Annotated in this window: 40 protein-coding genes, 1 tRNA gene and 2 pseudogenes (1 of these 43 only partly in view); 27 read left to right on the forward strand and 16 right to left on the reverse strand. The window is 57.1% G+C overall.

Translation table 11 applies throughout. The annotated features are described in order from the left end of the window. Positions 1-314, reverse strand: partial view of an amidohydrolase family protein gene (locus GOW60_RS16935; protein WP_171230192.1) — the start only. Its footprint begins 1,030 nt before the window's first position; the window shows 314 of its 1,344 coding nt (coding positions 1-314); the start codon lies at positions 312-314; its stop codon lies off the left edge, out of view. A gap of 392 nt (positions 315-706) precedes the next feature. Here GOW60_RS16935 and GOW60_RS16940 point away from each other — a divergent pair, with 392 nt between their 5' ends. From GOW60_RS16940 to GOW60_RS21450, 8 genes and pseudogenes are all read left to right on the forward strand, one after another. Then, on the forward strand, positions 707-2,101 hold the full coding sequence (locus GOW60_RS16940) for an alpha/beta fold hydrolase (RefSeq protein WP_171230193.1): 1,395 nt from the start codon (positions 707-709) through the stop codon (positions 2,099-2,101). 335 nt (positions 2,102-2,436) lie between these two features. Further along, complete coding sequence (locus tag GOW60_RS16945) at positions 2,437-3,324, forward strand: LysR family transcriptional regulator (RefSeq protein ID WP_171230194.1); 888 nt, start codon at positions 2,437-2,439, stop codon at positions 3,322-3,324. 107 nt (positions 3,325-3,431) lie between these two features. After that, on the forward strand, positions 3,432-4,055 hold the full coding sequence (gene wrbA, locus GOW60_RS16950) for an NAD(P)H:quinone oxidoreductase (protein WP_171230195.1): 624 nt from the start codon (positions 3,432-3,434) through the stop codon (positions 4,053-4,055). Further along, the gene (locus GOW60_RS16955; protein ID WP_171230196.1) at positions 4,055-4,693 is read left to right on the forward strand and encodes a DsbA family protein; all 639 of its coding nucleotides are present in this window, start codon (positions 4,055-4,057) and stop codon (positions 4,691-4,693) included. The genes wrbA and GOW60_RS16955 overlap by 1 nt, the downstream gene beginning before the upstream one ends. Positions 4,694-4,880: 187 nt before the next feature. Then, entirely contained in the window at positions 4,881-5,780 is a 900-nt protein-coding gene (locus GOW60_RS16960) for an EamA family transporter (protein ID WP_171230197.1), read from the forward strand. A gap of 101 nt (positions 5,781-5,881) precedes the next feature. Next, positions 5,882-5,956 (forward strand): annotated as a pseudogene (locus GOW60_RS21185) (hypothetical protein); the annotation flags it as partial. A gap of 109 nt (positions 5,957-6,065) precedes the next feature. Continuing rightward, positions 6,066-6,272 carry a hypothetical protein gene (locus GOW60_RS21190; protein ID WP_254444000.1) on the forward strand — a complete coding sequence of 69 codons (207 nt, stop codon included), beginning with the start codon at positions 6,066-6,068 and terminating at the stop codon, positions 6,270-6,272. Positions 6,273-6,402: 130 nt separating this feature from the next. Then, positions 6,403-6,588, forward strand: a pseudogene (locus tag GOW60_RS21450) (EamA family transporter); the annotation flags it as partial. Between the two features lie 159 nt (positions 6,589-6,747). Here GOW60_RS21450 and GOW60_RS21195 read toward each other — a convergent pair. Both GOW60_RS21195 and GOW60_RS16975 read right to left on the reverse strand, forming a co-directional pair. Continuing rightward, positions 6,748-9,246, reverse strand: coding sequence for a hypothetical protein (locus tag GOW60_RS21195; RefSeq protein ID WP_254444002.1), 2,499 nt, complete (start codon positions 9,244-9,246; stop codon positions 6,748-6,750). Positions 9,247-9,530: 284 nt separating this feature from the next. Then, positions 9,531-10,103, reverse strand: coding sequence for a carboxymuconolactone decarboxylase family protein (locus GOW60_RS16975; RefSeq protein ID WP_171230198.1), 573 nt, complete (start codon positions 10,101-10,103; stop codon positions 9,531-9,533). 461 nt (positions 10,104-10,564) lie between these two features. Here GOW60_RS16975 and GOW60_RS16980 point away from each other — a divergent pair, with 461 nt between their 5' ends. The 4 genes from GOW60_RS16980 to GOW60_RS16995 all read left to right on the forward strand — a co-directional run bounded on the left by GOW60_RS16980 (position 10,565) and on the right by GOW60_RS16995 (position 15,042). Beyond that, positions 10,565-12,535 carry an alpha/beta hydrolase gene (locus tag GOW60_RS16980; RefSeq protein ID WP_171230199.1) on the forward strand — a complete coding sequence of 657 codons (1,971 nt, stop codon included), beginning with the start codon at positions 10,565-10,567 and terminating at the stop codon, positions 12,533-12,535. Positions 12,536-12,562: 27 nt separating this feature from the next. After that, the gene (locus tag GOW60_RS16985; RefSeq protein ID WP_171230200.1) at positions 12,563-12,859 is read left to right on the forward strand and encodes a hypothetical protein; all 297 of its coding nucleotides are present in this window, start codon (positions 12,563-12,565) and stop codon (positions 12,857-12,859) included. Positions 12,860-12,910: 51 nt separating this feature from the next. After that, positions 12,911-13,936 (forward strand): hypothetical protein, encoded by a 1,026-nt coding sequence (locus GOW60_RS16990; protein ID WP_171230201.1) that lies wholly within the window; start codon positions 12,911-12,913, stop codon positions 13,934-13,936. Between the two features lie 395 nt (positions 13,937-14,331). Then, complete coding sequence (locus GOW60_RS16995) at positions 14,332-15,042, forward strand: hypothetical protein (RefSeq protein WP_217355604.1); 711 nt, start codon at positions 14,332-14,334, stop codon at positions 15,040-15,042. A gap of 310 nt (positions 15,043-15,352) precedes the next feature. Here GOW60_RS16995 and GOW60_RS17000 read toward each other — a convergent pair whose 3' ends face one another. Next, positions 15,353-17,725: an autotransporter outer membrane beta-barrel domain-containing protein gene (locus tag GOW60_RS17000; protein WP_254444003.1), complete on the reverse strand. Its 2,373-nt coding sequence runs from the start codon at positions 17,723-17,725 to the stop codon at positions 15,353-15,355. 189 nt (positions 17,726-17,914) lie between these two features. On the opposite strand from GOW60_RS17000, the gene GOW60_RS17005 reads away from it, so the two are divergent. Beyond that, positions 17,915-18,535 carry a hypothetical protein gene (locus GOW60_RS17005; RefSeq protein WP_171230203.1) on the forward strand — a complete coding sequence of 207 codons (621 nt, stop codon included), beginning with the start codon at positions 17,915-17,917 and terminating at the stop codon, positions 18,533-18,535. Between the two features lie 242 nt (positions 18,536-18,777). Here GOW60_RS17005 and GOW60_RS17010 read toward each other — a convergent pair. After that, a tRNA-Leu gene (locus GOW60_RS17010) sits at positions 18,778-18,864 on the reverse strand. A gap of 201 nt (positions 18,865-19,065) precedes the next feature. Between GOW60_RS17010 and GOW60_RS17015 the strand changes: the two genes are divergently transcribed. Further along, positions 19,066-20,049 (forward strand): complex I NDUFA9 subunit family protein, encoded by a 984-nt coding sequence (locus GOW60_RS17015; protein ID WP_171230204.1) that lies wholly within the window; start codon positions 19,066-19,068, stop codon positions 20,047-20,049. Here the strand turns inward: GOW60_RS17015 and GOW60_RS17020 are convergent, their stop codons facing one another. Next, on the reverse strand, positions 20,050-20,853 hold the full coding sequence (locus GOW60_RS17020) for an undecaprenyl-diphosphate phosphatase (RefSeq protein WP_171230205.1): 804 nt from the start codon (positions 20,851-20,853) through the stop codon (positions 20,050-20,052). 230 nt (positions 20,854-21,083) lie between these two features. On the opposite strand from GOW60_RS17020, the gene GOW60_RS17025 reads away from it, so the two are divergent. The 8 genes from GOW60_RS17025 (at position 21,084) to GOW60_RS17060 (ending at position 33,289) form a co-directional block, all read left to right on the forward strand. After that, the gene (locus GOW60_RS17025; protein ID WP_171230206.1) at positions 21,084-22,517 is read left to right on the forward strand and encodes an NAD(P)-dependent oxidoreductase; all 1,434 of its coding nucleotides are present in this window, start codon (positions 21,084-21,086) and stop codon (positions 22,515-22,517) included. A gap of 24 nt (positions 22,518-22,541) precedes the next feature. Next, positions 22,542-22,979 carry a GFA family protein gene (locus GOW60_RS17030; protein WP_171230207.1) on the forward strand — a complete coding sequence of 146 codons (438 nt, stop codon included), beginning with the start codon at positions 22,542-22,544 and terminating at the stop codon, positions 22,977-22,979. Beyond that, positions 22,976-27,508 carry a glutamate synthase large subunit gene (gene gltB, locus GOW60_RS17035; RefSeq protein ID WP_171230208.1) on the forward strand — a complete coding sequence of 1,511 codons (4,533 nt, stop codon included), beginning with the start codon at positions 22,976-22,978 and terminating at the stop codon, positions 27,506-27,508. Before GOW60_RS17030 ends, gltB begins: the two co-directional genes overlap by 4 nt. 180 nt (positions 27,509-27,688) lie before the next feature. After that, the gene (locus GOW60_RS17040; protein ID WP_171230209.1) at positions 27,689-28,603 is read left to right on the forward strand and encodes a Hint domain-containing protein; all 915 of its coding nucleotides are present in this window, start codon (positions 27,689-27,691) and stop codon (positions 28,601-28,603) included. 39 nt (positions 28,604-28,642) lie between these two features. Then, on the forward strand, positions 28,643-29,377 hold the full coding sequence (gene mtgA, locus GOW60_RS17045; RefSeq protein ID WP_171230210.1) for a monofunctional biosynthetic peptidoglycan transglycosylase: 735 nt from the start codon (positions 28,643-28,645) through the stop codon (positions 29,375-29,377). A 58-nt stretch (positions 29,378-29,435) separates the two neighbouring features. Next, complete coding sequence (locus GOW60_RS17050) at positions 29,436-30,101, forward strand: glutathione S-transferase family protein (protein ID WP_152459944.1); 666 nt, start codon at positions 29,436-29,438, stop codon at positions 30,099-30,101. Between the two features lie 74 nt (positions 30,102-30,175). Next, on the forward strand, positions 30,176-31,213 hold the full coding sequence (gene queG / locus GOW60_RS17055) for a tRNA epoxyqueuosine(34) reductase QueG (protein WP_171230211.1): 1,038 nt from the start codon (positions 30,176-30,178) through the stop codon (positions 31,211-31,213). Between the two features lie 72 nt (positions 31,214-31,285). Beyond that, the gene (locus GOW60_RS17060; RefSeq protein ID WP_171230212.1) at positions 31,286-33,289 is read left to right on the forward strand and encodes a hydantoinase/oxoprolinase family protein; all 2,004 of its coding nucleotides are present in this window, start codon (positions 31,286-31,288) and stop codon (positions 33,287-33,289) included. A gap of 39 nt (positions 33,290-33,328) precedes the next feature. On the opposite strand, the gene msrA is transcribed toward GOW60_RS17060, so the two are convergent. Further along, positions 33,329-33,841 (reverse strand): peptide-methionine (S)-S-oxide reductase MsrA, encoded by a 513-nt coding sequence (gene msrA, locus GOW60_RS17065; RefSeq protein WP_171230213.1) that lies wholly within the window; start codon positions 33,839-33,841, stop codon positions 33,329-33,331. Next, positions 33,841-34,287: a peptide-methionine (R)-S-oxide reductase MsrB gene (msrB, locus tag GOW60_RS17070; RefSeq protein ID WP_152459671.1), complete on the reverse strand. Its 447-nt coding sequence runs from the start codon at positions 34,285-34,287 to the stop codon at positions 33,841-33,843. The genes msrA and msrB overlap by 1 nt, the downstream gene beginning before the upstream one ends. A 145-nt stretch (positions 34,288-34,432) precedes the next feature. Here msrB and GOW60_RS17075 point away from each other — a divergent pair, with 145 nt between their 5' ends. Then, positions 34,433-34,954, forward strand: a complete 522-nt coding sequence (locus GOW60_RS17075) for a glutathione peroxidase (RefSeq protein WP_152459672.1) — start codon at positions 34,433-34,435, stop codon at positions 34,952-34,954. On the opposite strand, the gene GOW60_RS17080 is transcribed toward GOW60_RS17075, so the two are convergent. Continuing rightward, entirely contained in the window at positions 34,930-35,817 is an 888-nt protein-coding gene (locus GOW60_RS17080; RefSeq protein ID WP_171230214.1) for a DMT family transporter, read from the reverse strand. The genes GOW60_RS17075 and GOW60_RS17080 overlap by 25 nt on opposite strands. 182 nt (positions 35,818-35,999) lie before the next feature. Between GOW60_RS17080 and GOW60_RS17085 the strand changes: the two genes are divergently transcribed. Next, on the forward strand, positions 36,000-37,196 hold the full coding sequence (locus GOW60_RS17085) for a BCCT family transporter (RefSeq protein ID WP_171171652.1): 1,197 nt from the start codon (positions 36,000-36,002) through the stop codon (positions 37,194-37,196). A gap of 199 nt (positions 37,197-37,395) precedes the next feature. Here GOW60_RS17085 and GOW60_RS17090 read toward each other — a convergent pair whose 3' ends face one another. From GOW60_RS17090 to GOW60_RS17110, 5 genes are all read right to left on the reverse strand, one after another. Beyond that, positions 37,396-37,884, reverse strand: coding sequence for a CHAP domain-containing protein (locus GOW60_RS17090; RefSeq protein WP_371813373.1), 489 nt, complete (start codon positions 37,882-37,884; stop codon positions 37,396-37,398). Positions 37,885-38,211: 327 nt separating this feature from the next. After that, a complete protein-coding gene (locus tag GOW60_RS17095; protein ID WP_117871130.1) occupies positions 38,212-38,499 on the reverse strand; it encodes an HU family DNA-binding protein in 288 nt (95 codons plus the stop codon). A gap of 130 nt (positions 38,500-38,629) precedes the next feature. After that, positions 38,630-40,093 (reverse strand): AMP nucleosidase, encoded by a 1,464-nt coding sequence (locus tag GOW60_RS17100; RefSeq protein ID WP_152459674.1) that lies wholly within the window; start codon positions 40,091-40,093, stop codon positions 38,630-38,632. Next, complete coding sequence (gene ade, locus GOW60_RS17105; RefSeq protein WP_171230215.1) at positions 40,090-41,892, reverse strand: adenine deaminase; 1,803 nt, start codon at positions 41,890-41,892, stop codon at positions 40,090-40,092. The genes GOW60_RS17100 and ade overlap by 4 nt, the downstream gene beginning before the upstream one ends. A 108-nt stretch (positions 41,893-42,000) precedes the next feature. Next, positions 42,001-42,870 carry a LysR substrate-binding domain-containing protein gene (locus tag GOW60_RS17110; RefSeq protein WP_152459676.1) on the reverse strand — a complete coding sequence of 290 codons (870 nt, stop codon included), beginning with the start codon at positions 42,868-42,870 and terminating at the stop codon, positions 42,001-42,003. Positions 42,871-42,982: 112 nt separating this feature from the next. Here GOW60_RS17110 and GOW60_RS17115 point away from each other — a divergent pair, with 112 nt between their 5' ends. Both GOW60_RS17115 and GOW60_RS17120 read left to right on the forward strand, forming a co-directional pair. Then, positions 42,983-43,738, forward strand: coding sequence for a class II aldolase and adducin N-terminal domain-containing protein (locus GOW60_RS17115; RefSeq protein ID WP_171230216.1), 756 nt, complete (start codon positions 42,983-42,985; stop codon positions 43,736-43,738). A gap of 23 nt (positions 43,739-43,761) precedes the next feature. Further along, entirely contained in the window at positions 43,762-44,751 is a 990-nt protein-coding gene (locus tag GOW60_RS17120; RefSeq protein ID WP_171230217.1) for a sterol desaturase family protein, read from the forward strand. Positions 44,752-44,775: 24 nt separating this feature from the next. On the opposite strand, the gene GOW60_RS17125 is transcribed toward GOW60_RS17120, so the two are convergent. Then, positions 44,776-45,408: a class I SAM-dependent methyltransferase gene (locus tag GOW60_RS17125; protein WP_171230218.1), complete on the reverse strand. Its 633-nt coding sequence runs from the start codon at positions 45,406-45,408 to the stop codon at positions 44,776-44,778. 88 nt (positions 45,409-45,496) lie between these two features. Between GOW60_RS17125 and GOW60_RS17130 the strand changes: the two genes are divergently transcribed. Next, the gene (locus GOW60_RS17130; protein WP_171230219.1) at positions 45,497-46,342 is read left to right on the forward strand and encodes an SDR family oxidoreductase; all 846 of its coding nucleotides are present in this window, start codon (positions 45,497-45,499) and stop codon (positions 46,340-46,342) included. Here GOW60_RS17130 and GOW60_RS17135 read toward each other — a convergent pair. Next, positions 46,303-47,967 (reverse strand): GMC family oxidoreductase, encoded by a 1,665-nt coding sequence (locus tag GOW60_RS17135; RefSeq protein ID WP_171230220.1) that lies wholly within the window; start codon positions 47,965-47,967, stop codon positions 46,303-46,305. The genes GOW60_RS17130 and GOW60_RS17135 overlap by 40 nt on opposite strands. Positions 47,968-48,417: the final 450 nt, after the last annotated feature.

The raw sequence follows: 48,417 nt of genomic DNA on the forward strand, positions 1-48,417 counted from the left end.
GTCAGGAAACCAGCTGGGTCCTGGTTCCACTGCAGGTGTACATGCATGTCGAGGAGCCCCGGCATCAGGGTCCGCCCATCCCCATCGATGCGCGGCACCTCTTGCGCGGCATCAGCAGCGGGTGAGACATCTTTGATCATTTCCCCTTCGACAAGGACGTTCGTGAGTTCGGTCAATTCATCGGACATCCCGTCATAAACACGCACGTTCGTGAAGAGTGTGGCATCTGGGGCTTGAGCACGAACTCGCGCCGGGACCAGCGCCAGCGCAGTGGTCGATGCGAGACCGGATAAAAATGCGCGTTTGGAGATCATATCTTAACCCTCAAGATGACGAAGATGTTGTTGAAGGCTAACTCACGCGCGCGTGTAAAACCATCCGGTAAACCCGATGAAGAGGGTGACGTAAGGTATAGAGTTTTTAGGGCGTTGAACTGCAGGTCATTCTGCTTTTCGAGAACGCCCGCTTCGGGCTCGATTTGGAAATTCGACACAATGCCGCGAGTGTCCACTCTACGGACAAACCCGCCGTTCCCTGAGAAAACGGATAGGCATACTTTTTGAATGATCGCTTCCACGGTCTTTGGTCAATTCGAGATCTTAGTTACCGATCATTCCACGGCACGTTTACAGGTATTAGGCAAGTTGCCGGTTCTAACAATCTATGAACGTGGTAGTGTTTTCGAGCCAACTTGCGGGAAGTAACCATGAGTCAACGCCGCCTTGCTGCAATCGTGTCTCTCGATGTCGTCGGCTTCAGTCGGATGATGCAGGGCGGCTCCAAGCTACTTCTCAAAACACTGAACACCCTTTACCGCGATTTGGTAACGCCGATCGTTGAACAAAAATCTGGCCGGGTGGTCAAACTGTTGGGCGATGGAGCATTGATTGAATTTCCGTCAGCAGGAAACGCTCTAGAAGCGGCAATTGCAATTCAAACCGAGTTAAGAGAGCCAGACCAACCTTATCTGGTTCCGGAACGTATCCAGCTTAGAGCGGGTTTGCACGTCGGCGACGTCACCGTCGATGGCGACGATATCTTCGGAGATGGAGTCAACATCGCTGCGCGGCTCCAATCGGCAGCTGAACCCGGGGGCATTCTGGCCTCAAAGGTACTTTGTGATCTTGCCGGAGCGGATTATGCCAAACGTTTGCGCCGAGAAGGGCTACACACGTTCAAAGGCATTGAACAGCCGATCGAAGTGTTGTCGATCAACTTCACCGATGAACATGTGTCCAAATCGCGCGCTAACTTCGCCAAAACGCAGGAAATTCGGTACTGCAAAACTGACGACAACATTAGTCTGGCCTGGAGCTCAGTAGGGGACGGTCCTCCGGTAGTAAAGGCGCCAAGCTGGATTGGACACTTGGAACTTGACTGGCGCAATCCGGGGAAAGCTCCAATTTACACATCCATCGCTAATCGACATCGTTTGGTCCGTTTTGATGCACGGCTCAACGGTCTATCCGACTGGGATGCAGAAACTTGCACGTTCGAACGATTCGTTGATGACTTGGAAACCGTTTTCGACGCAGCGGGTATCAAGCGCGCGCCGATCCTTGCGATATCGCAGGGGTCCGCAGTAGCAGCCGCCTTCGCAGCGCGCCGACCTGACCGCGTGTCTGCAATCATAATGATGGGTGGGTTCCCCATTGGTCGGGCAAAAAGAACGTCGCAAAAAGATGTGGAACGCGCCAACGCAATTAAGCAAATGATGACTGCCGGGTGGGACGATGATTATCCGTCTCTGCGTGACTTAATGGCGCAAATCATCGTGCCGGGCGCAAGCCAAGAAGAACGGCGGCAATATGCCGAAGATATGCGAAAGATGATTTCACCCGAAAACATGGGGCGGTATCGCAGCGTGATTGATAACATCGATATCTCACCGATATTGTCCAAGGTCGAGGTCCCATGCCTTGTTTGCCATGGGACCGGCGACAGGATGCAACCGGTCGAACAAGGACGATTGTTTGCAAAGGGGTTGCCCAACGCGAAGTTCATCGCCTACGAAAGCTCGAACCATACCATCCCTGACAACGACCCGGAATGGCCACGTTTTGAGAGGGATGCCTTGGCTTTCTTGGCTGAACACAGCTGAATTATTGCTCCAAGTGCCTTCGGGTCTGGCGCTGTATCTCTCAAAACAAATGCAACAAGAGTACTTCGCCAGAGTAATGGAACACAGAGTTGCGATAAATGCAGTCAGGCTATCCTACGCACAATACGCCGAAGGTGAGCCTGTGGTCTTTGTTCATGGTTCGAATGCGGATCATGGGATTGGCGGGTTTTGCAGATATGGTATCCTTTAAGAGGGAGGCGAATTGACAGCCGAGCAGTCTTGCGGCCTGTTCGCACGAGATCCGCATTCATGGTATTCCCCGACTTGATCGCACGCACAAGGCAGCGTTTCAGTTGGACTGGTCGAAAGCAACAATGGACAAGCTCTCTGTCATGAACGCCTTCCGCCGCATTGTCGAGCGAGGCAGCTTTGCGCGTGCAGCGGAGGATCTCGGGGTTTCTCCCGCTCTTCTAAGCCGCGAGATAAAGCTTTTGGAGGAGAGCCTTGGCACGGTATTGCTCACCCGCACAACGCGTTCAATGTCACTCACCGATGCTGGCCAACTCTTCTACGAGGAAGCATCAGGTATCCTTGATGCCGTGTCCCAGGTCGAGACGCGCATCCGTGACGGCGCCGGGGTGATACGCGGCCATCTCAAGGTGAACGCCTCCAGTTCCTTCGGTCAGACCGTCATTGCGCCGATCCTGCCGGGGTTTTTCGACGCCTATCCCGATCTGCGCCTAACGCTTTCGATGGATGACCGGGTGATCGACATGGTGGAGGGAGGTTTCGATGTGTCGATCCGGATCCGGGCGGCGATGCCGGATTCCGCGCTTGTGGCCCGCAAGCTGGGGACGATGCGGCAACAGGTCTTTGCCGCGCCGTCCTACTTGGACAGCGTCGGTGCTCCAGAAACGCCGCTGGACGTTGCCGATCACCGTGTCATCGGCTTTTTGCTGGCCGATCACCTCATCGCCTGGACCCTTCACGGTCCATCCGAAACGGTGACCGTGGACCTTGATCCGCCCATCCGCGTCGGCAACAGCCTTGTCTTGCGCGACCTGCTGATTGCCGGCCAGGGCATCGGCACCTTGCCGGATTTCGTGTCAAAGGATGCGGTCGCGCGCGGCGAGCTGGTCCGCGTACTGCCCGATTGGGAACTGCCAGCGCCTGAAATCTACGCATTGACGGCCTCGCGCCTCGGCATGGATGCGAAAGTGACGGCGTTTCTCGATCACTTGCGCGCCGCGCTGCGCCCCTGACATTCTTCAATCCACGTAAAGAGTGAATTGAGAGCGGTCCGGTTATTCCGGGCCGCCTCATTGCCGATCTTCTTAGGTGACGAAACCCGAAACACTGAGAGGATCCCATGACCCGCGTTCTTGTTCTCTACTATTCCAGCTATGGCCATGTCCGCGCGCTTGCCGAGGCCGAGGCCGAAGGCGCGCGCTCGGTGCCCGGCACCCATGTCGATCTGCGGCGCGTGCCCGAAACCATCCCCGAGAAGATCCGGCAGAAGGCCGGGTTCGCGGCCGACGAGACCCCGGTTGCGTCTCCCGCCGACCTGGAAAGCTACGACGCCATCATCTTCGGCACCCCGACGCTGTTCGGGATGATGGCCGGGCAGATGAAGTCTTTTCTCGACCAAGCGGGCGGCCTCTGGGCGCGGAACGCGCTGGTCGGCAAGGTCGCGGCCGTCTTCGCCTCCACCGGCTCGCAGCATGGCGGGCACGAGGCGACGCTGCTCTCGACCCAGATCCCGTTGCAGCATTTCGGAATGCTGATCGCGGGCATGCCCTATACCTTTGCTGGTCAGAAGGCGGGCGAGGAAATCGTAGGCGGCGCGCCCTATGGCGCGGGCACCATCGCCGGAGCCGACGGGTCGCGCACACCATCCGGGACCGATCTTGCCGGGGCGCGCTTCCAGGGCGCGCATGTCGCCCGGATCGCCGTGCGCCTTGCCGGGGCGGATTGGCAAGAGGAGGCCGCGTGATGCCGTCCCTTACAATAGATTTCTTTCACGACGTCGTCTGCTGCTGGTGCTTCAACATCTCGTCGCGGATGCGCGGGCTTGCGGAGGAGTTCGATTTCGATATCCGGCACCGGACCTTCGTCCTGCAGGCCAGCCGCGCCGAGATGGCCGCACGCTGGGGCGCACCCGAAGACGCCCGCGAGACTATCCTTGGCCACTGGGACGCCTGCCGCCAGGTCGGCGACCGGCCGGAGCTTGTCGATATCGACGCCATGCGGGCAGCGCCCTTCGACTATCCCCACGGTATGATCGCCGCCCTCGGCTGCAAGGCCGCCGAACGCATTGGCGGGCAAGCCGCACATTGGGACATGTTCGACTGCCTGCAACGAGCGCATCTGGGCGAAGCCCGCAATATTGCCGACCCCGAAACCGTTCTGGCAGTGGCACGAGATCTCGGGTTCGAGGCGACTGTCTTTGGCGATGCGTTCGACGATCCACACACGGCCCGGGTTGTCGAAGCCGATAGGCAACTGGCCCGCGCTCTTCAGGTCCACTTCATTCCCACGCTCATCGTGCGCGAAACAGGCGCGCGCCTCGTCAACGGACCGCGGGAAGACCTTGCCGCACAGCTCCGCGCCGCCCTCCGCCTTGTCGCCTGAAAGGAGACCCTTATGACCTCTTTCGCCCGTCTTTCGCGCGGCCGGACCCACCGCCGCAGGTTGTGCGAATTGGCTCAGGATCTCTCGCCGCACATGCGGCGCGATATCGGCCTTGATGCCTGCTCCAGACCACCCCGGCTGCCCCGTCACCTGCTCTGGTGAGTCCCGAACAAGGAGATACAAATCCATGTCACGCACCAGCGACATTCTTCTCACGGCGCTCGCCCCGGCGATCTGGGGCAGCACCTATATTGTCACCACCGAGGCGCTGCCGGTGGGCTATCCCGTGACCCTTGCCGCGCTGCGCGCGCTGCCCGCCGGCCTGCTCCTGCTTGCCCTCACGCGCTGCCTGCCGCCACGCGCATGGCTTGGCCGCGCTTTCCTGCTCGGCAGCTTCAACTTCGCCCTGTTCTGGGTGCTTCTGTTCGTGGCCGCCTATCGGCTGCCGGGCGGGGTCGCGGCGACGCTCGGATCGCTGCAGGCGATGATGGTCATTCTCATGGCGCGCGGCTGGCTCGACACACCGATCCGGGCTGGCGCGGTCGCCGCGGCGGCAACCGGCATACTGGGCGTCGCACTGCTGTTGATCGGACCCGAGGCCGTACTCGATCCCATCGGTGTCGCCGCGGGTCTGGGCGGTGCCGCCTCCATGGCGGCGGGTACCGTGCTCAGTCGCAAGTGGCAGCCGCCCGTCTCGGCGCTGAGCTTCACTGCGTGGCAGCTGACCGCCGGGGGGCTTGTCCTGTTGCCGTTCGCACTGATCATCGAACCGCCCTTGCCACCGCTGACGGCAACGAACCTGGCCGGGCTGGTCTGGCTTGGCCTCATCGGCGCGGCAGCCACCTATGCGCTCTGGTTCCGGGGTGTCGCCCGGATCGAGCCCGGTGCCGTCGCCATGTTGGGCATGATGAGCCCCGTTACTGCGGTTTTCCTGGGCTGGGTGGTGCTTGGGCAGTCGCTCTCACCCCTGCAGGGCTTGGGCGCGGTCATCGTCCTTGCCTCTGTCTGGGCGGGGCAGCGCGCGAACCGGACCAGCGCCCGTGCTACATTCGCGCGGCACAGGCCGGTGCTTGCAAGAAATGTCTGACCAGGTTTCAATAAAGGACGGTCCCAATGCCCAAGCTTAACCTCACCCCCGATCTTGCGTGCGAGATACGGCTCGCCGGGCTGTTTTACCTCGCGATCATCATGAAGGGCCTTGGTGCCGAACTCGGCCTGCGCGCGCCCCTGATCGATCTCGGCGATGCCGGGGCCACGGGCGAGGCGATCCTAGCCGCGCCGGGGCGGTTCCGGCTGGCCATCGCCGCCGATCTCGTGATGGTGCATCAGCGGTGCCGCTCTGGCCATTCTGCTCTACCGGATCTTTCGCGCCATGGCGCCGGGCCTGGCGCTTTCGGCCATGGTCTTCCGGCTGATCCAGACCGTGTTGATCGCTGTCAGTCTCATGGGGCTCATGACCGGGTGGCTGGTTTTGGTCCGCGGCCGATGCGTCCGCGCTCGCCTTTCTTTTGCTGATAGTCTCCAAAGCCTGCCGCGGGTTGTATTTGGTTCTTCTGAAGAAATGGCGCATGCACCCTAAGCCAGATGAAGATTTATTCGTGATTTTCGTTGTTGGCATTGTCGTCCTGCTGCCGTTCATTGTGATAAATGAAACTGGTACATCTCAGCCATTGGACTACTCTTGGCAGGTTTAGGGATCGATCCTGTTCATTGATGTTGGCATGAGTGCTATCTACCTCCACCTGATAAATTTTGGTGCAAACGAAGTCGGTGCTTCGACAGCTTCTATATTTGCCTATCTCGTGCCGATATTCGTTGCGGTCGAAGCCGTGGTTGCAAAGGGCATGGACATTCAGACCTATCAAGGCGTTGGTGGTGCGTTGATTGTCAGTGGTGTTTTGATCGCAACCCGTTTGCACCATCGGCCAACGGCTGCGGACCATCCGCCTCATTGGTACATGCGTTGCCAGAGGCACGGGGCCTGGCGTCTTATCTGGCTGAACGATTCGAAAGAAGTGCTTTTGCGGCACCCGGCAGACCGAAAAGGGCCAAGCTCAATCCGGCAACCCAGCTTCCCGAAGATCTTCAACGAACCTGTCAATATCGCGTTGTTGCAGGTTTTCGAATGCCAGACGGACGCGGGAACAGGTCATATCGGGGCGTTTTTCTTGGCTCTGACGAATCATTCGTCTCGCGGCGCCTATGGCTTTCTGCCGAATCAGTATTGCCGCCAGTACATAGCGACCGAACGGATCAACCGATTTTCCCTCCAATGCTGTTCTCGCACAGCTTTCGGCGTGGCCAAAACTGTCGAGAACATAAAGGCAAAAGGCTTTAGCCAACAATTTCACCTTGAAATAAGGACCCGATGGCCCAAACCGGGTAGCGGTCTCGAAATGCGATAACGCGAGCTTTGCCTGCCCGTTTGCGAGATGCGCATACCCAAGAACCAAATGAGCGTTTGCCGCGCTTGGATTTAGACTGACCGCGAGCTGAGCCTCTGCAATCGCGGTATCGTGTTTGTTGAACTGAGTGTAGGCACGGGCAAGACTTGCGTGCGCAAAACTACTTTGTTCATCCAATGCCACGGCCCGCTCTGCGTGATATAGAGCGCGTTCCTTCGCCTCTTCCCGATCATCGACCTGGACGAAGAATAGTTTCCGAAGCTCGGCGTTCGCAACCACCGCGTGCGCAAGTGCATAGTCTGGCGCGATGTCGATAGTTCTGGTTAGAATATCCTTTGCTTTCTGTGTATCTTCATCTGTGAATTTGAAGAGATGCCATAGCGCTTTTTGAACCCTGTCCCAAACGTTGACCTCACCACGTTTCAACCGGGCTTGTTCGCGCAAGTCGAATCGTAACTCCCAATCTATGTGCCCGACAACGGCTGACGCGATCTCCTCCTGCAAGGAAAAGACATCTTCTGTCTTGTGATCCAGGCGATCAGCCCAAAGATCATGCCCGGTTGATGTATCTACTAGATGGGCAGTCACGCGAACGCGCTGATCGTCATAACGCACGGAACCCTCTACCAAATAGTGGGCCCCGAGACGTTGTGCGATCTCTTCTCCAACCAAAGAAGCATCCTTGAGGAGCTGGGTGGAGGTTGGTGAGACGACTGACAGCCAATCCACTTTGGCAAGTTCGGTTACAAGTTCATGGTTGATGCCAGCCACAAACCCGTTGGTGTCGCTTTGCCCACTAAGGCAGTCGAAAGGTAGCACTGCGATTACTGGTTTTTGCGGCGCTGGAAGCTGAGTGATCATCTGATCAAACAGACGGTCTTTTTCGGGTGGAGGCTCGGTTATTGGTGCAAGCGTTTCGGCCTTAGATTGAGAATCAGACATAGCTCCCCGTGTCGCTGGAAAACGGAACACTGGACCGTGTCTGGGCCATTCAACATTGTTGAGTGTCATGTAGTCTTTGAGATTGTGAGCTGCATACAAGAATGCGTGGCTGCGTGCGCCGACGTTGAGGTTCTTGTGTGCAAAATTCAGGCCCACGGCGACACGGGCCAGCAAGTATTGGCTTTCCATAAAGCTTAGCCGATGGCTTTCGTGGCGCTCGACCCAACTCATAGCGCCTCGCCGAAGAGTTCTGACGAACTCGACGAGGCCGACGTCATCCTGCCAAAGCCCCAATGTGTGGTGTTTCGAATGAAAGAGGCCTAAGTCATCTAGGATGGCATCCCATTGGGCAGGTATGCAGTTTCCGCGCCGCGCCAGAAGGTACGCCATCTCGAAATACGCATGATCGTAAAACAAGAATTGCTTGTCTTCGTACAAGGCCAAATCGATCAGAAAATAATCAGGATCGCGGGACTGGTGCGATCGAACCAGTACATTGTAGCCATGGAGGTCCCCATGCACCCGTCCCTTTGCCGCTCTTACGCTCAACCGGCCCGGCAGGTTCTTTTCACAGGCAAAGGCCAGCGGGTTTGGGTACCAATGCCCTTCAAACATAAGACAACGCTCGTGCGGGTCATGTCCGCAAACATCCAAAAGAAAGTGATGTAGCCGGCCTGGCTCAGGATCCAACCTGTAGCCGAGCCATCCAGCAAGCAGATCCTGAGGCGAGTGCAAGCCAGGCGCCATCTTGTAATCGATATTCCAGTCATCAAGCAGGCTTCTCGACAGCCGCTCTAGAACGTTCAAGGCCGGCTCATAGCCGCAATCGTTCCAGGGAAGTGAGTATTCAAGTCCTTGCGCCACAACGGTGGAAAGGATCGCAATCTTACCCTCGTGTTCCAAAGAGTGGACGACGCGCGCCAGGTGCTTTGATCCAAACGCGGGAACCGCTTCAAACGCTTCCAGATGCCTTTGGTTTTCGGCCTTTTCATTCCATTCCGGATCGGGCAGGGCGTCGAACTTAAGAATGGCCTGGCCGCTGAACGTGTCGCATGTAATGTCGACAATATAAACTAGAGCTCCGGACTTACCGGCACTTAGCTGCCGGTGAAAATAAATCTCATCCTTTACCAACCAGCGGTCAGTTATCAGCGGCAGAAGCTCAATGTACGCTTCAGGCCATCCGAGATCATCGATGGCGTGCATTAACGACACTCCGCAGATAGGCGATTTCAAGTAATCTCGTTGTTTCAGCGTCAAATTTAAGCAACTCGCTCCCCTTACAAAGACCACAAGTCTCCAAACCTTATCAGAAAATGGGCTATCTACGAAAAGCAGACGGATCATTGAGGCTTGAACATGGATCTACCAAAATAACTGAAGGTGCCGACTGGTATCGACGAATGATTTAACCCCGAGAGCGAAGGACGCATCTGCCGTTTTATCGGACCAGCTTTTTGTCGTCGTTTGAAAGTTCAAACAACATCAATTCAACGGATGTCGAGGCCGTTCTCGCGTCCAAAATCGGTATAGAAGCTGTCACTACGGCATCGGCTTAGAGTGGCCTCGTCCGCATCTCTTGGATCGGTGCCAGGGCTTTGAACACCTGTTCCTTCTATGAAGCGGTTCACGAGATTAAAGACACCACAGACCTGGATAGCATCGAACAGCGCGCTCTCTGACCAGCCTGCCGCGTAGACCGCATTTGCGTCGGCTTCTGTCATTCGTGATGGCGAGACAGTGAGCTTTTCAATGTACGCCAGCAACGGTTTGAGATGATCCTCAACCGGTGCCGTATTGCGGTCTGCCATCAGCGCCTCGATTGTCTCGACCGCGATGCCATAGGCTTTGGCGAAAACGATGTGCGCCCCATGGCAATACGCACAAGCATTCAAGCCCGAAACATAGGCTGCAATTAATTCACGTTCCGCAACCGAGAGGTCGCTTTCACCCCTCATCACAAGGCTTTCGTATGCACAAAGCGGAGAAAGTTTGTCTGGAAAGGCTTGATAGACACTTCCAAGTGTCGCGTCCTCCGGCAGAGATGGAAAAAGACGTTTCATTCAGTTTTCTTTCAATCTTGCTATGGATAGCTTGGCCTCAAAGTGAGGAAGCAACGATGTGTACGCTACCTTAAAGCAATTCCGGGTTCCGCACAGAGATTCCGCCGGAATACTGCGAACGGCAGGTTTGCCTGACGACACCCCAGGACGTTCGTCGTTTGGAGAAGGGAGATTTCGTTTGAGCCGCTCTCGTAAGTCTGCAATGTCCGGCTTGATCCCAATCCGGAGCTTCAAATCCAAGCGTGGCGATTTCTGTGTTACGGACAAAGCTGTCGTTGGTTGTTTAGTTTTCGATCTCCGGATTCTACAGGGTGGTGCCCTTGGCAAAGATGCTCTGACACAACCTCTCAATCCCTAGTGTTTGGATTTGAAGCGACGGAAGGACAACTTCCAATCGGTTCGCAAATGCAGCCCACTGATCTAAGGTTATAGAAAAATCAACAGCCTTATGCGGTGTGACCATGACTCCCGAACAAATTCTTGCCGTCCTATCTGCTTTGCTTGGAGAGCCTTCTGATCCGATGGCTTTTGAAGCTCAATTCGCGGGTGGAGCAGATACGCGCTATCCGGTCGAAGTCACTCCGTGCACGCGCCCCGTCGTCCCCGATGAGATTGACGGAGAAACTGTAATCTGCGGTATCGTGGCAGTACCTGAGGACCACAGAGATGCTCAAAGCAGGACCCTGGACCTGAGCTTCATCGTTTTCAAGGCTCATTCACTGGCACCCGTGGCAGACCCGGTTGTTTACCTTCACGGTGGGCCGGGCGGCGGCTCAGTTGAATCTGTGCGCTCGCTCAGTCTGTTTTTTGACCATTTGCGGGGGCGAAGGGACGTCGTGGCGTTCGATCAACGCGGCGTCGATGCAAGCGCCCCGGATATGGATTGCTTCGGGACTCTGGCAAAAAATCTGGAGCCAATCGTCGATCAATTGGGCGGCGCAGACCTACCTCAGCTGGAGACGGCACTTGTTCGCGACTGCATTTCGGAATTGACCGAACGAGGCTTCGATCTTCCGCAGTTCAACACGACCCAAAATGCTTTAGATGTGCGAGCCGTAATGTCGGCTCTTGGCTACGCTGAGTACAATATTTATGGGGTTTCATATGGCACCAAGCTCGCGCTAGAAGTTATGCGCTCTGCGCCAGAAGGCGTGCGTGCAGTCGTTTTGGACAGCGTCGCTCCACCCCAAATCGCGCTTTACGACACTTTGTTCGTCCCACACACCGAGGCCATTTTTAATACGTTCGCACCGTGTGAAGCGGATCCTATCTGTGCGAAGGCGTATCCCGATATAACGCAGCGGTATTTTGACCTCCTTGAAGACTTAGAGGCACGTCCATTGGAGGCTGCGGGGATCGAGATATCCGGGCAAGTTCTATTCAGCATTTTTTCCGGCAGAAACGATTGGTCCGACCCAACGAGCCGGGGCTTCACCACTTACGCGCCGGCACTGGTCAGAGAGCTTGAGGAGGGAACGGTCGACCTCATTACGCAAATCATCAACGGTGACCTTCCACCCCAGCCCTCCGCAGAGGCGTTGTTGGCGGGTACGTTGGACCTGAGCGCCGATGAAAAGGCTCTGGCGCAAGCTGCAATCAACGCCATGTCGCAAATGGAAATTGCTTCCGACACTGCGTCCTTGGCTTTGGAGCAGCTTGAAGCGGATCGCGACCGAGATCTAGAACCGGCTTCGTTGGGAGAGTTCTTTGACGATGCTCTTGAAGATGCTCTGGCCGGGTTGCCTGAACGGGCGGATCGCTTGATGTTTGCGCAAGATTATCTAAACCTCCGGTTTGAAACGCCGCGTGCTGGAGCGTTGCTGGATCTAGTCCGCGCCCATTTCAATGAGGCGACAGCAGGACGGTTGGCCTCATTGATCGCTTTGCTCAGCCCCGAAGATATCGAGCGTGTTTTCAGCTTGATCGCGACAGATAACGCAGCTTTGCAAACCATTATGGAGGGTGAGTTCGAGCTCTTACTTTACGCATGTCAGGAAGATTTTGTAGACGGTTTCAACTCAGCGGCGGGGTTTGGCGCTTTAGTAGCAGAGTTGGGGTACGGTCCATTGATGACAGCGGCTCTAGCTGAAATACCGAGCCTATTTGCAGATTGCAGCGAGTTCACACCGGTACCGCGAGACAACTACCTTGAAGCCGTAGTTTCCGACATCGCGGTATTGATCCTGTCTGGCGAGATTGACACACAGACCGCATCTTCTTGGGGTAGGCTAGCAGCAGGTACTTTGCCCAACAGTCAGTCGCTCCTGTTCCCGGAGACCGGGCACGGGGCCCTTGTGTTCAGCCAGTGCGCCCGCGATATTGGCGAAGCGTTTCTGGAAAACCCCGGGGCAGGCATCGATGGCTCATGCGTCTCGGATCTACGGCTACCGTATTTGATGCCGGACGGCAGCCTACATAGTGTCGAGAATTGAAGACCGCTTAAGCAAATGGAGAGTCCAATGAAAGCCCTGCTCACGGCAACGATTTTGGCGATTGGCTTTGCATCGTCTGCCCATGCATTCGACCGTCAAACGACTGACGCGCTCCAACTGTGCCACGACTATTTGTGGGACGTACCCGAATATTCTGACCTGCCAAACGCCGCGATTTCCGTGTTTCCAGGCATTTTGAACGACCAAAGTATCGTCGTTTTCTGGAATGTGTATTGGGACGACCCAACAATGCGCGCGGCAGGTAACTGCACGATCATTGACGGCGCCGTGAAGGGTTTTGAAGATTATCTGGCGCAGGAATAGGACAAGACGCGTGACGTCTTCTGAAAAAACGTGGCGCGGGTCGGAAACTTCATGAAGCGGTCAGCGTTTCTTTGGCTAGCGGCTGCGCTTCTTATCGCGGCGGGCATGACGTGGCTTGTATCTCGCCCACTGTTAACGATTGAAACACTAAGGGACGTGGCGGAGACAACGCCGCCTGAACCGACGCTCCTGAGCGCATCAGAGTTGGAGCAACGCCTTCTGGCAGTCGGCCTTCACCCGACCGGTCAGCTAAGCGATCTCGGTATCGATGACCACTTGTCTCGACTGAAAGCAGGCGAGGTCGACGCGGCTACACTGAGCGCGTATGCCAATGCCATAGAGGTATTGTCGGCAGCCAGCGCGGATCGCGGTCAAGCCTTGCCACCGACGCTTTGGGATGTGAGCACGCCAGCGCTTCGTGAGGCGGGCTGGACTGTGTATACACTCACCGAAGCAATGGCATCAGATGCTGGAGCAATTCACGTCGCTCTTCTATCCGATGCTTACGCGGCTTTTCTTGAGCACAGGCCCAATGCCTTGGAAGGCGCATTGGCGCTGCTGCCGCTTTCGCGTAACTATATCGAAACGCTGCCAGAGAGTACGCGGGCAGAGCGCGAACGCCATGCCCAGACGGAGGGACAGGCCACTCTGTTGATCTGGCAAGCTCTGTTATCAGGCACAAGCAGGCACAATCCCTTAACGCATCGCCCCCTGTGGAGCCACGGCTACATCGGCCACTTTAGCGTGCCGCACATCCATCAATACGCAACGGGCGAAGGCCTTACCGCGAGCCAGGTCTGGGGAGTTGACGGGTTCAATCCCGTATTCGTCGGCCCCCCTACTAATAGCAATCAAGTGGAACATTTGGGCATTAGCGCATTGCTGCAGGGCGTGGCGCATGTGCCGGGCGCAGTCTTAACCGCCACTGAAGCATTCGAAGTCTTCGTCGATCACGATGACCCAGCCGCTGCCCAAGCGGATAGGGCATTGAACGACGTCGTGAGAACAGTACTTCTCCCCCGCATGGAGGAAGATCCGAACGCGCTGGTCTCTGCATTGACTAAAGCACTCCAATAGCATTGCCACTTTGTCAGGCGGACTTTGATGCCGTTCGCCGCATTGTCGAGATAGTCTGTTTCTTAACCCTGGGCGGCAGTCCGGAAGCGGATATTCGAAGTGGGTGCTGCAATCTGCTGGTTTGGGCTCAAAGCAGTCGTTCGCTGCGTTCCGTCTGAATGACCGCTCTGCGGGACCAAGCCGACGTTTACGGCGGCGCTCTATCAAACTGAAAGTGATTGAAAAACGATTCTCTTTAGAAGCCGGATAAAATGACTCCGACCACAACCAATAGCCGCCGCAACCACATCCGCAACCGACGATCTGCTGGCAATGGCGGATGCGGGCTATCCACGTTTCTGCCCAACTCAGGACACATAGACATGGGAACGAGGAGAAAATGCGGGGGTATGAATATGAATACGGCACAATTCAAGAGACTGACAATTGTACTGGCGTTTCCGCTGTTTCTGTGCGGTGTCGCTTTCTACCACACAGTCCTGCCGTCTTCCGGTTTTACTTTCATGATCTGCTCTCCAGATGGGTCGTGCCGCGAGATGCGCTACATGGAGCGTGAAAGAGTCGAAAGCGACCGCAAACACTACCTAGACATCTGGTTTTTCGAACAGAAAGCGCCGGTGGACTTCTACATGGAACCCATCAGCACCGAGGGCAGAATCATCTCCACCACCCCCTTGTTCGGCGTCGACACCGACTTTGAATTTGAAGACCGCATGGCACAACGCCTTCTCGGTCAGGACGCAGCCTTTCTCTTGGGCGGCAACAGGGATGCCCTTTCATCCATTCACGGGCAGGACATCTATCTTCGGTGCAACAACATGTCTTTCGAGCAAGGAGCTGAGGTGATCTCCGCGCGTTGCAGCGGTGACGGGTGGCAAAAGATCGTTCATTTCACGCCGGTCAGCGATCAGACGACTTTCTTTACGAACCTGTATGCGAACATAAAAGCCACCACTCGAGCCAAACAGGCCACTGAAATGGCCATTCAAGTCGCAACTTATTTCAGCGTCTTGCTAATTTACGGCCTACTCTCGGCGGTCACTGCCGCCGCGATTCTCGGCTATAGATACGTGCGGCACGGCGTAGTTTTTCAAGACCTGCCGTGACAGAACACACTCTTGCAGTATGACGGTTAGCCGGCCAACTCGGACGTCCGTATCCCATAGTTCGCTGCGCTTTGAATTAACGTCCGCTTTTCTTTCTGCGGCGCAGCCACGGGCCTTTATGAAAGGTCTGCTGCGTCCGCGAAGGACTGTATGACAGCACTTCCGCTTCGGGCTCGAAGCAACCGTGCGCCCAAATTCGTTGAATGCCTACTTTTGGACAAAGCGGACGTCCAACGGGCTCGTTTGTGAAGGCCCAACAACGATTGTCGGTGTGTGTGATCCCTAATTTTGAAACAACCGTACTGCCAATTCAGAACCGAACACTTAAGTTTGCACCGAGGCCGTGTTCTTGGCCATTGGAGCGAACCGAATAGCCATATCCAGCCGTTAGTCTGGCCAGCTCAGATAATTGATAGCCCAGTCCTAGCCCAAGAACGAATCCGTTTGCTCCTCGGTTTTGTCCGACTTGTGTAAATGTTCCGAATAAGGGGCTTGTAACTGTGATTTCGTGCTCACGGTCTTTGTTGGCAAAGAAGTCATACTCGTAACGAGCAAAGGCAATTGGGGTTAGCACACCATTCTCTGTCAAGAAGTCCCGTTGGTAGTCAACTCCAATGGAAGCGACCAGAGACTCCGCGTTCGCTTTTCCAATCGAGTAATTGAAATCACCACCGCCAGTCTCTGTGCCTGAACCTTGTTGGATACGCCCGTAGTTCAATCCAAAAACCGTAGAAACCCTTGCACCGTTGTCCATGTTAAACAGCTTCCGGGCCTGGACGCCGGCATGAATTCCCTCTTGGTCCAAATCCGATTTTGCCTCGCCTCCCGTAAAGCCATCAACAGAAGGGTTATTCCGTTTGGCGTCAGTTTCACCGAACATGTAACCGATCAGCCCGGAAAACTCCCACGTTCCTGTTGTTGTACGCCCATAGACGCCCACGTGATAGCTATCGGTCGAAAAGTCCTGATCGACTTGATCGTGCTCATCCATGGAGGATATCCCAAAGCCTGCGTACACTCCGACCACACCTCTATCGGTACTTGCGACATCCGCTCCGACCAAAATAGTGCCGAGCGAATAGTCGAATGTCCCGAGGCCGTTACTTCCATCAACGTCCCCGCTCACATATGCCGTGTCGATCCACCAGCGCCGATCAGAGCAGTCGATTGCGCCACTAGGGCTGCGGACCGTGTCGATGCCACCTGATGCAACGGGTTGATCTTCATTGCTGAAGCCGACCGCTTGATACTTGCGGCAGTCAGCGTGGCTCAGCACTGTGTTGGTTATCAGGTCTAGTTGTTCAAGCCCAACGGTCAGGTTGGATGAATAGGGTTCGGCGTGCACACGGTTAAACCCAGCCAACCCTGAATTGGTAAGCGTGTTAACGGCATTGCCCAAGGTTGAGCCGTTGGACAGACTGATTCCGGGTGACATGATTGTGGTGTTGGCCACCGCACCAGCGAGATTGCTGGCATTTGGCGAATTGGTAACTGCGGGGTTCTGGGGTAAGCTTGAGACAGGTTGAGCGGTGAATGCGATATCAATCTGACCATCTGTAGTCGGCGTGTTTGAGATACTCAGACTGGAAAGAGCAGGCAGCGATCCCCCAGCGACAAGAGTCGGGGAGTTTCCATCAAAACTCGAAGCTTGAAAAACCGTGTAGTCGTTGCCAGCAACATAGTCCTGCGCAGTCAGGCCGGGGCGAGCGGCTTCGACTTGTATGGTAGCGCTGTTAATCCCTGTTACCGGCCCGCTGGATGAAACCAAGTCAGCCTTCTGTCCGGCCGTCGGATCGACTTCACTTAAGAGCCTTGACCCGGTTTCGAAGGCGATTCCGCCACTATTGTCGAGTGTACCAATTGAAAAGCCCGGCGAAAGCACCCCCCCGTTCTTAACCGTGAAGTTGAATGCGTTAACGGTTCCCGTTCCGGCCAACGTGCCAAAATTCTCAAAGTTTACGGTGTTTAAACTGCTTGTCGCATCAAGCCGAACAGTCGTGCCTGCCGCTATGGCCATGTCACTGGTTGAAGAAATCGAACTACTCGTCAGTGTGAAATCAGAAGCCTCAGTAACCCGGGTCTGGATATAGTAGGCTCCGAAAACCACTTCGGTGGCCCCCATAACAGTCAGATTGTCGTAGGTTAACGGTCGGTCTGACTGGAAGTAAACTTCAGTAGGGTCAATATTCGCGCCGTTAAATGGAGCGAACGTCATTGATCTGCCAGAACCAATCGAAGTTCCAATCAGGTTCACCCTGAGCTTCCCGTTGATGTTTGTTGCTAAGGCTCTCCGGGAAACAAAGTCTCCGCTACCCGCCGCGACATCAACGTTCAGAAGAGTTAATACTGAAGCATTACTTGGAACAGTATTTTGGCCAGGAACATACAGTTCGATTTCACCAGTGGACGTGATTGAGGAGTTTCCAATTGTAAGTCCAGTAATGGGTCCGTTTGGAATCGGTAGGCACGTACGTTCCGTAGTTGAAATTGTTTGATTAACGCGAGTGCTCTGAGATCCAGATGAATACTCAATTCGAGGAGAACCCAATTCTACGCAACCCTGTGCGGTTTGGGCTTGTGCGTGGTCCACCACCAACACATAAACCAAGACTCCCAGCGTTAACTTAATGAAAACTGGGCACTGAGCATATAGTGCAGCAAGTGCCGGGCCTTTTGTTTCCATCAGCTTCCTCCTCTTACTCCATAAGCGAGAGTACACCCACTTGTGATACACGGTAAGTTTTTTGGAGTGCTCAAGAAAAGTAAAACGATTGACTGCGTTATATATATCCCGACATCAGAACATAGTAAGAACATCTATTTCTTTGCAGAAGCTTCTCCCTTATGATTTCGATAAAATCTGGAGAAGCAAATGGGCGGTATTGGAAGTGGTAGGCACTGGCATTGGGGAGCAAAGAACACGACTTCCGATTATCGCAGCATCGATGCGCGGCGCTGGGCGCGTGAGGGCTTTCTGACGCCTGGACGACGCTTTTCATGGCAATGGTCTATCGAGGGCAAAAAAGTCGCCAGCATCGACGTACTGGCCGAGCATGGGTGTGTGAGACTAATCTATCGCAGCCGGGACCACGGCGACGATTGGGAGAGCCTCGACTACCCAGTGCGACTGCTTTCTCAGCCATGTCATTACGGGGGCCATCGCTACTGGTTCGCTTGCCCAGCGCGCGGTTGCGGTCGACGTGTCGCTAAGCTCTATGGTGGGCGTATTTTCGCGTGTCATCATTGCCACCAACTCGCATATCCGTCCCAGCGAGAAACTACTTTTCAACGTAACCAAAGGCGTGCTGATAAAATACGCGAACGCCTGGGTTGGTTGAACGATCCGGATCTGATGGAAGGAACGAAGCCGAAGGGGATGCACTGGCGCACGTATTATCGCCTTGTTGCGGAGTTGGAGCATTGGGAGGAAATGTCGAACAAGTCGCTGCTGCGATACTTGGGTAGGCTGGCAGTTAACCTTAAGGCAATGTGAACTCAGAGCACTTCGGGGGCGGTGAATTCTTCACCGTGCTTCTTTCGCTAGACCCGCCGTTCTGGCTTTCGCGTGCTTCCGCAATTCAACATTTATTTACACCAACAGTCACCAACCTTCGGAATCCCTAAATATCCATCGGAAAACGCGGACACGGTGTTACAAAGGGTGGATATCGGGGTGGATAGAAAGGGAAGGAAAGATGAAAATATCAGTTAAATCAAATACTTGCATCTGAGATTTGGTGCCCAGGAGAGGACTCGAACCTCCACGTCCATACGGACACTAGCACCTGAAGCTAGCGCGTCTACCAATTCCGCCACCTGGGCAGGTGTCGTGGAGGGGCGTTTAAGCCTAGTCGCGGGGGGCGTCAACCAGATTCGGTGAGATTTTTTTAAGTTTTTTGAATTCGGTTCCCGGCCGGTGTTTTCCACGCATGGTTTTCAACGCCGTCGCGGCGAATTAGCGCCTTGTTTGACTGGCCTGCGGGCGCTAGTTCTAGGGCGCAATTTCTCAGCAGGAGCCCTCTCATGTCGAAACTGGTGACGATTTTTGGCGGATCGGGATTTGTCGGTCGCTACATCGCGCGGCGCATGGCGAAAGAGGGGTGGCGTGTCCGGGTGGCCGTACGTCGTCCGAACGAGGCCATGTTCGTGAAACCCTATGGTGCTGTGGGTCAGGTCGAACCGGTGCTGTGCAATATTCGGGATGATGCCTCGGTGGCGCTGGCGATGCAGAGCGCCGATGCGGTTGTCAACTGCGTGGGTGTGCTGAACGAGCTTGGCAAAAACGGGTTTGATACCGTTCAGGCCGAAGGAGCTGAACGCATCGCGCGTTTGGCGGCCGAGCAGGGCATCAAGCGGATGGTTCACATTTCGGCCATCGGTGCGGATGCGAATTCAGCCAGTGCGTATTCCCGGACCAAAGCACATGGTGAAGCGGGCGTGTTGAAACATATGCCAGATGCCGTGATCCTGCGTCCTTCGGTGATCTTTGGTACCGAAGACCAGTTCTTCAACCGTTTCGCCGGAATGACCCGCATGGGACCGTTCCTGCCTCTGGTCGGGGCCGAGACAAAATTCCAGCCGGTTTACGTCGACGATGTGGCGCAGGCTGCCGTCAAAGGCGTTCTGGGGCAGGCAGAGCCGGGTATTTACGAGCTTGGCGGCCCCGAGGTTAAGACCTTTCGTGCTTTGATGCAGCAAATGCTTGAAGTGATTCACCGTCGCCGCGTCATCATCGGCCTGCCGTTCTTTGCCGCGCGGATTATGGCGGGTGTGCTGGATATCGTTAAATTTGTCAGCTTCCAGCTGTTCCCCAACAACATTATGACGCGCGATCAGCTTAAGAACCTGCGTCACGACAATGTTGTCGCCGAGGGCGCAAAGTCTTTTGCAGACCTTGGGATCGTGCCGACCACGCTGGAATCGGTGCTGCCGGAATACCTGTGGAAATTCCGCCCCTCGGGTCAGTATGACGACATTCAGAACTCGGCCAAAAACCTGCGTATCTGATCAGCTGTAGGCCATGATCAAAAGGATCACGCCAAGAATGACGCGGTAGATGACGTAGGGCGTGAAGCTGACGCTGCGCAGAAGCCGCATCATCAAACTGAGCGCCAGCAGGGCCGAAAGAAAGGCAAACAGCGCCGCAATGGCCCCATCCCGGGCCAGTTGCATATCGGCCCCGCGCACGGCATCCAATGCCAGCAGTGTGCCCGACGCCAGGATTGTCGGGATCGACATCAACATCGCGATCCGCGCGCCGTCTTCACGGGTATATCCCAATTGCCGCGCGCCGGTTATGGTTATCCCGGAACGGGACGTGCCTGGGATCAGGGCAAGAACCTGCCAAAGGCCCATGATCATCGCGTCGCGTATTCCCCAGTTTTCGGCCTCTTTGGTTTCAGGGGCCTTCTGATCCACCCAGTACAGCAGCAGACCGAAACCCAGCATTGTCCATCCGATGACCGTGATCGAGCGCATGGCCTGGCTCAACCCGGTGACATGCAGAATGAGGCCCGCGATCACCGTAGGAACAGTTGCAACGATCAGGCCCAGAGCAAGCCGGGCCTGCGGTGTATCCGCCCGTCCGGTCAATGCGCGCGGCAATCCGGCAAGGGCCTGTTTTACATCTGACCGGAAATACAGCACCACGGCGCCCAGGGTTCCCACATGTACCGCGACATCAATGGCTTGACCCTGATCCTGCAACCCCGACAGGCTGGGCAGCAGGATCAGGTGACCAGATGAGGATATGGGCAAAAACTCAGTGATTCCCTGAATGATTGCTACGAGAATCAGGTGAAACAAACTCATCTGCCCTGCCGTGCTGCTGCCACGTGTTCTTTGTGGGTTATGGGTATAAGGGCGATGGAAAAAAGGAAAGCGCGCATATAGGTCCGAATCGGATCTAAAATTTCCAATTATTTTCCCTTTTTCTTAAAGGCGCGCTGCATTTTTTCAATTTAGGTCAGTATAATTGACTTTTCATCCAAAAGCGCATCCCGTAAAGAAACGGAACCTAGCCAATTCATGGAGTCTGACCCGTGGCCAAGCAACCGATGCTGAAATTTGTGCAGATCGACCGCGTCATGCCGGAAAAGCGTGCTGCGAATGACCGCAAGGACGACTTTGACGAGATCTATTCCGAGTTCGCCGCTGAAAAAGCAGCCGAGCAGGCAAGTCGGTGCAGCCAATGTGGTGTTCCGTACTGCCAGTCGCATTGCCCGTTGCACAACAATATTCCCGACTGGTTGCGCCTGACTGCGACCGGGCGCCTGGAAGAAGCCTATCAGGTAAGTCAGGCCACCAATACCTTCCCCGAGATCTGCGGGCGCATCTGTCCGCAGGACCGCCTGTGCGAGGGCAACTGCGTGATCGAACAGTCGGGCCATGGAACGGTCACGATTGGCTCGATCGAAAAATACATAACGGATACCGCCTGGGAAAAGGGCTGGGTCCAGCCGGTTGCTCCATCGGCCGAACGCGCTGAAAGCGTGGGCATCATTGGTGCAGGCCCTGGTGGATTGGCCGCTGCGGATATGCTGCGCCAGGCTGGTATCCAGGTCACGGTATACGACCGCTATGACCGGGCCGGTGGCCTGCTGATGTATGGCATTCCGGGGTTCAAATTGGAAAAAGACGTTGTTCAGCGCCGCAATGACCTGTTGGCTGATGGTGGGGTCGAGTTTGTTCTGAATTGCGACGTGGATGCGGCCAAGTTCGAAGAAATCAGGGCCAGGCATGATGCCGTTATCATTGCGACCGGCGTCTACAAGTCGCGCGACCTGGCAATGCCGGGCAGCGGTCTGGCCGGGATCGAAAAGGCGATCGACTTCCTGACAGCCTCGAACCGGAAAAGCTTTGGCGACGAGGTTGAAGAATTCGACAACGGCCGCTTGAACGCCCACGGCAAGAAAGTCGTCGTGATTGGCGGCGGTGACACTGCGATGGATTGCGTACGCACTTCGATCCGTCAGGGCGCGACTTCTGTCAAATGTCTGTATCGCCGGGACCGGGCCAACATGCCGGGGTCACAGCGTGAAACGCAGAATGCCGAAGAAGAAGGCGTGATCTTCGAATGGCTCAGCGCGCCCAAGGGGTTCACGGGTGAAGACACGGTCAAGGGTGTCATCGTTCAGCAGATGCGCCTGGGACAGCCGGACGCATCCGGTCGTCAGGCCCCCGAAGTGATCGAAGGCGCGGACTATGTCGAAGACGCCGATCTTGTGATCAAGGCGCTTGGATTCGAACCTGAAGACCTGCCGACGCTGTTCGGCCAGCCCGACCTGCCCGTGACCCGCTGGGGTACGATCAAGGCAGCGTTCCAAACCGGCGAGACCGAAATGGACGGAGTGTATGCAATTGGTGACATCGTGCGCGGTGCCTCGCTGGTGGTCTGGGCGATCCGGGACGGTCGTGACTGCGCTGGTGCGATCATCGAACGCTTCAATGCCAAATCTGCCGTTGCGGCCGAATAATCCCGGTGATCAGGAGGCTTCGAAATGCCTGAATTGCAAGGCCAATGCATGTGTGGTGCGGTCACGGTGACGGCAACTCCGGCGCGGGATGCGCTGGGGGCCTGCCATTGCGACCAGTGCCGGCGTTGGACCAGTTCCATGCTGTTGACGTTTCAGGCCGAAGAAGGCTATGCCGCGCTTGGCCCGGTCAAAACCTTCACTTCCTCTGACTGGGCCGAGCGCGCCTTTTGCGCCGATTGCGGCTCGGCGCTTTGGTATCGGATCACGCTCCCGGGCGAGATGCACGGCCAGACGCAAATGGCGGCAGGTCTGTTTGACAACGCCGCAGGCAACCCACTGAAACTTGAACTTTACATCGACAAAAAGCCCCAGGGCTACGCGTTCGCAGGCGAACGCCGGCAGATGACCAAAGCCGAGGTCGAAGCCATGTACGCCCCCTCTGACGAAGGAGACAGCCAATGACCAAATATGATGCCGATTGGGTGCGGGCCGAAAAAGCCAAGCGCAAATGGATGGCTGAAAATGGTCTCTATTCCGAGGAAGAAGAGCATTCTTCCTGCGGTGTGGGTCTCGTTGTGTCCGTGGATGGGAAAGCGTCGCGCAAGGTTGTGGACGCCGGTATCGACGCGCTCAAGGCGATCTGGCACCGCGGCGCGGTTGATGCTGACGGCAAGACCGGTGATGGCGCGGGCATTCACGTGCAGATTCCGGTCTCGTTTTTCTACGATCAGATCAGGCGCACAGGCCACGAGCCCAAATTGGACGAACTGATCGCTGTTGGTCAGGTTTTCCTGCCGCGCACCGACTTTGGCGCACAGGAACAGTGTCGGACCATCGTGGAAAGCGAAGTTCTGCGCATGGGCTATTACATCTATGGCTGGCGTCACGTGCCGGTCGATGTCACCTGTCTGGGTGAAAAAGCCAACGCCACCCGGCCCGAGATCGAGCAGATCCTGATCTCGAATTCCAAAGGTGTGGACGAAGAGACCTTTGAGCGTGAACTCTATGTCATTCGTCGCCGTATTGAAAAGGCCGCCTCGGCTGCGGGTATTTCCGGGCTGTACCTGGCGTCGCTGTCCTGCCGTTCGATCATCTACAAGGGCATGATGCTGGCCGAGCAGGTTGCCGTCTTCTATCCCGACCTGATGGACGAACGGTTTGAATCCGCCTTTGCAATCTACCACCAGCGCTATTCCACCAACACCTTCCCGCAATGGTGGCTGGCGCAGCCCTTCCGCATGTTGGCGCATAACGGCGAGATCAACACGCTGAAAGGCAACATCAACTGGATGAAAAGCCACGAGATCCGCATGGCGTCCTCGACGTTTGGGGATTATGCCGAGGATATCAAACCGATCATCGCCGGAGGATCGTCGGATTCGGCCGCATTAGACTCTGTTTTTGAGGTTCTGGTGCGTGCGGGCCGCTCGGCCCCGATGGCGAAAACCATGCTGGTTCCGGAAAGCTGGTCCAAGCAGGCGGTGGAACTGCCGCAGGCGTGGCGCGACATGTATTCCTACTGCAACTCGGTGATGGAGCCGTGGGACGGCCCAGCCGCGCTGGCCATGACGGATGGCCGCTGGGTCTGTGCTGGACTGGACCGCAACGGCCTGCGTCCGATGCGTTACGTCGTGACTGGCGATGGTCTGGTCATTGCAGGATCCGAGGCCGGCATGGTGCCGATTGATGAGTCCACAGTGACCGAAAAAGGCGCGCTGGGCCCCGGTCAGATGCTGGCCGTCGACATGAAAAAGGGCAAGCTGTACCGCGACAAGCAGATCAAGGACAAGCTGGCGAGCGCATTGCCGTTTGGCGAATGGGTCGGCAAGATAAACGATCTGGACGAGGCGCTGGCGGGCGTGACCGAAAAGCCGATATTCTCGGGCGAAGATCTGCGCAAACGCCAGATCGCGGCAGGCTATTCGGTCGAAGAGCTGGAACAGATTCTTGCCCCCATGGCCGAAGATGGCAAAGAGGCGCTGGCGTCCATGGGTGACGATACGCCCTCGGCGGTTCTGTCCAAGCAATACCGTCCGCTCAGCCATTTCTTCCGGCAGAATTTCAGCCAGGTCACCAACCCGCCGATCGACAGTTTGCGCGAATACCGCGTCATGTCCTTGAAAACCCGGTTCGGGAACCTGAAGAACGTGCTGGATGAGGACAGCAGCCAGACCGAGATCATCGTTCTGGAAAGCCCCTTTGTCGGAAACGCACAATGGGATGAACTGGTTGGGAACCTCAATGCTCCGCTGGCCGAGATCGATTGCAGCTTTGAGCCCGGTCAGGGTGCGCTGAGCGCGGCTTTGGCCCGTGTCAGAGCCGAAGCTGAAGAGGCGGTACGGTCCGGCGCAGGGCATCTGGTGCTGACCGACATGAACTCGGGTGAAGATCGTGTGGCGATGCCGATGATCCTTGCCACCAGCGCAGTGCACTCACACTTGACCCGCCAGGGCCTGCGGACGTTCTGTTCCTTGAACGTACGCTCGGCTGAATGTGTCGATCCGCATTACTTTGCGGTTCTGATCGGCTGTGGCGCGACCGTTGTGAACGCCTATCTGGCCGAAGACTCGCTGGCCGATCGCATCGATCGTGGGCTGCTGGACGGCACCCTGACCGAAAATGTTGCGCGCTACCGCGAAGCCATCGACCAGGGCCTGTTGAAAATCATGGCCAAGATGGGAATTTCGGTGATCTCGTCTTATCGTGGAGGTCTGAATTTCGAGGCTGTAGGCCTGAGCCGCGCGATGGTCGCCGAGTACTTCCCGGGTATGACCAGCCGTATTTCCGGCATCGGCGTCACCGGTATTCAGGCAAAGGCCGAAGAAATCCACGCTAAGGGCTGGAACAGCGGTCTGGACGTGTTGCCGATCGGTGGTTTCTACAAGGCGCGGCAATCGGGTGAAACCCACGCGTGGGAAGCGACCTCGATGCATATGATGCAGATGGCGTGCAACAGGGCGTCCTATGAGCTGTGGAAACAGTATTCTGCCAAGATGCAATCGAACCCACCGATCCATCTGCGCGACCTGATGGATTTCAAACCATTGGGCAAACCGGTGCCGATCGAAGAAGTGGAATCGATCACCTCGATCCGAAAGCGTTTCGTCACGCCGGGCATGTCACTGGGCGCGCTCAGCCCCGAGGCGCACAAGACGCTGAACGTGGCCATGAACCGGATCGGCGCGAAATCCGATTCGGGTGAAGGTGGCGAAGATCCTGCACACTTCGTACCGGAGCCGAATGGCGACAACCCCTCGGCCAAGATCAAGCAGGTGGCCTCGGGCCGGTTCGGTGTGACCGCCGAATACCTGAACCAGTGCGAAGAGCTGGAAATCAAGGTTGCCCAGGGTGCGAAACCGGGCGAGGGCGGCCAGCTGCCGGGCATGAAGGTCACCGACCTGATCGCGCGTCTGCGGCATTCCACCAAGGGCGTTACGCTGATTTCTCCGCCGCCGCATCATGACATCTACTCGATCGAGGATCTGGCGCAGCTGATCTATGACCTGAAACAGATCAACCCGCGCTGCAAGGTGACGGTGAAACTGGTGGCGTCTTCGGGCGTTGGGACGATTGCTGCCGGTGTGGCCAAGGCGAAAGCGGATATTATCCTGATTTCGGGTCACAACGGCGGTACGGGTGCCTCACCCGCCACTAGCATCAAATATGCTGGTCTGCCATGGGAGATGGGCCTGACCGAGGCGCATCAGGTTCTGGCGATGAACAACCTGCGCGACCGGGTGACTCTGCGCACCGATGGCGGCCTGCGCACCGGGCGCGACATCGTCATGGCAGCGATGATGGGGGCCGAGGAATACGGCATCGGCACCGCCGCCCTGATCGCGATGGGCTGTATCATGGTGCGTCAGTGCCAGTCGAACACCTGCCCCGTCGGCGTCTGCACGCAGGATGAATCGCTGCGTGCCAAGTTCACCGGCAACGCGGACAAGGTGGTGAATCTGATCACCTTCTACGCGCAGGAAGTGCGCGAGCTGCTGGCCAGCCTTGGCGCGCGTTCCGTGGATGAAATCATCGGTCGGGCCGATCTGCTGGCGCAGGTCAGCCGGGGTTCGGCACATTTGGACGATCTGGATCTCAACCCGCTGCTGATCACCGTCGATGGTGCGCATAACATCGTGTACAATCGCGACAAGGACCGCAACGCCGTGCCCGACACGCTGGATGCCGAGATCGTGCGCGATGCGGCGCGGTTCCTGAAGGACGGCGAGAAGATGCAGTTGTCATATGCCATCCAGAACACGCACCGCACCGTCGGAACCCGTATTTCCAGCCACATTGTGCAGAATTTCGGCATGCGGAACACGTTCCAGGATGACCACCTGCACGTGAAACTCCAGGGTTCGGCCGGTCAGTCTCTGGGGGCTTTCGCTGCCCCGGGTCTGAAGCTGGAAGTGTCGGGGGATGCCAATGACTATGTTGGCAAGGGCCTATCTGGCGGCACGATCGTTGTGCGCCCGCCGCAGGTCAGCCCGCTGAAGGCAGACGACAACACAATCATCGGCAACACGGTTCTCTACGGTGCAACTGACGGCCATCTGTTTGCGGCTGGCCGCGCGGGTGAACGATTTGCCGTGCGCAACTCGGGTGCCAAAGTTGTGGTTGAGGGATGTGGCTCGAACGGGTGTGAGTACATGACCGGCGGTGTGGCCGTGATTCTTGGTGATATCGGGGCCAATTTCGGTGCCGGGATGACCGGTGGCATGGCATATCTGTACGATCCCGAAGGCAAGGCCGAAGCGTTGATGAACAAGGAAACGCTTGTGACCTGCCCGGTCACCGTGGACCATTGGGTGGATCAATTGAAAGCCTTGATCACGCGTCACGCCGAGGAGACTTACAGCCGCAAGGCCGCGGATATTCTCCAGCATTGGGATGTGGAAAAGGGCAACTTCCTACAGGTTTGTCCCAAAGAAATGCTCAACAAACTCAGCCACCCGCTGAGCGAAGAAGTCACGGCAGTTCCGGCGGAGTAAGCCGAAATTCCATCAAAAAACCTGCCCCGCGTGCCATTTGCAGCACGCGGGTCTACAGTTTTTGTGCGGTTTCGGTGGGATTCTTGCCTGTTCTTCCGAATTTCGCCATGCTTTTTTCACCTTGTAGTGATAGCCATTGCCTGTTTCGGTTTCTAATGGTGACAGAGTAGGGGCAACAGTATGCCAACGACATATCGCGATCAGTTCTTCACCTTTGATCCCGCAAGCCCGCCACCAGCGGGAACGGCCGTCGCGGTCAGCAATTTCACCCTGACTGATGCGAATGATGACAATCTTATTGACGCGCCCAGTGGTGACACGGTCAACGGTCAAGACGTTACAAATTCCTGGCCAGGCGATACTGTAACGATCAACGTGTCAGGCGTTGGGAACGTGACCTATACAGGAACCACGTTCTACCTGGCCGATGGGTCTCGGGCTTTCACCCCCACAGACGGCCAGGTTCTGCAGCCCGGAACGCTGGTGTCGACCACTTTTGTTAACACGTCAGGCCCGCTGAATGTCGGTAACCTTGGGCCGCCGTGCTTTACGGCCGGGACCATGATCGCCACACCGGAAGGTGAGCGCGCGGTTGAGGATTTGAAGGCTGGTGATCTGGTCATCACGGTGGATCACGGACCACAACCCTTGATCTGGGTCGGGTGTACAACCGTCGCAGCCGAAGGCAAACTGGCCCCAATCCGTTTCGATGCCGGGGTGTTTGGTCTGGATCGCCCCTTGCTGGTTTCACCGCAGCACCGAATGCTGATCGAAGACTGGCAGGCGTCCTATCTGTTCGGCCATACCGAAGCGCTGGTTCCGGCGCATACTCTGGTCAACGATGACACCGTGAAACGGGTCGAGGGCGGTGAGGTTGAATATTTCCATCTGTTGTTCAAACAGCATGAGATTGTTTTCGCCAACGGAGCAAAGAGCGAAAGCTATTATCCCGGGCACGCGTTGTCGGCTTCGGATCGGGCAACGCAAAGCGAAGTGCTGCACTTGTTTCCCGAGTTGACCGGGCTTGATCCGATGTCGCTGAAAACCGCGCGCCCGATCGTTCATCCGCGCGAGGCGCGAGCTTTCGCGATTTAGGCCGTTTCAAACCGGAACCTTGCGTCGTATAGCTGAGACATGGCGAAGAAAGCAGCCCGCAAATCCGGCGGTAAAAAAAGCAAGGCATCCAGAAAGAGGGAACCGGTGGCGCGACAGATCCGCCGCTGGGCAACGCGAGCGGTCATGGCGGTTCTGGGCCTCGTGGTTGCTCTGGTCCTGATTTTTTCGGTGGTGAACCCTCCTGTCACCCACACCATCTGGTCGGAATGGCGCCGGTTGGGAAAGGTTGAACGCGAATGGGTCCCGATCGAAGACATGGCGCCGATCATGGCAAGATCAGTTGTTGCAGCCGAGGACGCAAATTTCTGCCTGCATTGGGGCTTTGACGTCGAAGCCATCCGCGACGCGCTCGAGGATGGCGGCAATCGTGGTGCATCGACCATCACGCAACAGGTGGTGAAGAACGTGTTCCTTTGGCAGGGCCGCAGCTGGGTGCGCAAGGCTTTGGAAACCTCGATCACGCCGGTGGTTGAAATATTCTGGAGCAAACAGCGTATTCTTGAGGTGTATCTGAATGTCGCCGAAACGGGAAATGGCGTGTTCGGGGTGGAAGCCGCCGCGCAACGCTATTTCAACACCAGTGCGGCAAAGCTGACTTCGGTTCAAGCGGCGCGAATTGCCGCAATCCTGCCGTCCCCGCGCAACCGGTCGGTCACGGATCCGACTGCGCGCACCCGCAGACGGGCGGCTTCGATCCTCGATGGGGCGGCCACGATCCGCGCAGATGGTCGCGCGGATTGTTTCGAGGATTGAAACCCGCTATCTGCCAAGGCTAAATCTGTTGGCTATTAACTGGTTCGAATGGAAGTCCATGGCGCGTCTGTTTCACGTTCCCCTCTCTCCGTATTGTCGCAAGGTCCGTCTGTCGCTGGCGGAGAAGAAGATCGAGGTTGAGCTGGTAGAAGAGCGATACTGGGAACAGGATCCTGATTTTCTGCGGCGCAACCCGGCGGGAAAAGTACCCGTGTTGCGTCTGGACGGGCAGATCATGTCGGAAAGCGCGGCGATCTGCGAATACATCGAAGAAACCCGCCCAGAGCCAGCTTTGATGCCGAAAACCCCCGAAGCCAGGTTTGAAGTGCGACGGCTGGTCGGATGGTTCGACGACAAGTTTCACCACGAGGTGACATCGAAGCTGTTGTATGAGCGAGTGAACAAAAAGGTCACGGGACAGGGGTACCCGGACAGCAAGAATGTCAAGCAGGGTGCCAAGGCGATCAAATACCATCTGGATTACATGGCGTGGCTGCTGGATCACCGCCGTTGGTTGGCCGGGGATCAGATGACATTGGCGGATTTCGCGGCCGCGGCGCATCTGTCTTCGCTGGATTACATCTCGGACGTGGACTGGAACCGAAGCCAGGTGGTCAAGGACTGGTACGCCAAGATCAAGTCTCGACCGGCATTTCGGTCAATTCTGGCGGATCAGGTGCCAGGGTTCCGACCGCCGCCCCATTACGCTGATCTGGATTTCTGATAGGGTGCGCAAGGGGGGCTGTCTGCCCCCCATCGCGCCAAGGGCGCGATTCCCCCCGAGGATATTTTGGCCAGATGAAGAGCGGATCGGATCTTAAGGAAAAGCTGGTGCAACAAGCCCAGGCAGAGGGGTTTGTTGCCTGTCGCGTGTGCCGCCCCTGGGATGTTCCACAGGTGCCGAAACGATTGCGGGCATATCTGGACGCCGGGTACCACGGGCAAATGGGATGGATGGCCGAGCGCACGCATTGGCGTGGCGATCCTGCCGCCCTTTGGCCCGAGGCGCAATCGGTGGTCATGTTGGCCGAAAGCTATACACCGGAACATGACCCGACGGAGATCCTGAATCACCCGGATCGTGGTGCGATCTCGGTCTATGCGCAGAACAAGGACTATCATGATCTGGTCAAGAAGCGGCTGAAGCGGTTGGCGCGATGGCTGATTGCCGAAGCCGGAGGCGAGGTGAAAGTATTTGTCGATACCGCTCCGGTTCCCGAGAAGGCGCTGGGATATGCCGCCGGACTTGGGTGGCAGGGCAAGCACACCAATCTTGTGAGCCGAGAATGGGGAAACTGGGCCTTTATAGGGTCTGTTTTCACTACTCTGGACCTGCCGGCGGACAATTCAGAGATCGATCATTGCGGGTCGTGCCGCGCCTGTCTGGACAGTTGCCCGACCGATGCGTTTCCGGCCCCGTATCAACTGGACGCACGGCGGTGCATTTCATACCTGACCATCGAGCATAAAGGCCCGGTGGACCATGAGCTGCGCGGTAAGTTGGGCAATCGGATCTATGGCTGCGACGATTGTCTGGCGGCCTGTCCATGGAACAAGTTTGCCGTCGCAGCGAGCGATATGCGCTATGCCGCCCGGGACGATCTGAAATCGCCCGGTTTGGAAGAACTGGCGGCGCTGGACGATGCCGGTTTCCGTGCAAAGTTTTCCGGCTCGCCGATCAAACGCATCGGCCGGAACCGGTTCGTGCGCAATGTTCTGTATGCCATTGGAAACTCGGGGCAGCCGAACTTGAAAACAGTGGCTCAGCGTCTGTTGGAAGACCCGGATGAGACCGTGGCAGATGCGGCGCGCTGGGCGGTGGAACAACTGTCATAATTGCCGCAAACAGGCTGGACGTGTCGTGCATAACCGCTAAACCCATCCGCAGCGAACAGACAGGAGGACCCGATGACGTTGTCTTTGGGGGTAGATACGGGCGGGACCTATACCGACGCGGTGTTGATCAGGGATGAGAAAGAAGTCATCGCCTCGGCCAAGTCGCTGACCACCCGGGCGGATCTGGCGATTGGTGTGGGCAAGGCGATCTCGTCCGTACTGGCAGAGGCGCAGGTCACGCCGGATCAGATCTCGATGGCGTCATTGTCGACGACGCTGGCCACGAATGCTCTGGTCGAGGGGCAGGGTGGCCGTGTCGCGTTGATCTATATCGGGTTCAAGGACAGTGATCTTGAAAAACACGGGCTGAAAGAGGCGCTGAAGGGCGATCCGGCCCTGGTGATTGCAGGGGGGCATACCCATTCCGGTGGGCAGGCGGCCGCTTTGGATATCGCAGCGCTTGAGGCCTTTTTGGATTCGCATAAGGGGATTTCCGGCTTTGCGGTTGCTGCGCAGTTCGCTACTCGCAACCCGGCGCACGAGTTGGAAGCGGCGCGCATAATCTCGGAAAAAACCGGGGCGCCGGTGACCTGTTCGCATCACTTGTCCGCCAAGCTCAATGGTCCGAAACGCGCGGTGACGGCTGTGCTGAATGCGCGGCTGATCGGGATGATCGACCGATTGATCGGGCGTACACAGGATCAGCTGCATGAGCTGGGAATTTCGGCGCCGATGATGGTGGTGCGTGGCGATGGCGCCCTGATGAGCGCGGAACAGGCCCGGGAACGGCCGATCGAGACTATCCTGAGCGGACCTGCGGCTTCTATCGTCGGGGCGCGATGGCTTACCGGAGCGGACAATGCGCTGGTCTCGGACATCGGGGGAACGACCACTGATGTCGCACTTATCCGAGACGGAAAGCCCGCGATCGACCCGGCCGGGGCGCAGGTGGGTGGGTTTCGCACCATGGTCGAGGCCGTGGCGATGCGAACCCACGGTCTGGGCGGCGACAGTCAGGTGCATGTTGCGACCGAAGGGTTGCGGGGCGGTGTTTTCCTGGGCCCGCGTCGCGTGTTGCCCGTTTCGCTGATCGCATCAGAAGCGCCCGACGTTGTGCATTCCGTACTGGATGAACAATTGAGGGCCACGACCGTGGGCGAGCATGATACGCGTTTTGCCCGCCGCGTGCCCGGCATCCATGCCGAAGGAGTCGGCGCGCGAGAACAAATTCTGCTGGAGCGGTTGGGCGATCAGGTTCTGCCCCTGAGCGCGTTACTGCGGTCGCGGATGGAGAACGGAGCGCTGACGCGGTTGGTGGATCGCGGAATCGTTCAAGTCTCGGGTGTTACGCCTTCGGATGCCAGCCACGTCCTGGGGCGGGTCAATGCCTGGGATGCCGAAGCGGCGCGCAAGGCATTGGAACTGATGGCACGCAAACGGGTCGGGTCAGGGAATATGTTGGCAAACTCTCCCGAAGCGCTGGCCCAGATGATCGTGGATCAATTGACGGAACAGACCAGTTTGACCTTGTTAGAGGCTGCTTTTGACGAAGAGCAGGTTGGTTTTGGTCTGCCTTCGCAAGACTTGGCGCGTCATGTGCTGACACAGCGCGGGTTGGCACAACACCGTGGGTTGCTGTCGCTGAGTACTGCTTTGAATGTGGATGTGGTTGGCCTTGGGGCGTCGGCCCCCAGCTATTACCCTGCGGTGGGTGAACGGCTGCACTGCCGAATGATCCTGCCGGAACATGCGGGCGTGGCCAATGCGATTGGTGCTGTCGTGGGGCGGCTGACTCTGCGTCGCTCGGGCACGGTCACATCCCCGGCGGAAGGGCGATATCGTGTGCATCTGGAGGATGGCCCGAAGGACTTCGCCGCGTCAGAGGACGCCCTGGCCCTGTTGGAAAAGGTTTTGATGTCCGAAGCAGAGGGTGCAGTACGAGAAGCCGGCGCAGAAGACATTCGCGTGATCGTGGATCGTGACATCAAAACCGCGCGAGTCGAGTCAAAGGACGTTTTTGTCGAGGCGCTGATCACGGTCGAGGCAAGCGGACGTCCACGGGTGGCCGCAGGCTAGCCCCCCTGAAAGCTTCAGAGGGGCCGGGCAGGTGGTGCTTTATTCTGCTGCGCTTGTGCGTTTGGGCAGGACCCAATCCTGACGCGGGAAGTGGCAGGTATAGCCGTTCGGAATCCGCTCCAGATAATCCTGATGCTCTGGCTCGGCTTCCCAGAACTCTCCGACAGGATCGACCTCGGTCACGACTTTTCCGGGCCACAAGCCGCTGGCATTCACGTCGGCGATGGTGTCCAGGGCCACCTGTTTCTGCGTGTCATCCACGTAGTAGATCGCAGATCGATAGCTCATGCCGATATCGTTGCCCTGCCGGTTGACCGTGGTTGGGTCATGGATCTGAAAGAAGAATTCCAGCAGGTCGCGATAGCTGATCCGAGACGGATCGAACCAGATCTCGATCCCTTCCGCGTGGGTACCGTGGTTGCGATAGGTCGCGTTGGGCACGTCACCGCCGGTATAGCCGACACGCGTACGCGACACGCCCGGCAGTTTGCGGATCAGGTCCTGCATCCCCCAGAAGCAGCCCCCGGCCAGTACAGCGCGTTGCTCGGTCATCAGATTTCCTCCACATGAATCAGGTATTCGCCATAACCTTCGGCTTCCATCTCATCCCGATGAATGAACCGAAGCGAGGCAGAGTTGATGCAGTACCGCAAACCGCCATGTTCACGCGGACCGTCCGGGAAGACATGCCCCAGATGGCTGTCGCCGTGTTTCGAGCGAACCTCGGTCCGGATCATGCCATGCGTGGTATCGCGGAACTCTTCGACATGTTCGTGCACGATCGGCTTGGTGAAACTGGGCCAGCCGCACCCGGATTCGTATTTGTGGGTCGAGGCAAACAGCGGCTCACCTGATACGATATCTACATAAATGCCCGGTTCCTTGTTGTTCAGGTATTTCCCGGTGCCCGGACGTTCTGTACCACTGCGCTGGGTGACGTGAAACTCTTCGGGCGAAAGCGCAGCAATGGCCGTGGGGTCTTTGGTATAGCGAGTCATGGATCCTCCGGCTGAAATAGTGTTTGCGCCATTATCTGGGGGCTGCGGGGTGGAAAGCAAAGCGATATTTCAAACCGCTCTCGCAGTCGTGCAAGTGATCTGAACAACAGAGTCACACGTATCTGAATGAAAGGGAGGACAAGACATGATGAGATTGCTGCTTTTGACTGCCCTGATCTTGCTGGGCCGCGCCGTTCAGGCGGCACCGCTGACCGGTGAGTTCGACTCGATCGACGGAGGCACATTGGCCATCGAAGAGTGGCGCGGCCAACCCATCCTGGTGGTCAACACCGCATCACAATGCGGGTTTACCGGGCAATACAAGGCTCTGCAAAAGGTTCATGAGGCCTATTCCGGCAAGGGGCTGGTCGTTCTTGCGGTTCCGTCGGATTCGTTCAATCAGGAACTTGGGTCCGCGGAAGAGGTGAAACAGTTCTGCGAGATGAACTATGGGCTGACTTTACCGATGACGGATATCACTCCGGTCAAAGGGGCTGACGCCCACCCGTTTTATAAGGCCGTTGCCGCGCAGACCGGGTTCACGCCCAAGTGGAACTTCAACAAAATCCTGATCGATCCTGAGGGTGAAGTCGCGGCGACTTTCGGGTCAAATGTAAAACCCGATTCCCGCAAACTGCTGTCTCAGGTCGAGGCTTTGCTGCCCTGAACGGGCTGGCGTGAAAGCTGAACCGCAAGAATGCCAAGGGTTGTAACCGCGACGCCAACCGCATCCATGGCGCCGAGCTTCTCGCCCAGCAGGATCGCCGCGATGGTGACGCCAAACACAGGGTTCAAAAAGTGGAAGGTGGCGGCTCGAACGGCTCCGATTCGGTCCAACAGCAGGAACCAGATCAGTGTCGCCAGCAATCCGGGGAAAAGAGTCGTGTAGGTAAAGGCCAGCGCCAGTGGCAGCGTCGGGTGGATGTAGATGGTTTCAAAGACCGGAGCAGCCGCAAACAGCGCGGCTGAACCAACCAACATCTGCAAGCCAACGACCATCATGAAGTTCCCGCCGGATGTTGCACCGCGAACGGCCAAGGTTGCAAAGGTCAAGGCAAGAGCACCCAAACCGCAAAGCGCGACCCCGAACATATCAACGCCCGCGCTGATCCGGCTGCTCATGATAAGGGCGACTCCGGCGAAACCGGCGAACAGACCCAAAACACCCAGTGGCCGCAGCTTTTCGCCGAAAATCAACCACCCCGCCAGCGCCACCAACAAGGGCATGGTGGATGCGATTATGGCCGCGACCGAAGCCTCGACCGTTTGCATCGCATAGAAATTTAGACCCAAATAAAGGGCATTTTGGCAGATCCCGAACAATATCGTTGCGCGCCATTGGTTTCGGGTCAGGTGCCAGCTTTGCCCCATCGCGCGGGCAATCATGACTCCCAGAACACCGGAGATCAGAAACCTCAAGGCCAGCGAAAACAGAGGGGACGCATCCGCCACGATAATACGCGCTGAGGTAAAGGCAGATGACCAGATCAGGGCAAATGTCAGCCCCATGGCTATGGCGCGCAGATCCATGGAGACCCCCTGTCACTTTGCGCGGACTGTTCCTGATTCTGGGATCGCTCGCAAGCGGTGCGCGTCAAAAAAGACACATGCGTGATGCAAGAAAAGCCTTGCGCATGTTTATATTGATTGACTGGCCAATTAAAGATATCGGCGTCAGGACCTGACATATCAAGGGAGGTTTGTCGGTGCTTCTGGAGTACATTCTATCCTTCGGCGTCCTGCTGGCATTGGGGCTGGTCGCTTTCTTCGTCGTGAAATGGTGGAACCTGCGCTGTGTCGGCGTGACACCGGTTCATCTGTTCACGTTCATCGCGATTCTGTTCACGTCCGGCCTGGATGTCGGCCTGATCATGTTTCCACTGACCGAATTCGGAGGATACGCCGAAGACCCGGCCTATGCCTTTGCCAACCCGCTGGCGATCGAATTCGGATTCTGGGGTTTTCTGATCTGGGCCTTCTACTTCCTGACGGCCTTCTATTTCTGCGTGATCGAACCCCGCGTGAAGTTCTTTGAGATCCCGGTGGTCAAGCTGATCAACAACGTCGTCATCATCGGCACATGCGCCTTCACCGCCAGCCTGTTCCTGATCTACCTGCCCGGCTATCTGCCCGAGGTCGGAGATGGTGAATCCGTCGTCACCACCTTCTACATCATCGTGTTTGTCGTCATTCTGGCGGCGGCCTATTCCTCGACCGATCTGAAATACGTTCGCATCCTGTCCGTCGGTTCGACCTTTTTGTTCCTTGCCCTGATTCTGGGCATGTGGGCAGCCGCAGGTATGGGCGTGACCGGGTTCGTGGAAACCGGCAGCAATATCGGCGCCTATTTCGCCAACCTGCACAAGTTCGTCCTGCCATTGACCGACTATCACGCGTTCTACCTGTTCTGGTGGTTCGCATGGTCGATCATGATCGGACAGTTTACGTCGCGCTTCGTGGGTGGTCTGACCACGTGGCAGTTGCTGGCCGCGCTGTTGATCTTCCCGTCGATCCCGCTGGGGATCTGGTTCACCGTTCTTTATTATTACCACCTGAACGGCATCAGTACCGCTGGCATCACCAACATTGCGATGGTGATCGTGGGTGTAACGTTCGTGATCAACTCTCTGGACTCGCTGATCCGTCTATACACCGACAACCTGAACCTGACCGTCGAGCGGTTCGGAAAGGCGATCTATGTGGCGGGCAACGTCGCGCTGCTGTTTGTCCTGACCCTGCTGTTCCAAAGCCAGTGGCTGCAAATCCAGTGGATCGGAGCGGTCGTGGTTGGACTGTATCTGGCTTGCGTCGTCTATATCCTGATCACCAAACGCCAGGAGGTATTGAGCATCGACTCGATGCCAGAAGATCGTGATCTGGACTTCCACAAGGTTGAAACGGTCCACTGACCGGACCAGAGACACGGAACAGAAACGGGCGCCTCTGGTGCCCGTTTTTTTGTTCGAACAACATCGCAGCCTTGGACAATCTGCGGGCTTTTCAACCGCGCGACATCCCAACCTGGGCGGCGGCTGTCTTTACGGCAGGATCAAAAGGAATGTTGCCCGCGCAGCGATCAACCCGCCCGTGAAATGAAGTTGGGCAAGGCTACTCGTCAACCGCCGGATAGATGAACCCGTTTACCGGGTAGGGATTGCCGTAGCGGCCCGGTTGACTTTCAACCCGAACCAACGTCCAGTCATTGTTCTTTGAGACATCCTTGACGCCCATCTTCAACGACACCTTGTTTCGGTGCCAGTTGGCATGATTCACGATGACTTCTCGGTCGGTTACGATATCGGATACGACAGCCACATGGCCCAGGGGCATTCCGCGGGTCGCCCGAAACGACATAACCGCACCAACAACCGGTTCCTTGCCGCGCTCAAACACTTGCTGCGCCCTTCCCCACCAGTCCTTCGCGTTGCCGCGAATTTCAATACCGCTGAGGTCTCGGGCGTAGGGCACGCACCATACTCTTTGCCCTCTGGCCCGCTTTTTCGAGACCTCTTGCAGCGCCATCAACTGACGTTCAGGGTCGAGATTCTCATTGGTGGTGCTTTGCGCGCAGGCAGAGACAAGAGTGATAAGACCCACCGCAATCGCGGAACGGGTGCTGCCAGACAAGCGCGGCCAAGTCGTTCTCTTTCTACAGACGCTGTTTTGCAAGATACTTCATTGCCGGTTCGAAGATTGACGAAGTTGTAAGGTGATCGGACAAGCCTTGAAAAGAGGCCCGTCAACGCACGGCAAGATTTTGCCAGTTCTCTGACCCTGAGGGCGCATTTTCACTTGGGTGGCGAATATCCGAGCCGAAACATGCTGTGCGAAGCGGGTTCAAACCCGGCAGGCACAACATATTCAAGACGATAGAAAAAGGGCCCCCCGAAGGCGGCCCTTTATCGTTGTCCTGAAAAGCTGAAATCAGCCGTTCACGCTGTCTTTCAGCGCTTTGGCGATGGTCATTTTCACAACCTTGTCGGCCTCTTTGGTGAAGGTTTCACCAGTGGCCGGGTTACGAACCTGACGCTCGGGCCGCTCGCGGCAGTAGATTTTGCCGACGCCGGGCAGGGTCACTGCGCCACCGGCCGAAACTTCGCGGGTAATCAGGCCGGTGATGGCCTCCAGCGCGGAGTTTGCGGATTTCTTGTCGGTTCCCATTTCCTCAGCGAGAGCAGCAACCAGCTGAGTCTTTGTCATAGGCTTTGCCATTTCTTGGTCTCCTTAACGTGCCCGATCTATAGGGCCTCACCGCGTAACTGTAACGGGATATTGTGGCCAAACACAACGAATAGTAGCGCTGAAACCCCTAAAAATATGGGGAAAACGTTGCTTTTTTGCGTCAGAGGAAGGCCGTTTCGTCGAAGGAGCGCAGTTTCCGGCTGTGCAAACGCTCCAACGGCATGCCGCGCAGATGCTCCATCGCCTTGATGCCGATGGCCAGATGTCGGCTGACCTGAGTGGTATAGAACGAAGACGCCATGCCTGGCAGCTTCAATTCTCCGTGCAGGGGTTTGTCCGACACGCACAGCAAAGTGCCGTACGGAACGCGGAACCGATAGCCGTTCGCAGCAATGGTGGCACTTTCCATATCCAGCGCGATCGCCCGGGATTGGCTGAGGCGCTGGACCGGGCCGGACTGATCGCGCAATTCCCAGTTTCGGTTGTCGACCGAAGCCACGGTGCCGGTCCGCATGATCCGTTTCAGCTCATACCCTTCCAGTTTCGTCACCTCGGCCACGGCGTGTTCCAGCGCCACCTGAACTTCGGCCAGAGGCGGGATCGGCACCCAGACAGGCAGATCGTCATCCAGGACCTTGTCTTCGCGCAGATAGGCGTGGGCCAGAACGAAATCGCCCAATGCCTGCGTATTGCGCAACCCGGCGCAATGGCCAACCATCAGCCACGCGTGCGGGCGCAGAACGGCAATATGGTCGGTGGCGGTTTTTGCATTGGATGGGCCAACACCGATGTTCACCAAAGTAATTCCCGAACCATCTTTGCGCTTCAGGTGATAGGTCGGCATTTGCGGCAGTTTCAGCGGTTGTTCGATAGGTGCCTTTGGGTCCGTGATCTCGGCATTGCCGGTTGAAACAAAGCTGGTATAGCCGCTGGCAGGGTCCGCCAATTGTTCTCGGGCGTAGTTCTCGAATTCCGAGACATAGAACTGGTAGTTCGTAAACAGCACGTGATTCTGAAAGTGACCAGCGTCGGTGGCGGTGTAGTGTGCCAATCTTGCAAGCGAATAATCCACGCGCTGGGCGGTGAAAAGGGACAAGGGTCCAACGGCATCTTCATGGTCATGCACGCCATTGACGATGTCATCATTGGTGGTTGTCAGGTCCGGAACATCAAACACATCGCGCAGGGTGAAGTCGGCCGCGCCCTGATGAGGCACGACCAGATCGGGATTGTTTGCCACGGCAAAATGCACCGGAATCGGCGTGTCCGACGCCGCAATTGTCACAGGTTGACCATGGTTCTTGATCAACAGGGCGATCTGTTGGGTCAGGTAGGATCTGAACAGATCCGGACGCGTCACTGTCGTGGCATGAACACCAGGTTCAGACACATGACCAAAGCTCAGGCGGCTGTCGACTTGGGCATAGGTCGAGGTTTTGATGCGAATTTCCGGATAATAGGCTCTGAATCGCGCGGCAGGTGCCCCATTTTCCATGGCGTCCGCAAAGCTGTCGCACAGGAAATCGGTGGCCTGCACGTACAGCTCTTCCAACCGTGCAACAGCGGCGGCGGGATCGGTAAACTGTTCTGGCGCGGGTGCTTGCGGTGTCAGGAGTGTGGTCATGCCAATGGTTCCAGAAGTTCTATTTTTTCGAATGTGCGTACGTCGACCAACCCGAGATCCGATATTCGAAGCTCGGGAATCACGACCAGCGCCAGCAATGAATGCTGCATGTACGCGTTGTTCAGATGACAGCCGCAGTCCTGCATCGCCTGCACCATCCTGTCGGCCTTGGCCGCGACTTCGGCGGCGGGGCTGTCGGACATTAGGCCTGCGATGGGCAGTTCGACCAGCGCCAGTTCCTGCCCGTCCCGGAACAAGGTGATGCCACCGCCCACTTCGGCCAGACGGTTGGCGGCCAGCGCCATCTGATCCCGGTCCGTTCCGACGACGATCATGTGATGACTGTCATGCGCCACGGTCGAGGCCATGGCCATTTTTCCCTGATAGCCAAAGCCCGAAACAAAAGCGTTGGTGACGCCCCCGGTGGCCTGGTGCCGCTCGACCAGCGCGATCTGGCACACTTCGCCTTCGCCCTCGACGAGCCCGCCAATGATCGGCAATTCGGCCTTCAACGCCTTGGTCGGGGCCTGGTTTTCAACCACGCCGATGACGTTGGCCTGAACTTTGTTGGCCCCTTCCGGTGCCTTGATCTCAAAATCGGCCGACGTCAGCGCATGCCCCAGATGAACGGTATTGCGCGATTTTTCGGGCCAGTTCAGATGTGGACAATCCACTTTGATTGCACCGTTTTCCGCAACAACCTGCCCGCGGGCTATCACCATCTCAACCGGCAGTTCGGTCAGATCTGAACTGAGGATGATATCCGCCCGCCGCCCCGGAGTGACGGAACCGATCTCGCGTTCCAGCCCGAAATGCATTGCCGTGTTGATCGTCGCCATTTGCAGCGCGACCAGGGGGTCACATCCGCAAGCAATGGCATGGCGCACGACGCGGTTCATATGCCCGTCATTCACCAATGTGCCGGAATGACAGTCATCCGTGCACAGAATGAAGTTGCGCGGATCCAGCCCTTTTTCTGTCACGGCCGTAATCTGGCTTTCCACATCATACCAGGCCGATCCCAGACGCATCATCGAGCGCATCCCCTGCCGAACCCGTGCAATGGCGTCGGCCTCGCATGTGCCTTCGTGATCATCCGCCGGGCCACCCGCCACGTAAGCCGCAAAATCAGGCCCTAAATCAGGCGAAGCATAGTGCCCTCCGACCGTTTTCCCGGCCCGTTGAGTGGCTGCAATCTCGGCCAGCATCTTGGGGTCGCAGTGGATCACGCCCGGGAAATTCATCATCTCGCCCAGCCCGATGATACCCGGCCAGTTCATTGCCTCGGCCACGTCTTCGGGTGTGATTTCATAGCCCGTCGTTTCCAACCCCGGTGCGGATGGCGCGCAGGATGGCATCTGGGTGAAAATATTGACCGGTTGCATCATGGCTTCGTCATGCATCATCCGCACGCCGTCCAGACCCAGCACATTGGCGATCTCATGCGGATCGGTGAACATGCTGGTGGTTCCATGCGGGATGACGGCACGGGCGAATTCGGCTGGGGTGAGCATTCCGGATTCGATATGCATATGCGCATCACACAAGCCGGGCAGGATGTAGCGCCCTTGTGCTTCGATGATTTCCGTATCCAGACCCACGCAATGCGAGGCATCCGGTCCGACGAATGCTATGCGCCCGGCAGCAATCGCCACTGAATGATCGGGCAACAATTCGCGGCTGTGTACGTTCACCCAGATTCCGCCCTGAATGACCATGTCCGCCGCCTCGCGTCCGGCTGCAACTGCGATCAATTTGGGGGCGACATCGGGCCAGCTTGGGAAAGGTGTGTATTCCATGGCTCAACTTTCACGAATGCGTCAGCGGGTGCAACCCCGGTTCTTCGGTGTTGGGGATTCCTCATACATGTTGGGCACGTCTTTTGGTTCTGGCGCGCGCGTTTCCCTTTACACCTCAGACCCGATCTCACGCCGCACCCAGTTGGCAAAGGCCACGGCGCCGGGTGTGTCCTCGGCCTGTGGGGACAGTAGCAGATAGTAGGACTCGGGCATTCGCGCACGGTGCTTGAACGGTGCGACCAGCTGACCGCGCTTGATCAGATGACTGGCGATCGTGTCATGTGCCAGGCAAAGACCACCGCCAGCCATGACCGCTGACAGGCAAACCAGATAGGTCGTCGCGTAGGTTATCGGCGGATTTCCCCAATTCAGACCCTGATCTTCCGCCCAACTTGGCCAGTTGGACAGCAGGTTGGAGCAGTCGAAAAGTGGCTGTTCCTGAAGGTTTTCCAAGCATACCGGATAATCTGGTGCGCAGACCGGATAATAGTGTTCGGTACGCAGAATTTCAGTTCGGACCGTGTCGGACGGGCGGAGCGAGAACCGAATCTCGACCGCTGCGCCTTCGGCCATTTCGCGCGGTTCCCAAAGCTCGGTGAAGACGTTCAATTGAACATGCGGATGTTCCGCCCGAAACGCCGGCAGGCGCGGGGCCAGCCAGTTGACGGCAAAGCTGATGTTGCATTGCACTTGAACCGCGTTTGGTTGCGCGCCGGTAACCGCCCGGGTTCCGCGCATCAGTGTCCGGAATGCCTCTCGCACAACTGGCAAATAGGTGATTCCGGCCTCGGTCAGTTCCAGAGCTTTGGGGCGGCGCAGAAACAGTGGCTGCCCCAGATGCCCTTCCAGAGATTTAATCTGCTGGCTGACGGCGCTTTGCGTCATGTTCAGGTCTCGTGCCGCGCCGGTAAACGAGAGATGGCGTGCGGCGGCTTCGAAAGTGCGCAACCAGCCCAGCGGAGGAAGCGAGTTCTGCATCTACATAACCTCGGCATAAGTTCAGCTAATGGGATAGTTGCGTTTTTTTCGTTGGTCAAACTGCCGGACCCCATGCAGGTTTAGCCTCGACAAGCCGCGAAAGGAGCCAAGCATGAGCCTCACCAGTCTTCGTCCCAATATCGATCATTGGTCCGAGCGCGTGGATATGGCCGCCACCTTCCGCTGGACGGCCCGGTTGAACATGCATGAGGCGGTTGCCAACCATTTCAGCCTGGCGGTGAATGATGACGGCACGCAGTTTCTGATGAACCCCAATCAGGTGCACTTCGCGCGCATTCGTGCCTCGGATCTATTGTTGCTGGATGCCAATGACCCGAATGTGATGGAACTACCTGGCGCGCCGGACCCGACGGCCTGGGGGCTGCACGGCTCAATCCACCGCCACTGTCCGCATGCGCGTTGCGTCATGCATGTGCATTCGATCTTTGCGACTGTTCTGGCCTCTTTGGCCGACAGTTCATTGCCGCCGATCGATCAGAACACGGCGACCTTTTACAACCGCTACGTGGTAGATGAAGAATTCGGAGGTCTGGCCTTTGAAAGTGAGGGTGAACGCTGCGCCGGGATGCTGTCCGATCCCAGGAAGAAGGTCATGATCATGGGCAATCACGGTGTTCTGGTCATCGGCAGCGACCCTGCGGATGCCTTCAACAGGCTGTATTATTTCGAACGCGCGGCCGAAACCTACATTCGTGCCTTGCAGACCGGGCGGCCCCTGCGAGTCTTGTCGGATGAGATTGCCGAAAAAACAGCGCTTGAGCTGGATGACTATCCCGATCAGGCCGAGGCGCACCTGCGTGAAATCAAGGCGATTCTCGACGCAGAGGAATCAGACTACGCAACCTGACTGCACATCCCAAAGAGAGCATCATGACGGATATCGCCCCGGATCCCGAAACCGCCCGCTGGCACTATCACCCCGAAGGTCCCGTGGGTCTGAACCCTTTGTTCAGCTGGCCACCGCGCCCCGCGGCAGTGCTGAAATGGTACAGCGGCGCGTGGTTGCAGATCACGTCCCTGACCTTGTGCATGGTTCTGGTGATAATTGCCTATGCCTTCTTTTTCCCTGCATTAGAGACGATGCAGAGCTTTGCACCCGGCTGGATGTTCCGGATCTGGCTGTTGAACATGGTGCCGCAAATCCTGGTGGCTGGGGGGCTGCATTGGTGGCTTTACATGCGAAAAGGGCAGGGCATGTATAAAAAGTTCGACCGCCGGGATCTGACACGGAACAACGGAACGTTTACTTTCCGCAATCAGGTTTGGGACAATATCTGGTGGACGCTGGGCAGCGCCATGACGGTTGCCACCGTTTACCAGTGGATCATCTACTGGGCGATGGCCAACGGCTGGGCGCCGACGATCACCTGGGCTGAAGCTCCGGTTTGGTTTGTGGTCTGGATGATGTTCATTCCGATGTGGTCTGGCCTGCACTTTTACTGGGTGCACCGGCTAGAGCATCACCCAAAGCTCTACAAACACGTCCACGCCGTGCATCACCGCAATGTCAATATCGGGCCCTGGTCTGGGATTTCGAACCACTGGTATGAAAACCTGCTGTATTTCACCACCTACTTCATCCACCTGATTGTGCCGTCTCATCCGCTGCATCTGCTGTTTCACAGTTCATTCCAGCAGATCAGCCCGGTTCTGTCCCATTCAGGGTTCGAAAAACTGAAAGCTGGCGAAACCGAGGCTGCGCGAGCTGGGGATTTCTTCCACCAGCTTCATCACAGGTATTTCGAGTGCAACTACGGCACGTCCGAAATCCCGTTCGACAAGTGGTTCGGCACCTACCACGATGGCTCGGCTGAGGCGACAACGCGTACGCGCGCGTACAAAAAGCAGATGTACACCTGATGGTTTCGGCGTGATTGCCTTAGTTTAAACCCGCTCAAACAAAGCAATGAACGCCGTGTCGTCTTTGTTGGGGCCAGCAGCAAGATCGCCATAAATGCGAACTTCGGGCAGGGTCAGATTTCGAATTTGACCCTGTTCCAATTGACGCAGTTTTTCTGCGAAACCCAATTTTTCGAAATGACGGGCATTGATCGAAAGAGCGAACTGCGCACCAGGCCGTGCGACACGCAAAAGCGCGGGAAAGACCTCGGGGCCGAGATGGCCGTGGGTGAAGGTCCCGGAAGAGACGATGCCGGAATAGCTTTCACGGGGCACCGGAATGCCTCGGGTCAGGTCCGCTTCGATCGCGTCCCGGTAAATGTCCTTGCTCATCGCCTGATCCAGCATCTCTGCGCTGATGTCGGTTGCGACAATGGGTCCGACGCCAAGCGCCGACAGCACTGCGCCGCACAGGCCGGTTCCTGCTCCGACATCCAGAACGGGCCCCTGACCGCCCGCGCCGACAAATGCCCGTGCCGTGTGGGTGTGAAGCTGATAATCTTCGCGCGCGGCGAAACTGTCATCATAATCTCCCGCCCATTCCGCATAGAGCTGTCTGTTCTCGTCCGGAGAACTCAGCGCATAGGCCGAATGCAGGTCAGGTGTTTTTTTGCTCATGACCAACAGAAAGGCGCAATCGAAGATTCGATTCAAGTGCGTCCATGCGGCGCTTGCATCCCGGTACGGCGCAGATCATCAAAGGGGCATGACCAAGACGCTCTTTTCATTCGGCCATGGCTATTCTGCCCAGGCCCTGTCCCGAAACCTTGCCCCAAAGGGCTGGAAAATTTTTGGCACGACGCGAGACCGTGAAGGGACGGGTGCGATCCGGGCCTCTGGCGCCGAGCCGCTGATCTGGCCGGGTGAGGCACTGAACCTTGATGGGGTGACCCATTTGCTGATCTCGACGGCGCCAGATGAAGCGGGTGATCCGGTGCTGGCGGCGCTGGGCGATGAAATCGCCGAGCGTTCCAGTCAGTTCGAATGGGTGGGCTACTTGTCGACAACGGCCGTCTATGGCGACCATCAGGGTGGCTGGGTGGACGAGGACACGCCGCCCACACCGACCGCCAAGCGCGGAAGATGGCGTATGCTGGCCGAGGAGCAATGGTCGGCCATTCCGGGCCTGCCTGTTCATATCTTTCGTCTGGCGGGTATCTATGGGCCGGGGCGCGGTCCGTTTTCCAAGCTCAAGCGTGGTGGATTGCGGCGCATTATCAAACCGGGGCAGGTGTTTTCGCGCATTCATGTGGAAGACATCGCGCAGATCTTGGAAGCCTCGATGATGAAGCCGAATCCGGGAAGCATCTACAATGTATGTGACGACGAACCGGTCCCGCCGCAGGATGTCATAGGATACGCAGCCGAGTTGCAGGGTTTGCCCCTGCCTCCTGCGGTCCGGTTCGACGACGCCGATCTGACGCCGATGGCGCGCAGTTTCTACAACGAAAACAAGCGGGTTCGAAACGACCGGATCAAAGAAGAACTGGGTATTGATCTGATCTATCCTAATTACCGTGTCGGGCTGGAAGCCCTGATGAAAGGCAAGTAGCGTCCTTGCATCGCCGCCGCTTTGATCATGTCCGCCGCTTTTTCGGCTATCATGATGGTGGGTGCGTTTGTATTGCCCGACACCAATGTCGGCATCACCGAGGCATCGACGACCCGCAGGCCTTCAAGCCCGCGCACGCGAAGCTGGGGGTCGACGACCGCCATTTCGTCCACGCCCATCTTGCAGGTGCCCACGGGGTGATAGATCGTGTCGGCGCGGGCGCGGATGTGCTCCTCCCAATCCTGATCGGTCTGGGCGGTATCGGTTCCGAAAAGCTCTTTGTGCCGGTATTTGGCCAAAGCTGGCGCGTTGAGAATATCCTGCGCCATTCGCGCGCCTTTGATCATGATTTGCAGATCGCGTTTGTCTGACAGAAACGCCGGATCGATGGCGGGCGCCGCCGTGGGGTCTGCGCTGTTCAAGCCTACGGTCCCCCGACTTTCCGGCCGCAGCTTGCAAACATGGCAACTGTACCCGTACCCGTAATGCAGCTTGCGGGCATGGTCATCGACCATTGCGATGGTGAAATGCAGCTGAATGTCGGGGCGCTCCAGATCGGGGGTGGTTTTCAGAAACGCTGCGCCTTCGGCAAATGGCGTAGCCGCCATCGAGACGCCCGTCTTGCTCCACCGTTGTATATGTCGCAACAACCGCGCTGCCCCCGCCGGGCCGATACCAAAATTGTCGGTGTCTTTGGTTTTGAAGATCAGCGCGAAATCCAGATGATCCTGCAAGTTCCGTCCCACGCCAGGCAGTTCGTGGTGAACCGCGATTCCGTGTGGTTCAAGGTCGCTTTTTGCGCCAACACCTGAAACCTGAAGCAGTTGCGGCGTTTTCAAGGCCCCTGCGCACAGCAGGATTTCGCGCTTCGCCTGAATGGTGATGTCTGCGCCCTTGCCTCTCACCCGGTATACAACGCCGGTCGCGCGCTTGCCCTCAAAGCGCAGCCTGCTGGCATGTGCATGCGTGATGACCGTCAGGTTCGGTCGGCCGGAAACTGGGAAAAGATAACCAGCTGCCGCGGAACACCGTTCCCCATTCTTTGCGGGGTCGTGAAACTGGGTAACCTGATACAGACCGACGCCTTCGTTATCACCCCGGTTGAAGTCTTCGGTATGGCGGTGTTGCAGCTGCTGTGCGGCTTGAATGAACGCATGGGTGAGTGGACGAGGCTCTTTTTGCCGTGAAACCTGCAACGGCCCGCTGTCACCATGCACGCTGTCTGCGCCAAGCTCATTGTTCTCGGCCCGTTTGAAATACGGCAATACGCTGTCCCAGTCCCAGCCATCGCAGCCCAGATCGGCCCAGCCATCATAGTCCTGCCGCTGACCTCTTACGTACAACATGGCGTTGATCGCGCTCGAGCCGCCCAGTGCCTTGCCGCGCGGTTGATATCCTCTGCGCCCGTTCAGGCCAGGCTGCGGGACCGTTTCAAAGGCCCAGTTGTTGATCCTTGGACGCCCGGGAAGTGCGGTCACAACAGCGGCAGGCATTCTGACGAAAAGGCTTTTCCCACCGCCACCTGCTTCAAGCAGGCAGACACGTGTGGATGGATCTTCGCTCAGGCGGTTGGCCAGAACAGAACCGGCCGAACCGCCGCCTACGATGATATAGTCGAAATCCATGCTGTCTTGCGCACCTCTTGCGACGATTTCGTTTTCTTGACTGGTCGGGCAGGGTTACCACCTTCCCGGTGAGAGTGCGTTAACGGAGCAAAAAAACAACTGTGACCCAAAGTCAGTTTTTTGCGAGACCCAGCCTTTTCTTGATGGGCAGGTCCGGGCATCGCGAATGGTGTGGGTAGGTTTTGCAGGTCGTTTCTGTCTGCCGAACCTCTCGATTCCCCCGCAAGGGCAAGTTTTGTGGTTCCTTCTTGGGAGATCCGCACGTTCCAGGCGGCCTGGAGATCTTGATTTGTTAAGTTAACTTATTGTTTTAGTTAACAAACACAAGAAATCGACGCGAAATGCAAAGTTTTTTGAAAATGGGGGTTGCAGGTCTCAGACCTAATCCGTAAATACCCCTTCACCGGCGCTGCTGAGGCGGTGCTGACGGGTCGGAGAGACGGCCTGACG

The organism is Ruegeria sp. HKCCA4008 (genome assembly GCF_013033125.1).
Classification (GTDB): Bacteria; Pseudomonadota; Alphaproteobacteria; order Rhodobacterales; family Rhodobacteraceae; genus Ruegeria.

Coding starts and splice junctions, on each gene's coding strand:
- GOW60_RS17125 (WP_171230218.1), bottom strand. CDS start 45,408: ATGAGCAAAAAAACACCTGACCTGCATTCGGCCTATGCGCTGAGTTCT.
- GOW60_RS17095 (WP_117871130.1), bottom strand. CDS start 38,499: ATGGCAAAGCCTATGACAAAGACTCAGCTGGTTGCTGCTCTCGCTGAG.
- GOW60_RS17115 (WP_171230216.1), top strand. CDS start 42,983: ATGAGCCTCACCAGTCTTCGTCCCAATATCGATCATTGGTCCGAGCGC.
- GOW60_RS16980 (WP_171230199.1), top strand. CDS start 10,565: ATGACTCCCGAACAAATTCTTGCCGTCCTATCTGCTTTGCTTGGAGAG.
- GOW60_RS17020 (WP_171230205.1), bottom strand. CDS start 20,853: ATGAGTTTGTTTCACCTGATTCTCGTAGCAATCATTCAGGGAATCACT.
- GOW60_RS17030 (WP_171230207.1), top strand. CDS start 22,542: ATGCCTGAATTGCAAGGCCAATGCATGTGTGGTGCGGTCACGGTGACG.
- GOW60_RS16960 (WP_171230197.1), top strand. CDS start 4,881: ATGTCACGCACCAGCGACATTCTTCTCACGGCGCTCGCCCCGGCGATC.
- queG (WP_171230211.1), top strand. CDS start 30,176: ATGAAGAGCGGATCGGATCTTAAGGAAAAGCTGGTGCAACAAGCCCAG.
- GOW60_RS16945 (WP_171230194.1), top strand. CDS start 2,437: ATGGACAAGCTCTCTGTCATGAACGCCTTCCGCCGCATTGTCGAGCGA.
- GOW60_RS17040 (WP_171230209.1), top strand. CDS start 27,689: ATGCCAACGACATATCGCGATCAGTTCTTCACCTTTGATCCCGCAAGC.
- mtgA (WP_171230210.1), top strand. CDS start 28,643: ATGGCGAAGAAAGCAGCCCGCAAATCCGGCGGTAAAAAAAGCAAGGCA.
- GOW60_RS21195 (WP_254444002.1), bottom strand. CDS start 9,246: ATGCACGCCATCGATGATCTCGGATGGCCTGAAGCGTACATTGAGCTT.
- GOW60_RS17005 (WP_171230203.1), top strand. CDS start 17,915: ATGGGCGGTATTGGAAGTGGTAGGCACTGGCATTGGGGAGCAAAGAAC.
- ade (WP_171230215.1), bottom strand. CDS start 41,892: ATGGAATACACACCTTTCCCAAGCTGGCCCGATGTCGCCCCCAAATTG.
- GOW60_RS17100 (WP_152459674.1), bottom strand. CDS start 40,093: ATGACCACACTCCTGACACCGCAAGCACCCGCGCCAGAACAGTTTACC.
- GOW60_RS16985 (WP_171230200.1), top strand. CDS start 12,563: ATGAAAGCCCTGCTCACGGCAACGATTTTGGCGATTGGCTTTGCATCG.
- GOW60_RS17080 (WP_171230214.1), bottom strand. CDS start 35,817: ATGGATCTGCGCGCCATAGCCATGGGGCTGACATTTGCCCTGATCTGG.
- GOW60_RS17050 (WP_152459944.1), top strand. CDS start 29,436: ATGGCGCGTCTGTTTCACGTTCCCCTCTCTCCGTATTGTCGCAAGGTC.
- GOW60_RS21190 (WP_254444000.1), top strand. CDS start 6,066: ATGGCGCCGGGCCTGGCGCTTTCGGCCATGGTCTTCCGGCTGATCCAG.
- GOW60_RS17015 (WP_171230204.1), top strand. CDS start 19,066: ATGTCGAAACTGGTGACGATTTTTGGCGGATCGGGATTTGTCGGTCGC.
- GOW60_RS16940 (WP_171230193.1), top strand. CDS start 707: ATGAGTCAACGCCGCCTTGCTGCAATCGTGTCTCTCGATGTCGTCGGC.
- gltB (WP_171230208.1), top strand. CDS start 22,976: ATGACCAAATATGATGCCGATTGGGTGCGGGCCGAAAAAGCCAAGCGC.
- GOW60_RS17000 (WP_254444003.1), bottom strand. CDS start 17,725: ATGGAAACAAAAGGCCCGGCACTTGCTGCACTATATGCTCAGTGCCCA.
- GOW60_RS16955 (WP_171230196.1), top strand. CDS start 4,055: ATGCCGTCCCTTACAATAGATTTCTTTCACGACGTCGTCTGCTGCTGG.
- msrA (WP_171230213.1), bottom strand. CDS start 33,841: ATGACCGAGCAACGCGCTGTACTGGCCGGGGGCTGCTTCTGGGGGATG.
- GOW60_RS17075 (WP_152459672.1), top strand. CDS start 34,433: ATGATGAGATTGCTGCTTTTGACTGCCCTGATCTTGCTGGGCCGCGCC.
- GOW60_RS17110 (WP_152459676.1), bottom strand. CDS start 42,870: ATGCAGAACTCGCTTCCTCCGCTGGGCTGGTTGCGCACTTTCGAAGCC.
- GOW60_RS17135 (WP_171230220.1), bottom strand. CDS start 47,967: ATGGATTTCGACTATATCATCGTAGGCGGCGGTTCGGCCGGTTCTGTT.
- GOW60_RS17120 (WP_171230217.1), top strand. CDS start 43,762: ATGACGGATATCGCCCCGGATCCCGAAACCGCCCGCTGGCACTATCAC.
- GOW60_RS16995 (WP_217355604.1), top strand. CDS start 14,332: ATGAATACGGCACAATTCAAGAGACTGACAATTGTACTGGCGTTTCCG.
- GOW60_RS16975 (WP_171230198.1), bottom strand. CDS start 10,103: ATGAAACGTCTTTTTCCATCTCTGCCGGAGGACGCGACACTTGGAAGT.
- wrbA (WP_171230195.1), top strand. CDS start 3,432: ATGACCCGCGTTCTTGTTCTCTACTATTCCAGCTATGGCCATGTCCGC.
- GOW60_RS17130 (WP_171230219.1), top strand. CDS start 45,497: ATGACCAAGACGCTCTTTTCATTCGGCCATGGCTATTCTGCCCAGGCC.
- msrB (WP_152459671.1), bottom strand. CDS start 34,287: ATGACTCGCTATACCAAAGACCCCACGGCCATTGCTGCGCTTTCGCCC.
- GOW60_RS16990 (WP_171230201.1), top strand. CDS start 12,911: ATGAAGCGGTCAGCGTTTCTTTGGCTAGCGGCTGCGCTTCTTATCGCG.
- GOW60_RS17060 (WP_171230212.1), top strand. CDS start 31,286: ATGACGTTGTCTTTGGGGGTAGATACGGGCGGGACCTATACCGACGCG.